This window comes from Variovorax sp. Root473 (assembly GCF_001426505.1).
In the GTDB taxonomy this organism is placed as follows: Bacteria; Pseudomonadota; Gammaproteobacteria; order Burkholderiales; family Burkholderiaceae_C; genus Variovorax.
Genome location: NZ_LMEV01000020.1, coordinates 408361 through 450975, shown reverse-complemented (window position 1 = coordinate 450975; position 42615 = coordinate 408361). Strand labels below are relative to the sequence as shown.

General features: G+C 68.7%; 36 protein-coding genes and 3 tRNA genes. 8 read left to right on the top strand and 31 right to left on the bottom strand.

The features are described from left to right. Positions 1-131: 131 nt before the first annotated feature. The 10 genes from ASD34_RS26760 to trpE form a co-directional block, all read right to left on the bottom strand. Positions 132-206 (bottom strand) — tRNA-Thr (locus ASD34_RS26760). A gap of 42 nt (positions 207-248) precedes the next feature. Beyond that, positions 249-322: transfer RNA gene (locus ASD34_RS26755), tRNA-Gly, on the bottom strand. Positions 323-386: 64 nt separating this feature from the next. Further along, positions 387-472 (bottom strand) — tRNA-Tyr (locus ASD34_RS26750). A 97-nt stretch (positions 473-569) separates the two neighbouring features. Next, on the bottom strand, positions 570-1289 hold the full coding sequence (locus ASD34_RS26745) for a uracil-DNA glycosylase (protein ID WP_056584620.1): 720 nt from the start codon (positions 1287-1289) through the stop codon (positions 570-572). Beyond that, a complete protein-coding gene (trpC, locus tag ASD34_RS26740) occupies positions 1286-2086 on the bottom strand; it encodes an indole-3-glycerol phosphate synthase TrpC (RefSeq protein ID WP_056584617.1) in 801 nt (266 codons plus the stop codon). Before trpC ends, ASD34_RS26745 begins: the two co-directional genes overlap by 4 nt. Positions 2087-2123: 37 nt before the next feature. Beyond that, positions 2124-3146: an anthranilate phosphoribosyltransferase gene (gene trpD, locus ASD34_RS26735; protein WP_056584614.1), complete on the bottom strand. Its 1023-nt coding sequence runs from the start codon at positions 3144-3146 to the stop codon at positions 2124-2126. A 36-nt stretch (positions 3147-3182) separates the two neighbouring features. Further along, entirely contained in the window at positions 3183-4241 is a 1059-nt protein-coding gene (gene ltaE / locus ASD34_RS26730) for a low-specificity L-threonine aldolase (RefSeq protein ID WP_056584610.1), read from the bottom strand. Between the two features lie 6 nt (positions 4242-4247). Then, positions 4248-4832 (bottom strand): aminodeoxychorismate/anthranilate synthase component II, encoded by a 585-nt coding sequence (locus ASD34_RS26725; protein WP_056584607.1) that lies wholly within the window; start codon positions 4830-4832, stop codon positions 4248-4250. Then, on the bottom strand, positions 4829-5221 hold the full coding sequence (locus ASD34_RS26720) for a GxxExxY protein (protein ID WP_056584604.1): 393 nt from the start codon (positions 5219-5221) through the stop codon (positions 4829-4831). Before ASD34_RS26720 ends, ASD34_RS26725 begins: the two co-directional genes overlap by 4 nt. Next, positions 5218-6720: an anthranilate synthase component I gene (gene trpE, locus ASD34_RS26715; RefSeq protein WP_056584602.1), complete on the bottom strand. Its 1503-nt coding sequence runs from the start codon at positions 6718-6720 to the stop codon at positions 5218-5220. Before trpE ends, ASD34_RS26720 begins: the two co-directional genes overlap by 4 nt. A gap of 392 nt (positions 6721-7112) precedes the next feature. Between trpE and ASD34_RS26710 the strand changes: the two genes are divergently transcribed. After that, a complete protein-coding gene (locus ASD34_RS26710) occupies positions 7113-7655 on the top strand; it encodes a chalcone isomerase family protein (RefSeq protein ID WP_082549133.1) in 543 nt (180 codons plus the stop codon). A gap of 16 nt (positions 7656-7671) precedes the next feature. On the opposite strand, the gene ASD34_RS26705 is transcribed toward ASD34_RS26710, so the two are convergent. Beyond that, a complete protein-coding gene (locus tag ASD34_RS26705) occupies positions 7672-8349 on the bottom strand; it encodes a phosphoglycolate phosphatase (RefSeq protein WP_056584597.1) in 678 nt (225 codons plus the stop codon). 80 nt (positions 8350-8429) lie between these two features. Between ASD34_RS26705 and ASD34_RS26700 the strand changes: the two genes are divergently transcribed. Next, positions 8430-9662, top strand: a complete 1233-nt coding sequence (locus tag ASD34_RS26700) for an NUDIX hydrolase (protein ID WP_056584594.1) — start codon at positions 8430-8432, stop codon at positions 9660-9662. A gap of 5 nt (positions 9663-9667) precedes the next feature. On the opposite strand, the gene ASD34_RS26695 is transcribed toward ASD34_RS26700, so the two are convergent. Next, entirely contained in the window at positions 9668-10366 is a 699-nt protein-coding gene (locus ASD34_RS26695; RefSeq protein ID WP_056584592.1) for a response regulator transcription factor, read from the bottom strand. Positions 10367-10619: 253 nt separating this feature from the next. On the opposite strand from ASD34_RS26695, the gene ASD34_RS26690 reads away from it, so the two are divergent. After that, positions 10620-11981, top strand: coding sequence for a DotU family type IV/VI secretion system protein (locus tag ASD34_RS26690; protein ID WP_056584589.1), 1362 nt, complete (start codon positions 10620-10622; stop codon positions 11979-11981). 28 nt (positions 11982-12009) lie between these two features. On the opposite strand, the gene tssJ is transcribed toward ASD34_RS26690, so the two are convergent. Continuing rightward, positions 12010-12525, bottom strand: coding sequence for a type VI secretion system lipoprotein TssJ (gene tssJ, locus ASD34_RS26685; protein ID WP_056584587.1), 516 nt, complete (start codon positions 12523-12525; stop codon positions 12010-12012). Between the two features lie 71 nt (positions 12526-12596). On the opposite strand from tssJ, the gene tssA reads away from it, so the two are divergent. The 5 genes from tssA (at position 12597) to ASD34_RS26660 (ending at position 16962) form a co-directional block, all read left to right on the top strand. Then, positions 12597-13628, top strand: coding sequence for a type VI secretion system protein TssA (tssA, locus tag ASD34_RS26680; protein ID WP_056584584.1), 1032 nt, complete (start codon positions 12597-12599; stop codon positions 13626-13628). A 49-nt stretch (positions 13629-13677) separates the two neighbouring features. Beyond that, complete coding sequence (gene tssB / locus ASD34_RS26675; protein WP_056584581.1) at positions 13678-14190, top strand: type VI secretion system contractile sheath small subunit; 513 nt, start codon at positions 13678-13680, stop codon at positions 14188-14190. Between the two features lie 57 nt (positions 14191-14247). Beyond that, positions 14248-15741: a type VI secretion system contractile sheath large subunit gene (tssC, locus tag ASD34_RS26670; protein ID WP_056584579.1), complete on the top strand. Its 1494-nt coding sequence runs from the start codon at positions 14248-14250 to the stop codon at positions 15739-15741. 152 nt (positions 15742-15893) lie between these two features. Next, positions 15894-16373: an Hcp family type VI secretion system effector gene (locus ASD34_RS26665; protein WP_056584576.1), complete on the top strand. Its 480-nt coding sequence runs from the start codon at positions 15894-15896 to the stop codon at positions 16371-16373. Between the two features lie 88 nt (positions 16374-16461). Next, the gene (locus tag ASD34_RS26660) at positions 16462-16962 is read left to right on the top strand and encodes a peptidoglycan-binding domain-containing protein (RefSeq protein WP_056584573.1); all 501 of its coding nucleotides are present in this window, start codon (positions 16462-16464) and stop codon (positions 16960-16962) included. A gap of 71 nt (positions 16963-17033) precedes the next feature. Here the strand turns inward: ASD34_RS26660 and ASD34_RS26655 are convergent, their stop codons facing one another. The 18 genes from ASD34_RS26655 to ASD34_RS28515 all read right to left on the bottom strand — a co-directional run bounded on the left by ASD34_RS26655 (position 17034) and on the right by ASD34_RS28515 (position 42512). Further along, on the bottom strand, positions 17034-17828 hold the full coding sequence (locus ASD34_RS26655) for a PP2C family protein-serine/threonine phosphatase (protein ID WP_056584571.1): 795 nt from the start codon (positions 17826-17828) through the stop codon (positions 17034-17036). Positions 17829-17868: 40 nt separating this feature from the next. After that, positions 17869-19539: a type VI secretion system-associated FHA domain protein TagH gene (tagH, locus tag ASD34_RS26650; protein WP_056584568.1), complete on the bottom strand. Its 1671-nt coding sequence runs from the start codon at positions 19537-19539 to the stop codon at positions 17869-17871. 154 nt (positions 19540-19693) lie between these two features. Continuing rightward, a complete protein-coding gene (locus tag ASD34_RS26645) occupies positions 19694-20089 on the bottom strand; it encodes a DUF4150 domain-containing protein (RefSeq protein WP_056584565.1) in 396 nt (131 codons plus the stop codon). 9 nt (positions 20090-20098) lie between these two features. Further along, on the bottom strand, positions 20099-20788 hold the full coding sequence (locus ASD34_RS26640) for a DUF3540 domain-containing protein (protein WP_056584562.1): 690 nt from the start codon (positions 20786-20788) through the stop codon (positions 20099-20101). Positions 20789-20832: 44 nt separating this feature from the next. Then, complete coding sequence (locus tag ASD34_RS26635) at positions 20833-21888, bottom strand: pentapeptide repeat-containing protein (protein ID WP_235510273.1); 1056 nt, start codon at positions 21886-21888, stop codon at positions 20833-20835. Positions 21889-21901: 13 nt separating this feature from the next. Further along, positions 21902-24499 carry a DUF2169 domain-containing protein gene (locus ASD34_RS26630; protein ID WP_056584559.1) on the bottom strand — a complete coding sequence of 866 codons (2598 nt, stop codon included), beginning with the start codon at positions 24497-24499 and terminating at the stop codon, positions 21902-21904. Positions 24500-24528: 29 nt separating this feature from the next. Next, complete coding sequence (locus ASD34_RS26625) at positions 24529-27342, bottom strand: type VI secretion system Vgr family protein (RefSeq protein ID WP_082549114.1); 2814 nt, start codon at positions 27340-27342, stop codon at positions 24529-24531. A 40-nt stretch (positions 27343-27382) separates the two neighbouring features. Continuing rightward, complete coding sequence (gene tssH / locus ASD34_RS26620) at positions 27383-30076, bottom strand: type VI secretion system ATPase TssH (RefSeq protein WP_056584556.1); 2694 nt, start codon at positions 30074-30076, stop codon at positions 27383-27385. A gap of 19 nt (positions 30077-30095) precedes the next feature. Then, on the bottom strand, positions 30096-31169 hold the full coding sequence (gene tssG, locus ASD34_RS26615) for a type VI secretion system baseplate subunit TssG (protein WP_235510272.1): 1074 nt from the start codon (positions 31167-31169) through the stop codon (positions 30096-30098). Next, on the bottom strand, positions 31145-33037 hold the full coding sequence (gene tssF / locus ASD34_RS26610; protein ID WP_056584553.1) for a type VI secretion system baseplate subunit TssF: 1893 nt from the start codon (positions 33035-33037) through the stop codon (positions 31145-31147). The genes tssG and tssF overlap by 25 nt, the downstream gene beginning before the upstream one ends. A gap of 6 nt (positions 33038-33043) precedes the next feature. Continuing rightward, positions 33044-33559: a type VI secretion system baseplate subunit TssE gene (gene tssE, locus ASD34_RS26605; RefSeq protein WP_056584550.1), complete on the bottom strand. Its 516-nt coding sequence runs from the start codon at positions 33557-33559 to the stop codon at positions 33044-33046. Next, positions 33552-34379, bottom strand: coding sequence for a type VI secretion system accessory protein TagJ (locus tag ASD34_RS26600; RefSeq protein ID WP_056584547.1), 828 nt, complete (start codon positions 34377-34379; stop codon positions 33552-33554). The genes tssE and ASD34_RS26600 overlap by 8 nt, the downstream gene beginning before the upstream one ends. Before the next feature lie 40 nt (positions 34380-34419). Continuing rightward, positions 34420-34977 (bottom strand): type VI secretion system tube protein Hcp, encoded by a 558-nt coding sequence (locus ASD34_RS26595; RefSeq protein ID WP_056584544.1) that lies wholly within the window; start codon positions 34975-34977, stop codon positions 34420-34422. Positions 34978-35031: 54 nt separating this feature from the next. Next, positions 35032-37050 carry a caspase family protein gene (locus ASD34_RS26590; RefSeq protein WP_056584542.1) on the bottom strand — a complete coding sequence of 673 codons (2019 nt, stop codon included), beginning with the start codon at positions 37048-37050 and terminating at the stop codon, positions 35032-35034. Beyond that, positions 37047-38183 carry a hypothetical protein gene (locus ASD34_RS27690; RefSeq protein WP_056584538.1) on the bottom strand — a complete coding sequence of 379 codons (1137 nt, stop codon included), beginning with the start codon at positions 38181-38183 and terminating at the stop codon, positions 37047-37049. Before ASD34_RS27690 ends, ASD34_RS26590 begins: the two co-directional genes overlap by 4 nt. Positions 38184-38210: 27 nt before the next feature. Beyond that, complete coding sequence (locus ASD34_RS26580) at positions 38211-38879, bottom strand: hypothetical protein (protein WP_235510270.1); 669 nt, start codon at positions 38877-38879, stop codon at positions 38211-38213. Positions 38880-38990: 111 nt separating this feature from the next. Next, positions 38991-40580, bottom strand: a complete 1590-nt coding sequence (locus ASD34_RS26575) for a murein transglycosylase A (RefSeq protein WP_056584532.1) — start codon at positions 40578-40580, stop codon at positions 38991-38993. A gap of 54 nt (positions 40581-40634) precedes the next feature. Next, a complete protein-coding gene (locus ASD34_RS28515; RefSeq protein WP_268810589.1) occupies positions 40635-42512 on the bottom strand; it encodes a serine/threonine-protein kinase in 1878 nt (625 codons plus the stop codon). Positions 42513-42615: the final 103 nt, after the last annotated feature.

The window sequence follows — 42615 nt, the reverse complement described above, 5'->3', positions numbered from 1 at the left end:
GACCGATCGTGCCCACGTTCACGTGCGGCTTGGTGCGGGTGAATTTACCTTTTGCCATTTTTCGACTCCGAAAAAAACGATTTCAACGCATGCAGATGGGTCGCAAGCCTGTCGTTGCAACCCCAGAAAACTGGTGCCCTTTGCGGGAATCGGACCCGCGACCTCTCCCTTACCAAGGGAGTGCTCTACCACTGAGCCAAAAGGGCTTTTGTTCTAACCAAATCGCTTCCGGCGCCGAACCGGGTCTCTGGAGCGGGAGACGGGAATCGAACCCGCGTCATCAGCTTGGAAGGCTGGGGTTCTACCATTGAACTACTCCCGCATCGGGGCACTTCAAGGCACCCAAAGCGCTAGATCCAATCGCTCCTAGAAACCAAATTCATCGCTGGTGGAGAGGGCTGGATTCGAACCAGCGTACTCGTAAGAGGGCAGATTTACAGTCTGCTGCCATTAACCACTCGGCCACCTCTCCGGCGAACCTCGAAATATAGCACGATTTTGTGACCACTCAGGATTCCCAGCAAAAGATGAAGCGAGGAAACCTGCTCGAGGTGTGAAGCCTCTGATTATCAGCGAAGTTCGGAGCCTCCCGACTGCTGCGCCTCACGCCATGCACGGGCTTGACTGAAATGGCCGCAGCCGATGAACGGGACCGGGGGGCGAAGCGCCGAGAGCGGCGAGGGATGATTCGACATCAGCACCTTATGGCGTTCAACGTCAATCAACGCACGCTTACTCTGTGCGTGCGAACCCCATAGCATAAAAACAACAGGGCGTTTCCCCTGCGCCACATGACGGATCACGGCGTCCGTCAGCACCTCCCAGCCGCGCCCTGCATGGCTGGCCGGCTGGCCTTCTTCAACGGTGAGACAGGTGTTCAGCAGCAGTACACCATGCGTCGCCCACTTCACGAGGCTGCCACCCGGGTTCGGGAACGCCGGCGGCGGCGTGCCCAGGTCGCGCTGGAGCTCCTTGAAGATGTTGCGCAGCGATGGCGGCAGGGCCACTCCGGACGCCACTGAGAAGGCCAGTCCCTCGGCCTGCCCGCGCCCGTGGTACGGGTCTTGGCCCAGGATCACGACCCGCACGTCTTCCGGCGGCGTGAGTTCCAGCGCCCGCAGCGGCTGCGGCGGGAAGATCACCGCGCCGGCGTCGAGGCGCTCGCGCAGGAAGCCTTGCAGCTTCTGCCCGACCGCGCTGGCGAAGAAATCATCGACCAGCGGCTGCCAGCCTGGCGCCACCGGCCAGTCGGCAGGATCGCTGCTCGACAGCTGGTCCGGCCGCGTCATTTGAACAATGCGGCGAGCGCCTCGCCGGGTTCCTTGGCGCGCATGAAGGCTTCGCCGACGAGGAAGGCGTTGACGCCCGCTGCACGCAGCGTGGCGACATCCTCGCGTGTGGCAATGCCCGACTCGGTCACCGGCAGACGGTCCGCCGGCAGCCTGGGCAGCAGATCGATCGTCGCCTGGATCGACACCTCGAAGTTGCGCAGGTTGCGGTTGTTGACGCCGATGAGCGCCGTCTTGAGCTTCAGCGCGCGCTCGAGTTCGGCCGCGTCGTGCACCTCGACCAGCACCGCCATGCCCAGCCCGCGCGCGATGGCTTCGTAGTCCTTCATCTGCGCGTCGTCGAGGCAGGCGGCGATCAGCAGGATCGCGTCAGCACCCATCGCGCGCGACTCGTACACCTGGTAGGCGTCGACGATGAAATCCTTGCGCAGCACGGGCAGGTCGCACGAGGCGCGCGCCTGCTTGAGGTAGTCGACGCCGCCCTGGAAGAACTGCTTGTCGGTCAGCACCGAGAGGCAAGCCGCGCTGACCGTGCCGTCGCCCTCGGCATAGCTTTGCGCGATGTCGGCTGGAATGAAATCTTCGCGCAGCACGCCCTTGCTCGGGCTGGCCTTCTTGACCTCGGCGATCACCGCCGCCTGGCCGGCTGCGATCTTGGCGCGCAACGCGGCCTCGAAGTCGCGCGTGAGCACGCGGCTTTCGGCATCGAAGCGCACGGCCTCGAGCGGGGCGCGCTTCAGCGCGGCAGCGACTTCCTGGCGTTTGACGGCGACGATCTTGTCGAGAATGTCTGACATGGCTTGCTCTGCTTTCGATGGCACGACGGCCTGATTCTCAGAAGGAGGTGGAGGCTGCGACCAGCTCGGCGAGCCTGGCCCTGGCCGCACCGGATGCAATCGCCTGGCGCGAACGCTCCACGCCCGCCGGCACCGAGTCGACCACGTTGGCCGCGTACAGCGCCGCGCCTGCATTGAGGAGCACGATGTCCAGCGCCGGACCGGCCTGGTTGTCCAGCACGCCGATCAGCATGGCCTTCGATTGCTCGGGCGTCTCGACGCGCAGCGAACGGTTGCTCGCCATCTGGAAGCCGAAGTCTTCCGGGTGCAGCTCGTACTCGCGGATCTCGCCGTCCTTGAGCTCGCCGATCATGGTGGCCGCGCCCAGCGAAATCTCGTCCATGCCGTCGCGCCCGTAGACCACCAGCGCATGCTCGGCGCCCAGGCGCTGCAGCGCGCGCACCTGAATGCCCACGAGGTCGGGGTGGAACACGCCCATCAGGATGTTCGGCGCGCCGGCCGGGTTGGTCAGCGGCCCGAGGATGTTGAAGATGGTCTTGATTCCGAGTTCCTTGCGCACCGGCGCGACGTTTTTCATCGCGGGGTGGTGGTTCGGCGCGAACATGAAGCCGATGCCGACCTGCGCAATGCACTGCGCGATCTGCTCGGGCTTGAGGTTGATGTTGACGCCCAGCGACTCCAGCACATCAGCACTGCCCGACTTGCTCGACACGCTGCGTCCGCCATGCTTGCTGACCTTGGCGCCGGCCGCGGCCGCAACGAACATCGAGCAGGTCGAGATGTTGAAGGTGTGCGAGCCATCGCCACCGGTGCCGACGATGTCGACAAGGTGCGTGGTGTCGGCCACAGGCACCTTGGTCGACACCTCGCGCATCACCTGCGCGGCGGCGGTGATCTCGCCGATGGTTTCCTTCTTGACGCGCAGGCCGGTGATCAGCGCAGCCATCATCACGGGCGAGCACTCGCCGCTCATGATGAGCCGCACGATGTGCAGCATCTCGTCGTGGAAGACTTCGCGGTGTTCGATGGTGCGCTGCAGCGCTTCCTGGGGGGTGATCATGGGAATGTCTCCTCGGTATGTGCGTATCGGCAGGCCTCAGGCCTTGAAGAAGCCGCGGATCGCCGCGACGGCGCGGTCGACGCCCGCGGCATCGACATCCAGGTGCGTCACGAAGCGCAGACGGTACAGCCCGGTCGCGAGGATGCCCTGCTCATTGAGGCTGGCGAGCAGTTCCGCGGAACGCGCCTGCGCCGCGCCGGTGAGATCGACGAACACGATGTTCGTGTGCGGCGCCTCGACCTTCAGGCCTTCGATGCCTTCGAGCCCCTGTGCGAGCCGTTGCGCCAGCGCATGGTCGTCGGCCAGGCGATCGATGTGGTGGTCGAGCGCATGCGAGGCCGCGGCCGCCAGCAACCCCGCCTGTCGCATGCCGCCGCCCGCCATCTTGCGGATGCGGTGGGCGCGCGCGATGAACTCGCGCGAGCCGACCAGCGTCGAGCCGATGGGTGCGCCCAGGCCCTTGCTGAAGCACACCGACACGCTGTCGAAGCACTGCGCGATGCGGCGGGCTTCGGCGCGAATGTCGGTTCGCTTGTTCAGCGCGGCCTGTGCGGTGGCGGCGTTGAAGAGCCGTGCGCCATCGAGGTGCCGCTGCAGTCCCTTGCTTTTCGCCAGGTCGGTCGCGGCCTGCACGTACTCGAAAGGCAGCAGCTTGCCGCCCAGCGTGTTCTCCAGCGCCAGCAGCTTCGTGCGCGCAAAGTGCGCGTCGTCGGGCTTGATGGCCGCCTCGATCTGCGCGAGCGGCAAGGTGCCGTCGGGTGCGTGGTCCAGCGGCTGCGGCTGCACGCTGCCGAACACCGCGGCGCCGCCGCCCTCCCAGCGGTACGCGTGCGCCTGTTGGCCGACGATGTACTCGTCGCCACGGCCGCAATGCGACAGGATCGCGCACAGGTTGCTCTGCGTGCCGGTGGGCACGAACAGCGCCGCCTCGAAGCCCAGCAGCGCAGCGATCTTCTCCTGCAGCGCATTGACGCTCGGGTCGGTGCCGAAGACGTCGTCGCCCAGCGGCGCAGCCGCCATGGCCTCGCGCATCGCGGGCGTGGGCTGCGTGACGGTGTCGCTGCGCAGGTCGACGATGGGAGTGCGTTCAGTCATGGTGGGTCAGTCCAGAAAGTTCTTGAGCATGGCGTGGCCGTGCTCCGTGAGGATCGATTCGGGATGGAATTGCACGCCTTCGATGCGCACCTCGTGCGCAAAGCCGGTGTGCCGCACGCCCATGATCTCGCCGTCGTCAGTCCATGCGGTGACCGCCAGTTCCTTCGGGCAGCTCTCGCGCTCGATCGAGAGCGAGTGGTAGCGGTTGACGACGAACTTCTCGGGCAGGCCCGCGAACACGCCCTCTTGCGTGGTCGTGATCTCGCTCGTCTTGCCGTGCATGAGTTGCTGCGCGCGCACGATCTTGCCGCCGAAAGCCGCGCCGATGGCCTGGTGGCCCAGGCACACGCCAAGAATGGGCAGCTTGCCCGCGAAGGCCTCGATGGCCGCCACCGACACGCCCGCCTCGGCCGGCGAACACGGACCCGGCGACACCACCAGCCGCGTCACGCCCGAAGCGATCAGCTCGCCGATCTGCGCGACGGAGATCTCGTCGTTGCGATGCACCTGCACGTCCGCACCCAGCTCGCCGAAGTACTGGACGATGTTGTAGGTGAACGAATCGTAGTTGTCGATCATCAGCAGTTTCATGGCTTGCTCACAATCCGGTGCACGCCCTTCACGACGGGGAACACGTTGAAGTTGATGAGCAGGCCCAGCTTCAGGCCCGACAGGCGCAAAGCCGCGAGCACCTGCGCACGGTGCAGGTCGGTCAGCACATCGACGGCCTTGAGTTCGACGATGACCGACTGCTCGATCACGAAGCCCGCGCGGTACACATCGCCCAGCGAGCGCCCCTTGTAGCTGGCCGACAGCGCCACGTCGCGCGTGAAGCCGATCTCGCGTTCGGCAAGTTCGATGGCCAGTGCCGCAGCATAGGCCCCTTCGTCGAGTCCCGTGCCGAGCACGCGTTGCACCTCGACGGCGGCGCCGATGATCTCGTGCGAGAAGTCGTTCTGGATATCAGGTGCGTTGCTCATTCCAGGCCTTCCTCGACCAGTTCGGCCGCACGCAACAGTGCGCGCGCCTTGGCTTCTGTTTCTTTCCACTCCAGCTCGGGCACCGAGTCGGCCACCACGCCGGCCGCGGCCTGCACGTGCAGCATCTGGTCTTTCACGATCCCGGTGCGGATGGCGATGGCCACGTCCATGTCGCCCGCGTAGCTGATGTAGCCGCAGGCGCCGCCGTACAGGCCGCGCTTGGTGGGCTCCAGCTGGTCGATGAGTTCCATCGCATGCACCTTCGGCGCGCCGGTCAGCGTGCCGGCGGGGAACGTCGCCTTGAGCACGTCGATGGCGGTCATGCCATCTTTCAGCGTGCCCTCGACGTTGCTTACGATGTGCATCACGTGGCTGTAGCGCTCCACCGCGAAGGCCTCGGTCACCTTCACGGTGCCGGTCTTGGCGATGCGGCCGATGTCGTTGCGCGCCAGATCGATCAGCATCACGTGCTCGGCGCGCTCCTTCGGGTCGTTGATGAGCTCCACCTCGGCCGCCTTGTCGAGCTCGATCGAGGCACCGCGCGGGCGCGTGCCGGCCAGCGGGCGGATGGTGATCTTCTGCTCGCCGTCGCCCGTGTTCTCCTGGCGCACCAGGATCTCGGGCGAGGCGCCCACCACATGAAAGTCGCCCAGGTTGTAGTAGTACATGTAGGGCGACGGGTTCAGCGAACGCAGCGCGCGGTACAGCGACAGCGGCGATTCGGTGTAGCGCTTGCTGATGCGCTGGCCCACCTGCACCTGCATGAAGTCGCCCGCGGCGATCATCTCTTTTGCGCGCTCGACGGCCGCGAGGTAGTCGGCCTTGGCAAAGCTGCGCTCGGGCGGGTGCGCCTGCGTGGGCTTCACGACGGGCGCGCTCACCGAATACTTGAGCTTGTCCTTCAGCTCGCGCAGGCGGCGCTTGCCCACGGCATAGGCCTCGGGCTGCTTCGGGTCGGCGTAGACGATCAGGTAGAGCTTGCCCGACAGGTTGTCGATGACGGCCAGCTCTTCGCACTGCAGCAACAGGATGTCGGGGCAACCGAGCGCATCGGGCGGGCAGCTTTTTTCGAGCTTTCGCTCGATGTGGCGCACCGTGTCGTAGCCGAAGTAGCCCGCCAGGCCGCCGCAGAAGCGCGGCAGGCCGGGCCGCAGCGCGACCTTGAAGCGCTTCTGATAGTCGGCCACGAAGTCCAGCGGATTGCCCTTGGCGGTCTCGACGACCTGGCCGTCGGTCACCACCTCGGTGACCGCCTCGTCGCCGAATCCCGAGGCACGCAGCAGCGTACGCGCGGGCAATCCGATGAAGCTGTAGCGCCCGAAGCGCTCGCCACCGACGACCGATTCGAGCAGGAAGCTGTGCTTGCCGCCGCCTTGCGAATGGGCGAGCTTGAGGTACAGGGAAAGAGGGGTTTCGAGGTCGGCAAAGGCCTCGGCCATCAGCGGGATGCGGTTGTAGCCCTGGGCGCTGAGGCTCTTGAATTCAAGTTCGGTGATCACGGATCATTCTCCAGTTGCCTGCCGGCGCTCCTTTGGCCGGTGGCAAGGTCATTCACTGGTGGCCCGGAATCGATGCGATCGATCCGGAACCGCGGGCGCACGGCGTGCGCCGTGCAATCAAACAGTCAGCGATGTATGGCGACGCCAGGGCCAGGCTCCCCGGCTGCCTTCACCTGTTTGAATGATGTGATGAACGAACATGGAGCGCCGAGTTTAGCCCACGAAAACGGCGCCTTGTGCAACCCTGGGCTTCAGGGTTCCCCCGGGCCTTGTGCGATAAAACGAAAAGATACATTCGCACGACCGTTCGCAAACTCAAGGAGATTCACTTGTTCGCCCTCCCGCACCCGGCCGTGTTCTCCCGCCTCGCGGCGCTCGTTTTTCTTTCCGCCATGTTCTGCGGCGGCGCCTCGGCGGCACAGATCGACGTGGCCGGCGTCAAGCTCGAAGAGCAGACGGACCTGCGCGGCACTTCGCTGCAGCTCAATGGTGCGGGCATCCGCTACAAGACCATCATCAAGGTCTACACGGCGGGCCTGTACCTGGGCAAGAAGGCCTCGACCACCGAGGAGGCGCTGGCCGTGCCGGGCCCCAAGCGCGTGGCGATCACGATGCTGCGCGACATCGATGCCAACGAGCTCGGCAAGCTTTTCGTCAAGGGCGTGGAAGACAACTCGCCCAAGAGCGAGATGGTCAACCTGATCCCCGGGCTGCTGCGCATGGGCCAGATGTTCGCGGACCAGAAGCAGCTCAAGGCGGGAGATACCTTCACCATCGACTGGGTGCCCGGCACGGGCACGCTGATCACGGTGCGCGGCGTGCCGCAGCCCGACCCGGTGAAGGAGGTGGCGTTCTTCAATGCGCTGATGCGCATCTGGCTGGGCCCGAACCCGGCCGACTGGAAGCTGAAGGACGCGCTGCTCGGAAAGCAGTAAGCAGCCGGGCGGCCCGTCAGGCCGCCGCGAGCTCGGCCAGCGAATCCACGAACCCGTCCGCATCCACGCCGCGCACCGGCTCGCCGTGGTTGTAGCCGTAGGTCACGAGCACCACGGGGCAGCCGGCGGCGCGCGCGGCACGCGCGTCGTTGCTCGAGTCGCCCACCATCAACGTGCGCGCCGGCACCGTGCCGAGCGCTTCGCAGGTCTTCAGCAACGGCAGCGGATCGGGCTTCTTGCGCTCGAAGGCATCGCCGCCGAACACCTGCTCGAAGAAGCCGTCGAGCCCCTTCGCGGCCAGCAGCGGCTTGGCGAAATCCGTCGGCTTGTTCGTGAGGCAGGCCAGCCGCAGCCCGCGCGCACGCAGCGCCTTCAGGCCCTCGACCACGCCGGGGTACGCGGCCGAATGGCGGCCGTTGATCTCCAGATAGTGGTGCTGGTAGCGCTCCCACGCGCGATCGAACAGCGCCGCCGGGGCCTGCGCGCCCACGTGCGCCAGCGCCGACAGGATCAGGTGCTCCGAACCCTTGCCCACCATGTGCTCGATGGCGGCCGGCGGCACCGGCGGCAGGTCGAGGTCGCGCAGCATGCGGTTCAGGGCCTCGGCAAAGTCGCCGAGCGTGTCGACCATGGTGCCGTCGAGGTCGACGATGGCCGCGTCGAATCGGGAAAGGTCGGTGCGAAGAGTGTCCAAGACAGGCGGCCCCCGGGGGAGCGAAGTGGATGGTGGAAGCGCGAGGCACGCATTCTCGCCCGGCCGCAAAATAGGCGTCCATGACCCCCACGACGCCCCTGCCCTCCGCCCCTCGCCCCATCCGTACCGCCGCCACGCTGGTCGTCTTGCGCGATGGCCCCGAAGGCCTCGAAGTGCTGATGCTGCGGCGGGCCGAGAAAGCCAATGACCAGAACAGCGGCGCCAGCGTCTTTCCGGGCGGCATGGTCGATGCGCACGACCGCCTGCTGCATCCGCTGTGCGCCGGCCTGGACGATGCCACCGCGAGCGCGCGCCTCGGCCTTCCCGAAGGCGGCCTCGATTTCCACGCAGCTGCCATCCGTGAATGCTTCGAAGAAGCCGGCCTGCTGCTCGCCAGCGATGCGCAGGGCCGGCCGGTCGAGCTGCTCACGCTCACGTCGGGTGAACTCGACGCCATGCGCGCAGCCGCCGAACGCAGCACCGATGCGCTGCTCGCGCTGTGCGCACAACGCGGCTGGTGCCTGGCCGTCGAACGCGTCGCCTACTTCAGCCACTGGCTGACGCCGCCCGGCATGCCGCGCCGCTTCGACACGCGCTTCTTCGCGGCCGCCATGCCCGCCGGCCAGGAGGTGCGCCCCGATGGACGCGAGACCGTCGAACACCTGTGGCTGAAGCCCGCCGATGCAGTCAGCCCCGCACGCGGCCTCAAGTTGATGAACGTGACGCGGCGCGTGCTCGAACACCTGGCCACCTTCGCCTGCGTCGACGACTTCATGGCGCATGCGCACGCACTGCGCCGCATCCCGCTGACCATGCCGCGGCTGGCCGACGGGCCCGCGGGCCGCCGGCCGGTGAACATGGAAGAGCCCGCCTACGAGGAGATCGGCCACCTCGATCCCGACGGCCAGGGCGGCGGCCGCTATGTGCTCGAAGCGGGCCGCGTCACGCCGCTGTCGGCGCGCGTGGTGCGCGTCGTGCACGACAGCGGCCTCAACAGTTTTCTCATCGGCGGCACCGAAGGCTGGGCGCTGATCAACCGTGTGCCCGGCGATGCACCGCACGAGGCAGCACTGCGCGCTGCGGCGCCGGGGCCAGTGCGATGGGTGTTGCCGGCTGACTCCGGGCCGCAGGCCCTGGACCTCGGCGGCGCCACGCTCCACGCGCTGGGCTCACAACGTTTCCTGCTGGCGGAGGAGGGCATGCTGTTCACCGACGACGCAACGACCCACGCGCCCGCAACGGACCAGATCGTCGAATGGATCGTGCCCTCGCGCGGCTTCATGCGGCGTCCGGTGTCGGCTGCCGCCGACTGAGCGCATCAGGCCTGCTGCGCTTCCGTCAGCGCCTGCGCCGCCACCACCGCCTCGGTACGATTGCGCACGTTGAGCGCGCGGAAGATCGCTGCGAGATGGATCTTCACCGTGCCTTCGCTGATGCCCAGGCTGCGCCCGATCAGCTTGTTCGGCTTGCCTTGCGACAGCAGCTGCAGTACCTCGACCTGCCGCTCGGTCAGCACGCTGCGCAGGTGCTCGAGGGTCTGGCCGCTGGCGCCATTGCCGCCGCGCGCAAAGGGCTCGCCCCCCGCGGCAGACGTCGGCGACACGCCGGCCACGATGCCCGGCGGCAGTGCTGTAAGCATCATCGGGGGCACATACACGCCACCCGCCAGCACGAGGCGCACGGCCGACAGCATGACTTCGGGGGAATAGGCCTTGGGAATGAAACCGAGCACGCCGCGTTCGAGCGCGCTGCGCATGATGGCCGGGTCTTCGTAGCCGGACAGCACGATCACGGGCACCGCCGGATGCCGTCGGCGAATCTCGTCGATATGGGCCTGCCCGTCGGCGCCGGGCATGTTGAGATCGATCAGGGCCAGGTCGAGATCGTCGGTCGCGCCGGCAAGCAGTTCGTCGACGCTCAGCGCCAGGACGAACTCGATGCCCGCGCCCAGCTCCGACAGCTTGGCTTTGACCGCCTCGATGACGAGCCGGTGGTCGTCGGCGATCAGAATTTTCATGGCGTACCCCAGTGTCCCAACGTCGATGTGCATCGGATTCTTCTGCGACTGCGAAGATAGCGGTGATTGTGCTGTCCCACAAGGCCGCCGCGCCCTACCAACGGCATAGACCCCAAGGGGTATGGCGGGCCCCGCAGCCGCTTGAAAAAATGAAGGCCTACTCGAACGACCGGGGACTTGGGCATGTGCGATCGCTGCAGACGCCGGTGCAAGGCATGCTTCGCAATGCACGCTTGAGAAGCGGGCATCCCTCATGGCCCGCCTGCTCGACTGCTTCTCGCCCTTCATTGCCTTCGGTCTCGGCCTGGATGCATCGATTGCCGCTGGCCGGCCCACCCTCCCCCATGACCATGCCCAGCGCGAAGCCCTGCGGCTGCTCGATACCGCGCGCGCCGATGCCCGCAACGGCGGCGCCAATGCCACGCAGATCGAGTCGGCCGCCTTCGCCATGGTCGCGTGGCTCGACGAGATCCTGGGGCGCCACCCCGATGTGGTGGACGGCGCCGCGCCGCTGCAGGTGCAGCTGTTCAACTCCAACAACGCGCACAGCGAGTTCTTCCACCATCTCTCGGCACTCGGCGCAAACGATCACGAAGTGCGCGAGGTCTACTGGCACGCGCTCGCGCATGGCTTCAAGGGCCAGTACTACTTCGAATCGGGCGACGACGGCGAACTCGGCAAGCTGAAGGACCTGCACGGCCGGCAACTGCAGCCGCGCCCGCCCGAACTCGGGCTCGAAGGCCTCGCGCAGGAGCGTCCCGCGCAGGCACTGCGCGACCCACCTTGGCGGGATGCGGGCGACCCTGGCGACCCGCGCGGCCTGGCCGCCCTGCGCCGCCGCCGGCGCGACCGCATCCTGCGGCGCACCGCGGCCGCGCTCGCGGTGCTGTTGCCGTCGCTGGTCCTGCTGTGGCTCTGGCTGGTCGGTCCGCCGGCGGCCGACACCGCGCTCACGCAGCGCATCGACCAGCAGCTCGCCAGCTACGCCTGCGCCGACCTCGAGGCGTCGATCGACCCCGACGGCCGCCCGCGCGTGACCGGCTTCGTCTCGCAGCGCGACGACCTGCTGAAAGTGGTGGACGACGTGACGGCCATTCCCGGCGTGCGCGCGCCCCACTTCAACATCGGGCTGCGCGTGTGGCCGCACTGCGAGGTGTTCGCCATCCTCAAGCCCTCGCAGGCTCGCAACCGGCAGAAGAAACACGGGCTCAGCGTGAGCGCCCTGTCGGCGACCGATGGCCGGCTGCGCGAGGGCGATACCGTGCGCGTGCAAGTGGTCGCGCCGCACCACGAGAGCTACATCTGGGTCGACTACTACACGGCCGACGGTTCGGTGATGCACCTGAACACCGGGCCGGCGCCAACGCGGCTGCGCGCAGGCGAGTCGTTGGAGATCGGGCACGACATCCCGTCGAGCTGGCTCGTGAGTCCGCCGTTCGGCAACGTGCTGATCACCGTGCTGTCGGCGCCGATGCCGTTCAGCGAGACCTCCGACCGCCCACCGTACGAGATGGCTTCGGCCTACCTGCTGCGCCTGCGCGAGGCGCTGGCCGCCAGCAGGAACAGCGAGCGGCTGATCGCGGATTTCATCTCGCTCGAAACGGTGGCGCGCTGAACGTTGTCAGCGCGCGAAGACGCCAAAGCTACCTGGCCGCGTCCACCCGGATCTGCCGCGCACCGAAGGTCACGTTGAGCACCTGCGCCTGGCCCGGCGTGACCGCGCGCACCTCGCGCCAGCGCGCGCGATCGAGGTCGCGGAACGCGGCCATCACGCCGATGGCCTTGGCATCGGCCGGCAAGGTGAGGTCGAGCTTCTTGCTCTCGCCAGGCCGCAGCAGCATCTCTTCGCGCTGCACCAGCTCGGCGCCGAGCGTGGCCTGGTCTTTCTCGAACAGCGAGAAGAAATCGGCGCCTTCGAAAGGGCCCGGCGACTTGAGCGCATAGACGCGCACGGTGAGCGGCGAGGCGCGGCCGCGTGCGTCGGGGTTGGCATCGGCGGCGGCCGTGAGCGTGATCGACACCGGCGTGACCACCGGTTTGCTCGCACAGCCCGTCAGCCAAAGACCCGCTGCAGCAAGGCCAAGGGCTGCGATGCGGCGCCGCGATGCGACGGCAAGGAGGCTCTCATAGGACGAATGGTGTGTACCCAGCGTGCGCATGCTATTCCCTTCGTTGCATTGACCGGTCCTGACGCATCTTTGATTATCACCAGCGAACTCGAACAGGCAACATGCTGACTCCACAACTCGCCGACGCACTGCTCACGCCCATCGGCGAGGCCTCGCCTTGCGGGGACGACCTGGAGTACGACGCGGACTTCATGGCGCTCACCGCTGCGGCGCAGGGCAAGGCCGAACAGCAGTTCGGCGACACCGTGATCCCCGCCGTCGAACCCGACTGGCGCGACGTGGCCGAGCGCGCCGATGCGCAGTTGCGCCGCAGCAAGGACGTGCGCGCGGCCATGCTGCTGCTGCGCGGCGCCACGCGCCTGCAAGGCACGGCCGGTTTCGCCGCCGGCCTGCAACTGCTCACCTCGCTGCTCGACACCTTCTGGGACGGCATACATCCAAAGCTGGATGCGGACGACGACAACGACCCCACCATGCGCCTGAACGCGCTCGCGCCGCTGGGCGACGAGAACATGGTGCCGCGCGACCTGTACGACGCCGTGGTGGGCAACGCGCCCGGCGTGGGCCCGATCCGCGTGCGCGACATCGCCATCGCGCACGGCGTGCTGAACGCCGTCGGCGGCGAGGCTTCGTATTCGCCGGCGCAGGTGCATGGCGGGCTCGAGGCCCTGCACGCCGCGCACCCCGAACAACTGCAGGCCGCCATCGGCCTTCCCGCGCTGCTCGACCGCCTGCAGAAGCTGCTGGGCGAGCGCACCGGCCGCACCGATGCCATCGACCTGGGCACGCTGCGCACCGTCGCACGCGCGGTCGCGAAGGCCTGCACGGCGGCAGCCGGCGCGCCGGAGGTGTCTGCCGAGGAAGGCACAACCGCAGACAGCGACGCACCCTCCGGCAACGCCGCCCGACCCGCCACAACGCGCGGCGAGATCCAGAACCGCCAGGACGCGGTGCAGATGCTCGACCGCGTCATCCGCTACCTCGAGCAGGCCGAGCCCGGCAACCCCGCCCCGCTCTTGATCGAACGCGCCAAGAAGCTCATCGGCGTGAGCTTCCTGGACATCATGGCCAACCTCGCGCCCAACGCGATGGACACCATCGAAACCGTGACGGGCAAACGCCAGTCCGAATGACCGCCCCCGTTTCCACCCGTTCCCCTTCATTCCCGCAAGGAGCATCGCCATGGCCAAGAGCAGTCAGAAATTCATCGCACGCAACCGTGCGCCCCGGGTGCAGATCGAATACGACGTCGAGCTGTACGGCGCCGAGAAAAAGATCCAGCTGCCCTTCGTGATGGGCGTGCTGGCCGACCTGTCGGGCAAGCCCGCCGACCCGCTCGCGTCCGTGGCCGACCGCAAGTTCCTCGAGTTCGACGTCGACAACTTCGACGCCCGCATGAAAGCCATGAAGCCACGCGCCGCCTTCGCGGTCGAGAACTCGCTCACCGGCGAGGGCGACCTCAAGGTCGAGCTCACCTTCGACAGCATGGAAGATTTTTCGCCCGCGGCCGTGGCCCGCAAGGTCGGCGCACTCAACAAGCTGCTCGAAGCGCGCACGCAGCTGTCGAACCTCGTGACCTACATGGACGGCAAGGGCGGCGCCGAAGACCTGCTGGCCAAGGTGCTCGAAGACCCGGCCCTGCTGCAGACGCTGGCCGCCAGCAAGAAGCCCGGGGACGGCGAAGCCGCCGCCTGAGCGTCACCCAGCCCCGATTCCTGACAGACACACACCGGTACACGAGGAGAAACCATCATGGCCGACGCACTCGAGCAGAGCGCACTGAAAGACGTTGCGTACGCGGGAAGCGACTTTTCGTCGCTGCTGCAGAAAGAATTCAAGCCGCGCAGCGACGAAGCCAAGAGCGCCGTCGAAGCCGCCGTGCTCACGCTGGCGCAGCAGGCGCTGAGCAACAGCACCGTCATCGGCAAGGACGTGACCAAGTCGATCCAGGCCATGATCGCCGCGATCGACGCCAAGCTCACCGACCAGGTGAACAAGATCATCCACCACCCCGACTACCAGAAGCTCGAGAGTGCGTGGCGCGGCCTGCACTACATGGTGAACAACACCGAGACCGACGAGAACCTGAAGATCCGGGTGATGGACATCTCCAAGCAGGAGCTGGCCAAGAACCTCAAGAAGTTCAAGGGCGCGGCCTGGGACCAGAGCCCGATGTTCAAGAAGATCTACGAGGAAGAGTACGGCCAGTTCGGCGGCGAGCCCTTCGGCGCGCTGGTGGGCGACTACCACTTCGACCAGAGCCCGCCCGACGTCGAGATGCTCGGCGAGATGGCCAAGATCGCCGCCTCGGCCCACGCGCCCTTCATCACCGGCGCCAGCCCCAACCTCATGCAGATGGAGTCGTGGCAGGAGCTGGCCAACCCGCGCGACCTGACCAAGATCTTCTCCACGCCCGAGTACGCCGGCTGGCGCTCGTTGCGCGAGTCGGACGACTCCAAGTACCTGGGCCTGTGCATGCCGCGCTTCCTGGCGCGCACGCCCTACGGCGCCAACACCAACCCGGTGGAAGAGTTCGACTTCGAGGAAGACACCGCCGGCGCCGACCACAGCAAGTACGCCTGGGCCAATGCCGCCTATGCGATGGCGACCAACATCAACCGCTCGTACAAGCTGTACGGCTGGGGTTCGCGCATCCGCGGCATCGAGTCGGGCGGCGCGGTGGAAAACCTGCCGCTGCACACCTTCCCCAGCGACGACGGCGGCGTGGACCAGAAGTGCCCCACCGAGATCGCCATCAGCGACCGGCGCGAGGCCGAGCTGTCCAAGGCCGGCCTGCTGTCGATGATCCACCGCAAGAACTCCGACTTCGCGGCCTTCATCGGCGCGCAGTCGCTGAACAAGCCGGCCGAGTACGACGACCCCGACGCCACGGCCAACGCCAACCTGGCGGCGCGCCTGCCTTACCTCTTTGCCTGCAACCGCTTTGCGCACTACCTGAAGTGCATCGTGCGCGACAAGGTCGGCAGCTTCAAGGAGCGCGAGGACATGCAGCGCTGGCTCAACAAATGGATCATGAACTACGTGGACGGCGACCCCGCCAACTCGTCGGAAACCACCAAGGCCCAGAAGCCGCTGGCCGCCGCCGAGGTGATCGTGGAAGAAGTCGAGGGCAACCCGGGCTACTACACGTCCAAGTTCTTCCTGCGCCCGCACTACCAGCTCGAAGGCCTCACGGTCTCGCTGCGGCTGGTGTCCAAGCTGCCGACGGCCAAGGGCGCGGGCTGAAAAAAATCTGCGAATTCTTCTTGAATTCCGGGTTCCGTTTCGTTCTATGAGTAGCTGCCGGGCATCGGAACTTTTCTCCCACCGCCGGCAGCCATTTTTTCCGTTTCGATCATCAACCGCCCGAATGCAATCGGGTTCCAAGGAGTAGGAACATGTCATCTGACTTTCACATCAAGCTCGACGGCGTCAAGGGCGAGTCTTCTCACAAGGACCACAAGGACGAGATCGAGATTTCGTCGTGGTCCTGGAACGTGAGCAACGCATCGGGCGCGGGATCGGGCGGCGGTTCGGGCAAGGGCAAGGCCACGCCGGGTGAATTCAATTTCACGCACACCTACGACAAGGCATCGCCCGTGCTCGCCAAGAACTGCGTGAGCGGCAAGCACTTCAAGGACATGGTCATGACCTGCCGCAAGTCGGGCGAAGGCCAGCAGGAGTACCTGAAGGTCACGCTCAAGGAAGTCTTCATCTCCAGCGTGGGCCCCGGCGGCGCACAGGGCGGCGACGTGCACGAGCAGGTGTCCTGCAGCTTCAAAGACATCGAGTTCGCCTACAAGGGCCAGGACGAAAAGGGCGCTGGCGGCGGCGAGGTGAAGTTCGGCTGGAACGTGGCCACCACCGAAACACGCTGACGGGCGACGGACCCGCCAGCCCCGTCCGCCCCAGGCACCGCACGGTGCCGGGGCCGGTCCCTGCCCGTGTCCTCACCGGAGCAATGCCATGGCATTCAGCACCACACTCATCGGTACCAGCGGCAAGCTGCACACGACCTACAACACCGATTGGTCGGTCGGACGGATCGGCTCCAACACGCGTGAAGACGTGATGCTGGTGCAGGCCCTGTTCAAGATCTTCTACTACGAGCTGCTCGGCTTCAACCACGACTTCGACCCGCCTCCCAACTGGAACGAAGTGATCGCGGTGGACGGCTACTACGGGCCGGTCACGCAGAAGCACATCACGCACTTCCAGGAACAGGCGATCGCACGCGGGCGCAAGGTCCTGCCGGACGGCATCTTCGATCCGTTCCGCGAGCCCGGTGCGTCCAGCACGATCAGCAAGACGCGCTACGCGCTCGACCTGCTGAACAACGGCTGCGCCAACAGCTGCGAAGAGCAGAACATCGACAACTACAGCAACCTGCCGAACCGGGAAGACATGCCCGCGTTGCTGCGCAGCGCGCTGAAGAAAGTCAAGAAGAAGGCCAGCAAGTACAGCTGAACAATCTCAGCGGCCCCAGGCAAAACGCCCATCCATCGGATGGGCGTTTTGCTTGAAGGATGGCGCCACGCTCAGGGGTCTGTCGACGCGACGTTCTCGGGCAGCAGCCGCGTCATGTCGTCGTCGGCGTCCTCGATCACCCACAGCGTGAGCGCCGTGTAGTTGTCGTGGCCCGGCTTGGCGTTGGCCTTGATCTGCGCGTCGAGCAGCTCGGTCCACTGGCTGGGCGTGCGCGAGGCGTGCAGCGTGTCGACCAGGCACTCGTCGCCCAGCGGCTCCCACACGCCGTCGCTGCACAAGAGCAGCACGTCGCCGGGCAGGAGGCGCATGCGGTCGGACACCGCGATGTCGGGCGCCTCCTCGATCGAGCCCAGTGCCGACAGCAGCATGTTGCGCTGCGGATGCAGGCGCGCGCCCTCCTCGTCGAGCATGCCGCCCGCGACCATCTGCTGCACCAGGCTGTGGTCGGTGGTGCGCGCCACGATGGCGCCGCCGCGGAACAGATAGGCACGGCTGTCGCCGCTGTGGACCCAGGCCAGCACCTCGCGCTCCAGGTCGATCACCGCGAACACCACCGTGGAGCGCATGCCGGCGAGCTTGCCGCCTTCGGCCTGGCGCGCCACCACGTCCAGGTTGGCGCGCTCGATCAGCGCGCGCAGCGCGGCCTCGTCCAGCGAGGGCGCCCCCGAGAAGCCGCCGAGCACGCTGGCGCGCACCGTGGCCGCCGCCACGTCGCCGCCGCCGTGGCCGCCCGCGCCGTCGGCCACGAGGCAGGCGACATAGCGCTCGTCGTGCCAGTGGCCGTGCACGTCCTCGTTGTAGGTGCGCCCGCCCTGCCGGGAGAGCGTGACGATTTCGATTTCCAAGCGGGGTGCCTCGCGAGTGCTGGGGTGGTTCTGGTGGTCTTCAGGTGTCCGACTTCAGGCGCGCCATCTGCTCTTCGTAGGCCGCGAGGAAGGCCTTGCCGAAGAGGCTGTGGAAGTCGTCCTCGGCCTCGCTCGCGATGCCGCCGTACAGCGCCACGAACTGGTCCCAGAGCTTGGCCTTGCGGTTGGCGGCAAAGAGCGCGTCGAGCGCGGTCCTGGCGCTGATCTTCTTCTCGAGCTCGGCCGGCTCGAAGCGCCCGATGACATGGGCCAGCGCCGCGCGCATGCCCACCATCACGCCGAACTGGTGCGCCCGCAGGTCGTCGAAGGCGTCACGCATCGCGGCTTCGGGCGGCATGAAGCCGCGCACGCCGGGGCCCAGCAGGTGCGCCAGCGCGACCTCGACCGTGGGCGAGAACTTGAGCGGGTTGTTGGCCTGCGACGCGATCATCGTGACCTCGGCGCGTACCTCGCGCTTGAACTCCTGGCGCGTGAGCAGCAGCTGAAGCGTGCCCTCGGTGGCCGTGCGCAGCATCGAGCCGATGCGCTCCATGAGGCCCGGCGTGAGCATCTCGGGCGGCTGGTGCGTGCTCGCCAGGCCGCGCAGGAAGGCGGCGAGCAGCTCGTCGTCGGAGGCGGCGCGTGCGGATGGTGTGGCTGCTGGCGTTGCCGGCGGCGCGACATACACGGGCGGCGGCGGTGGCGGAGGGGGCGGCGGCTCGGCGACGCGGCCGGCGTTCTCGGGCCCGCTGATGCGGATCGGCTGGCCGGTCACGTCGTCGAACTTCGCCAGCGGGGCCACGGGCGCAGGCGCAGGGAGCGGCGGCGGTGGCGGCGTGATGGCCTTCGGCGGCTCGAAGCCGAACTGGTCGATCGGCAGGTGATCGGAACGCGGCACCGGCGTGGCGGGCGCGGCGCGCTGCAGGGCGGCCAGCGGGTCGGCGTCCGATGCAGTGTTGGGCTGCAGCAGCGGATCGGCCAGCGGCGACAGCGCGAGCGGATCGCCGCCGATGCCACCGGCGCCCGGCGACCCGCCGAACAGGTCGTCGATGCTCGCGGCCTTGCCGTGCGCGGGCGGCGCGCCCAGGTCGGAAAAATCGTCGAGCGCGCCGAGCCCCGCAGAGGGTGCGGCCGACGGCGTGGGGCCCAGCAGGTTCGCGAACGGATCGACCTGGTCGGCCTGCGCATTGCGCGAGCCGCTGGCCATCGGGTCGGGAAAGAGCAGTGACTCGGCAGGCGCGGCGGCGCGGGCTGCGGCAGGCGCCGGCGCGGGAGCGGCCGGCGATCCCAGTCCCGCAAGCAGGTCGGCGAACGGATCGTCGCTGCTGGCGGCGGGCGCGGCGGCCGGCGCCGACATCACGGTGTTGGGGATGACCGGCGCGCGTGGCGCCGCCGCAGCCGCCATCACGCGCACCGAGAGTTCGAAGCTGCCGATGACGAGCCGCGCGCCGTCGGTCAGCGCCGCTTCCTTGCCCGCGCCCAGCGACACGCCGTTGCATTGCATCGCGTTGCTGCCGCGATCGACGATGAAGTACTGGCCGTCGCGGCACAGCACCTGCGCGTGCACGCGCGAGACGGTGCGGTCGGGGTCGTCGAGCACCAGCGTGTTGGTGTCGGCACGGCCGATGGTGCCCCCGCTGGGACCGAAATCGGCGGCAATGGCCGGCCCTGCCGGGGCGCCCTGCCGTGTGATGACAGCGATATGGATCATGAGTCGGCCCCCGGGGCGGTTACGCCCGAACACGGCCCGCGCGTGCGCGGGCGAAGTCCAAAGGAGTATTCATTCCGGGGGGCGGGTTGGCAATCTCGCCGGAAGAGGTATGCCATAGCGGCACGGTGGTGCCAAGGTGCGCACGGCATGCACCTCAGGGCGCTAGCAGGAGCACCAGCGTCTGGCTCGGCACCGTGCGCACGCCGGGGCAGTTGGTGCTGTTCTGCAGCGAGGTGCTGGTCAGGCGCGTGGCGGGCATGCTGTTCAGCAGCACCGTGAAGGCGCCTGTCAGATGGCGGCTGGGCCCCATGACCGTGCCGGACGCCACCCCCAGCAACACGCCCGGGTTGTCGCCGTTGGTCATGGGAATGACCGTGCCGAGGTTGTGGGCCGGCGTGCACATGAACAGGATCGTCGGGCAGTTCGGAATGGCCATCGGCCCCATCGCGATGTTCGGATAGGGCACCGGGATCGGCGAGGGCGCGGCGGGCGTGATGCAGACATCGGGAAACCCCATGTCCGTTCCCATCATCTGGCAGTTGGCGAACATGGTGCTGCCTCAGCCGAAATGGATCTGCGCGCCGCGTGTCTTCACGAGCTTGGCGCCGTTGATCAGCGCATGCTCGCCGCGCAGGTGCAGCAGCTCGGTCGCATCGCATTCGATGTGGGCCGCATTCACGCGGTCCAGCCCCTTGGTCGTGCGCAGGTAGTGCTGGCTGAAGTGGTTGACGCGGTCCATCACCGTGCTCAGCAGGCTGCCCACGAGCTTGACCGTGCCGGCGATCATGCGCACCCGATCGCCGATGAACTCGGTCGAATCGAGCGACACGGTGGCGGTGGCGGCGCGCACGCCCAGGCGCTGCGACGCCAGGTGCAGTTGATCGGCTTCGAGCGCGAGCTGCCCTCCGTCCACCACGAGGCGCGTGTCGCCGCTGCACCGGAGCACGCGCTCCTGCGTGCCGGCGCAGCGTTCCAGCACCGAGAGCACCCAGATGTCGCCGGGTGCCGTGCCGAAGCACAGCACGGTGTCACCGGCCGCCGGCACCAGCAGGCAGCCTGCGGCCGTTCGCACGGCCGTAACCTCGGCGCCCTGCCGGACGCACAGCGTGCCGTTGCATCCCGCCTCCAGCAGCGCGGTCCAGCAGCGCTCAGGTGGTCCTGCCGGCGGCACGGGCTCGGCGTCGATCGGCCTGGCGCCGCGCGGGGCGGCGGCGGGGCGGCGGACGGGGTGGTGGGCGATGGTTGTCATGGCAGGGCTTCCAATGGAAAGAAGGGGCATCGGCCGGTAGCGCCTCAGGCCGGCAGGGGGCACCAGTCCTCGGCTTGCGCCAGCTCGGGATCGGTTTCGATCGCACGGGTGCGATCCTCGATCTGCGCCTCGTCGGTCAGGGCCCGGTGCAGGCAGGTGCGCGCGAGGGTCGCACCGCGCAGGTCTGCCTGGTGCAAGCGCGCGTGGCGCAGGTCGGCGTACGTGAGGTCCGCCCCGTTGAAGCGCGCCCGGTCCAGCACGGCGCCGGCGAAATGGGCCTGGTACAGGCGTGCGCCACTGAAGTTCGCCTGCGGCAGCCTGGCGCCGGTGAACAGTGCCTGCGTCAGCACGGCACTGGAGAAATCGACACCGGCCCCTTCGGCCTCGCAGAACAGGGCCAGGGGCGCGTCGATGCGGTCGAAGCGCGCCTCATCGAGCGTGGCACCCTGAAAGTTGCACTGGCGCAGCGGCGCCCCGCTGAACTGGGCACCGCGCAGGTCGGCGTTCGCGAACTGGCAGCTCTCGAGCGCGACGCCGTCGAACGACACGCCGGCCAGCTGCGTGGTGGAGAACGCCACGCGCAGCAGGTGGGCGCCGCGCCACGCCACATGGCGCAGATCGCAGCCGGCCACGGTCACGTGCGTCCAGCGCGTCGATTCGGCCCCCAGGTCGATCAGGCTGCTCTCGGTCAGCACGCAGGCGTCCAGCAGCGCACCGCGCAACATCGCGTGATCGAGGCGGGTCTTGGTGCAGGCGAGCATGCTCAGGTCGGCATCCGACAGGTTCGCATGCGGCGCCTGGCATTCGCTGAACACGGCCGCGTGCAGGCCAGCTCCGTGCAGGTCGACGTGGTCCATCAGGCACTGGTTGAACACGGCGCGCTGCAGCCGCGCCCCGCCCAGCAGCGCGCCGCGCAGGTCGCACTGGTTGAACACGACCTCGCGCAGGTCGGCCCCGCGCAGATCGGCCTTGGCGAAGTTCACCCGGTCGAACAGCCCCCCCGCCAGCTGTGCATTCGAGAAATGACCGCCCGACAGGTCGAGCCCGGCAATCGACTCGCCGAGCAGCACGGCCAGGGTCAGCGTGGTGGTGTTCATCATGGCGCCGTCCTCCTCATGCGCCTGCGGCCTGCTGCTCGGGCGTGAGCCGCGGCCATGTGCGCGCGCGCTGCAGCAGGGCCCCATCGAAGCGCACATCGCCGTCGAGCCGGGCGCGCGACAGGTCGGCAGCGAACAGGTTGCTGTTGCGCAAGTCGCAGCCGCGCAGGTCGGCGTGCTGCAGGATCGCCTCGCTGAAGTTCACGCCCGCCAGCTTGGCGCCCCGCAGCACGGTCCGGCGCAGCAACGCGCCCTTGGCCGAAGCCATCCGCCAGTCGCTGTCGGGCAGCCGGGCCTCGCACAGGTTGGCGCCGTCGAGCACGCTGCCGAGCATCCGCGCGCGCGACATGTCCGCAGCGCCGAAGTTGGCACCCTGCATCCGCGCCCCGGAAAAATCCGCGTCGACCAGGTCGCAGTGCTGGGCGAACACCATGCCCATGCCGCGTGCACCGCCGAAGCGGGCCCCCGTCAGCTTGCAGGTGATCAGGTTGGCCTGGGCCAGGTGGGCTTCGCGGAAGTCGGCCTCCGTGAGGTCGCATTCGACGAACTGGCAGCCCACGAGATCGGCCTCGGCGAGCGAGAGACCCGGCAGCGACAGCCGGTAGAAAAGCTGCTCGGGCGCCTGCAGCCCGTGCGCATCGGTGCCGTCCCAGCGCGTGCCGATCAGCATGGCGCCCTTCATCTTGGCGCGTCGCAGCGAGAGGCCCCCCAGGTCGGCATGCGACAGCTGCGTCGCGCTGAAATCGGCCTCGTCGAACACCGCGCCTTGCCAGCGCGTGCAACCCAGGTTCGCGCCCTGAAGGATGGCCCGGATGCCGATCGCGCCGTCGAGGTTCGCATGCGCCAGCACCGCCGCCGTGAAGTTCGCGCCCGACACGTTGGATTTTCCGAAGTCCACGCTCTCGAGCCACGCGCCGGCGAAGTTGACATCGCGCAGGTCCAACCCCGAGAAGTCGGCGCCGGTGAAGTCCATGCCGCCGAAGAACCGCAGTCCGCCGGCCAGTGCCTGCTTCATGCCGTCCTTCAGTGTCTGGGCCTGCGCCGCCTGCATCGCGGGTGCGGGCTGCTGCGCGTGTGCGCCCTGCAGATAGCCCAGCCGCTCCATCGCTTCCTGCTGCAGCAACTGGCCATGCACGGCTGCGAGGTCGAACGCACCGGTCGCGCCGGCGTTCGCGCCCTGGAGCTGCGCCAGCGCCACGTCTGCATTGAAGAGCGGCGGCCCCCGATGCTCGATGGGCTTCATGGCCGGGTTCGCCTTGCGCGCCGCCACCGCCTGCTCGAGGGCATCGAGCGCATCGTCGACGGCCGCCAGCTTCTGCGCTTCGGCCTCCTGCAGCTTCTGCTTCAGGTGGGCCACGCGCTGCGCCGGCGCTGGGGGCGCTTCGCGCGACGGCATGACGATGCCCATGGCATCCGGGTCGCGGCCGCTGGCGCGCACCTCTTCCCGCGCGAGGGCCACGTCGATCTCGGCGCGGCGGTACTGCGCCTGCGCCTGCAGGCCCTGGCTCGCGAAGGCCTCGGCGGCCCGCTCGGCCTCGGGGTCCACCGCGTCCAGCCCCTCGGGCAGCAGGTCGCTGTCGTCCAGGCATTCGACCCCGCCCCATCGCGGGTCGGCGCGTCGCGCCAGCGCATCGAGGTAGTGAGTGTCGGGCCGCGACGCATCGACGCGCTCGACGGCGCCGAGCAGCCCGTGCACGTCGGAGCCGTCGTCGGTGGCCACCTCGGCCAGCCCCTGGAACAGCAGCAGCGCCCGCTCGGCATGCGGAAAGAACCAGACCGTCGTCAGGCGCAGCGGCACTTCGCGCAGGCGCGGCTCGGCGGCGCCGACGGCGCGGTAGTCGGCGAACACACGCGCACGCAGGCCGGGCAGCCGGCCTTCGAGCTGCGGCTTCTGCGGATGCATGTGATCGAACTGGAAAGGCTCGTCGCCGCGCAACGGGGCGTCGAACCACTGGTCCTCGGGGGCGAGATTGAAATAGCGCCAGTCCAGGTCGGGCGCGAAGCCCGGCGCATGCGCCTTGAGGTAGTCCGCGTCGTAGGTGCCGCGAAAACGCGCGCGCTCCGGATGCATCGGCCCCCGCAGGCCGAAGCCGGCGGGCGCCACGGGCTGTGCCGGATCGCGCAGGGGCTGGTCGGGCTGCTCGATGTTGGGCAGCCGATGGCGCCCGCCCTCGGGCGCGGCGCCGATGCCCTCGGGGTTGGCCGGCACCGCGGGGCCCCCATAGGCATGCGCGGCATCGATGGGCATCGCGTCGAACGGCAGCGGCGCGCTGGCCTTCGTGCCCTCCCAGTGGCGATCGCCGAAGACGAGCAGGGTCTTGCTGCGGCTGCCCAGCCGTGCGCGCACCGCGCAGGCGCTCGGGCTTTCAGCGGGAGGAAAGGCCTGCCCGTGCACCAGGAACTCGGGCGTGAGCTTGGCCACGCCCTCGTCGACCAGCGGCACCGCCATCTCGCGTCCGATGAAATTCCAGGCCGACTGCTCGCCCCACAGCGTGCCGCCCTCGGCTTGCTCGAACGGCACGTGCAGCATGGCCGTCACGCACAGGCCGAAGCGCTTGCGGTACTCGATCGGCCGGGTGCTCAGGCAGACAGCCTGGGGTTTGACGACTTGCATGGTGGTTTGCGCGCTGGCTTTCTTCCCGATCAGCCGTTGGGATTGCCGGCGTCGTCGCGGCTGAGCAGCGCGTTGGCGCCGCGCTCGCTGCCCACGGCGTCGACGCCGGGGATCATGCCCAGCAGTGCCAGCACCGCGCCGCCGGCGCCCGCCGTCAGGATCGTGGCGGCGCCGTCGGCGACATTGGTGCTCACCAGGTTGCGCATGCGCTCCAGCCGTCCGCGCATGCCGGGGATGTTGTCGATGTCGCTGCTAGAGAGAATCTCGTTCAGCATCTTCCTCGCGTCGCCGTACTGCGAGCCCAGGGACGCCGCACCGCTGATCATCGAGACGGCGCCGTACCCGAGGCCCGCGAGCGCCCCCGCCGTACCGGCGGTTGCCATGGGGCCCGTCGCGGCGGTTCCCGCCCCGGCCCCGGCGCCCGGCATGATCGAATGCAGCGGGGCCTGCCGCACCGAGGTGCCGTCCCGCTCGATCTTGAGGCCGGCCACCGATTCCATGCTGATGGCCAAGGTGTTGTCGACCTTCAACCCGAGGAAGTTCGACATCGCGATGCCCAGCGCGTTGTCCATGCTCAGCCCCATGAAGGTCGAGCGGGCGACGCCGAGATTGAAGTCGGTGTTGTTGCCGATGTAGCCGCTCGTGTTGGGGCCGAGCACCGTGGTGTTGGACCCCACCGACACGGTGTTGATGTTGCCGATGGCCACCATGTTGAGCTCGGTGTTGCTCACCAGCGTGTACTTCTGGAACGCCGCGGCATACGGTGCGGCATTGGCGTCGATCTTCATCGAATTGCCGCCGGTCACCTTGAACTCCATGTGCCCTGCCTCGAAAAGCATGATCGGGGCCTTGTACTTCACCCCGCCCTTCACCGTGATGGTCTGCGTGCCCGTGACCGTCCGCGTCTCGTTGCCGCCCGTGATGTCGGTGCGGTTGCCGTCGGACTGGATCTTGTGATGGCCTTTCACCAGCAACGCATGGTCGATGTCGACATTCGTGGTCTGGTAGCCCACCACGTGGTTGTCCTGGTTCTTGCCGACCGTGAGCTTCTGGAACTTCTGGATGATCGTGGTGTCGTTGTTCTCTACCGTCGTCTTGCGGTCCCGCACGACCGTGGAGGTCTGGTCGCGCTTCACGGTCACGGTCTGGTCGCGGTCCACCGTGGTGGAGTCGTCCAGCTCCACGCTGCGGCTCATGTTCTTCTCGGCGTGGATGTTGATGTTCTCCTCGCCCTTCTTGTCCTCGAACATGATCTCGTTGTAGTTGTTCACGCCGCCGCCCGGCGTGGACCGGGTCCGGAAGCCGCTCTGCGTGGGCGACTTGTACGGAATGGGCTGGTCGTCGTTGTAGACGCGGCCCACGATCACCGGGCGGTCGGGGTCGCCGTTGAGGAAGTCGACGATCACCTCCTGGCCGATGCGCGGCGCGAAGTAGCCGCCCCAGCCCTTGCCGCCCCAGGGTTGCGACACGCGCACCCAGCAGGTCGACTTCTCGTTGCTCTCGTCGTAGCGGTCCCAGTGAAAGTGCACCTTCACGCGGCCGTGGTCGTCCACGTGCAGCTCGTCGCCCTTGGGGCCGACCACGATCGCCGTCTGCGGGCCGGGCATGGTCACTCGCGGCGTGAGGCGCGGCGCGCGAAACGGCCGGTCGACCGGCATCACCGTGAGCAGGAACAGGCTGCTGCCGGTCTGCGCGGCGGCCAGCGCGGGCGTGGCGGCAATCAGTTCTTCCAGCACCGGCAGGGTGTCGGCGTTCACGGCGTCGTCGCGCAGCACCTCGGCCAGCGCGCGCTGCACGGGCTGGGCCGGCGCGCTGGCGCTCACGCCCTCGTAACCGCGGTGGCTGGCGATGAAGGTGCAGGCGGCGATCACGTAGTCGCCGTTGCGCGTGCCGTCGGGGTCGTCCTCGAACTTGAAGCTGCGCCCGGCCGCCACGTCGGGCCACGGCGTGAGCGCCCAGTGGCGGTCGCGGCGCGCGTTGAGTTCGTCGCCGCGCAGCTTGGCGCGCGTCTCGGCGTCGTCGCCGCTGAAGTAGCCGCCGGGGAACTCGAACATCTCGAACTCGGCGAGCTCGTGCTGGTCGGAGCTGTCGATGTCGGCGCCCAGCTTCTTCTTGATGGCCTTGAAGTCGCTGTCGCGCGACGAGTGCTTGCCGGTGTCGAACTGCCGCGCGCTGACCCAGCGCGAGATCTCGTTGAAGCGCGGCTCGGCCGCATGGACCGCCATGTGGCGCAGCGTGTCGGCCGCGGGCAGCTTGTCGTGCGCCAGGTCGCTGGCGTCCGACAGGTGCATGGTGCCGGGCGCGTCGTGCGCGTCGAACCAGTAGTAGATGCCTTCGTCCTCCAGCAGGCGCGACAGGAACTGGTAGTCGCTCTCCTGGTGCTGCACGCAGTAGCGGCGTGGGTTGTGCGTGCCGATGACGTTGGTGGCCTTGGTCTTCTTGAAGCGCTTGATCGGGCTGTCCTCGAACACCGCGTCGAGCACCTCGAGCACTTTCTTTTCCTGGTGGATGCGCGAGTTGGCGCGCTTGGTGAGCAGCCAGAACCACGAGCGCAGCGCGATGCGGTACTCGTAGTGCCGCCCGATGTGGCCTGCGCGCACGAAGCGCACCGCGTGGCCCTGGCAATGCCGCTCGTGCGCGCCGCCGTCGGCGTCCTTGAACTCGATGACCACGTCGAAGGCGTGGCCCAGGATGTCCTTGGCGGCGAGGTCCTTGTTCTTGGACAGCACGGTGAGCTCGTAGGCCGCGGGGCGCGCCAGCGCCTCGTGCCCGACGATGCGCCAGAACATCAGGTCGTCCTTGGCGGGCGAATCGCTCTCGATGCGGAACTCGTGGTCGGCCATCTTGGGTCTCTCGGAAGTGGGGCGTCCCGCTGGGCGGTGGTCAGTCGAACGCGTAGGTGAAGTCGGCGTCCTTCACGTCGAGCGCCACGCGGCGGATCTCGCCGCCCGAGGCCAGGCGTTGCAGGTACTCGACCGAAATGGTGGGCAGCACGGTGTTGGTCAGGATCGCGTCGATCACGCGCCCGCCCGACTCCGGGTCCTGGCAGCGCGCGACGACCTGGTCGACGACCGCGTCGCTGTACTCGAAGGGCACGCCGTGGTTCGTCTCCACGCGCTTCTTGATGCGGCCCAACTGCAGCCGCACGATCTTCTTCATCATCTCGGGCGACAGCGGGTAGTAGGGAATGGTGACGATGCGGCCCAGCAGCGCGGGCGGAAACACCTTCATGAGCGGTGCCTTCAGCGCATCGGCCAGCGCGTTCGAGTCGGGCAGCAGCTCCGGGTCACGGCACATGCTCATCACCAGCTCGCTGCCGGCGTTGGTGGTCAGCAGGATGATCGTGTTCTTGAAATCGATCATGCGGCCCTCGCCGTCTTCCATCCAGCCCTTGTCGAAGACCTGGAAGAAGATCTCGTGCACGTCGGGGTGCGCCTTCTCCACTTCGTCCAGCAGCACCACGCTGTAGGGGCGGCGACGCACCGCTTCAGTCAGGATGCCCCCTTCGCCGTAGCCCACGTAGCCCGGAGGCGCGCCCTTGAGCGTGGAGACGGTGTGCGCCTCCTGGAACTCGCTCATGTTGATGGTGATGATGTTCTGCTCGCCGCCGTACAGCGCTTCGGCCAGCGCCAGCGCAGTCTCGGTTTTGCCGACGCCCGAGGTGCCGCACAGCATGAACACGCCGATGGGTTTCTGCGGGTTGTCCAGCCGCGCACGGGAGGTCTGGATGCGGCGCGCGATCATTTCCAGCCCATGCTTCTGGCCGATGACGCGCTGGTTGAGCGTGTCGGCGAGCTTGAGCACGGCCTCGACTTCGTTCTTGACCATGCGGCCGACCGGAATACCGGTCCAGTCCGCGACGACCGAGGCCACGGCCTGCTCGTCGACCGACGGAAGAATGAGCGGCGACTCGCCCTGCACCGCGTGGATCCTTGCCTGCAGGTCGTGCAGCTCGGCGAGCAGCGTGGCGCGGTCGGGCGCAGCCTCGGCGGGTGCTTCACCGGCCGCAGGTTCATCGACGGGCTTGTTGCCTGCGCGCAGCTTGCTGCGCAGTTCGAGCAGCCGATCGACCAGGCCTTTCTCTTCCTGCCAGCGCGCATTCAGCCCTTCGAGCTGCTGCTTCGATTCGACCAGCAGCGCTTCGACCTGCGCCGAGCGCTTGGTCACGTCGATGCCGATGGTGGCTTCGCGGCCGATGATTTCCTGCTCGACCGTGAGCCCCTCGATGCGGCGCATGCAGTCTTCCACTTCGGGCGGCGTCGCATGCTGCGACACGGCCACGCGCGCGCACGCGGTGTCCAGCAGGCTCACGGCCTTGTCGGGCAACTGGCGCGCGGGAATGTAGCGGTGGCTCAACTTCACGGCCGCCTCGATGGCCTCGTCCAGCAGCTGCACGCGGTGGTGCTTCTCCAGCACGCTGGCCACGCCACGCAGCATCAGGATGGCCTTGGTCTCGTCGGGCTCGGGCACCTGCACGACCTGGAAGCGCCGCGTGAGCGCCGGGTCTTTCTCGATGTACTTCTTGTACTCGGCCCAGGTGGTGGCGCCGATGGTGCGCAGGTTGCCGCGCGCGAGTGCCGGCTTGAGCAGGTTGGCCGCATCGCCGGTGCCGGCCGCGCCGCCCGCACCCACGAGCGTGTGGATCTCGTCGATGAAAAGAATGATGGGCGTGGGCGATGCCTGCACCTCGTCGATCACCTGGCGCAGGCGCTGCTCGAACTCGCCCTTCATGCTCGCGCCGGCCTGCAGGAGGCCGATGTCGAGCGTGAGCAGCTTCACATCCTTCAGTTGCGGCGGCACGTCGCCGCGCGCCAGGCGCTGCGCGAAGCCTTCGACCACTGCGGTCTTGCCGACACCCGCTTCACCCGTGAGCAGCGGGTTGTTCTGGCGGCGGCGCATGAGGATGTCGACGATCTGGCGGATTTCCTCGTCCCGCCCGGTCACCGGATCCATCTCTCCCTTCCTGGCTTTCTCCGTGAGGTCGACAGCAAATTTCTTGAGCGCATCGCCCTTGCCCATGGCGGCCGGCGCCATGGCGCCCGAGTCTTCGCCGGGCGCACCGCTGCCCATGCCGGTGCCATCTTGAGCGCGCATCTGCGCTTCGGGCGAGGCGTCGCAAATCTTGGGAAAGTTGTCGGCCAGGTCCTCGACCTTGATCTTCTCGAACTGCTTCGACAGGCCGAACAGCGGGTTGCGCAGGCTCTGCGTTTTCAGCATGCCGACGAGGATGTAGCCGGTGCGCACCTGCGCCTCGCCGAACTGCAGGGTGGCGTAGGTCCACGCGCGCTCGATGGCGTTCTCGATGTGCGGCGAGAAGTCGCTGATGGCGGTGGCGCCGCGCGGCAGGCGGTCGAGCGCGGCGGTCATGTCTTTGGCGATCACCGACACGTCCAGGCCGTAGTGCTGGATCACGCGGTGCAGGTCGGAGTCCTGTGCCTGCAGCAGCTGGGCGAACCAGTGCTCCAGTTCCACGTACGGATTGCCACGCATCTTGCAGAAGACGGTGGCGCCCTCGATGGCCTTGTAGGCCAGCGAGTTGAGTTTGCCGAAGAGGGCGGTGCGGCTGATTTCACTCATGGAGGACTCCGTATCTCATCTAGACGATTGGCGATGGGGTGGTTTGAAACGCCGGGGCCGACTTGCGCGCAATGCGCACATCGGCCGCGTCGCGCACGCGGGGCCGGTCGCCGAGCCACGAGATCCAGCCCAGGCGCGGCGCGTTGCCTTTGCGCTGGCCGAGCCGGGTGGGCGGTACCTGGGCCTTCTCGAGCACCAGCTCGGCGTCCCATTCGAGTTCGTCGCCCAGGAGCTGCTGCATCCAGCGTTGCAGCACGGAGCGCGCGTCGCCGATGGGAAGAAACATGCGGTACTGGTCGATCGTGAGCGGCCCCAGGTGCAGGCGCACGCGGTGCTGGCGGTCCCACGCGCGCGTGCCGAGCATCGCGCCCATGCCCATCGAACGCGAACTCTCGCCCTGCCCCAGCCGCGTGACCTCGTCCGTGGGCACGCGCATCCAGTGGCCGACCCAGCGCTCCAGCTTCACCGGCACGCCGAAGTAGCTGCACAGCACCGACTCGACGCTTTCCGCGTTGTGCACGCGGCGCGCCAGCCAGCCCGAGAAATGCAGGCGTGCGTCGTCATGGATCTCGTCGCGCCCGATGCGCCCCGGCGTGCCGATGCCGACCAGCGCGCCGACCTGAAGGCGGAAGCGGTCTTCGCCCGGCCGGTCGAGCGCCACGGCGGGACGCGACTGCGCCCACGCGCGGTAGAAGTGCAGCGAGAAGCGGTGCGAGAAGGTGTCGAGAAAAGCCAGCCAGGTCGGGTCGCCGTGGTTCAGGCTGCGCTCGCGGATGAAGTCGCTCAGGTGCACCGGCAGCGGGCCGTTGGGGCCGATGTAGCCGAAGAAGTGCTGGCGCAGGCGCGGCGGCGAATGCGAGGTGGCCGGCTCGAAGCGGCTGAAGCTCGCGGGCGCGAACGACAGCGACGGCTCCTGCCCCACGCGCACGGGCTCGGCGCTGGGCAGCAAGGCGCGGCCCCAGCGCGGCGTGGTCTTCGCGACGGACTCGATGCGGCGCATCACGGCGAAGTAGTCGAAGTCCCACGGCTGCGCCGACCACCCGCGCAGCGCGTGATCGACCCGCGTGCTTACAGAATCTGTCGTGTCCCGCACAGCGGCCTCCAGCGCATGGCTTCGCCCTTGCCCGCGACACGCAGCACGGTCTCCACGAAGTGGTTCACCTCGACATGGCGCGCGAGAAACTGCGCCAGCACGGCACCGAACAGGAAGGCGCTGTGGCCGTGGAAGGCGTCCTTGTCGACCTCCAGCGTCACCTCGAGCCCGCGCCCGAAGGCGATCGGGCCCGCGAGCGGCAGGCGCCGTGCCACGGGCTTGCTCTTGACCGACAGCAGCCCGCGCACCTGGCCCTGGCGCATCTCGTCGGCATGCACGGCGTAGAGCATGAGCGTCTCGCGCAGCGCGGCGGCGCCCTGCTCCGGCGTGCTGTCGGACAGCGACAGGTAATTGAGCGCCAGGTGATCGATGACGCGCCAGCCCAGCCCCTGGCTCACCACCGGCGACACCGGCCGCGACGGCCCGCGCACCATGCGCACGCGCTGCACGGGAAAGGAGTCGACGCAGTCGAAGTCGTTGTCGCGGCCCAGCGGCATCAACAGCGGCAGGTCGCGGTTGGTGCACAGCGCGGTCACGGCGAGCTGGCGCAGCGTGGCGGCGTACGGCGCCTGCTGCGGGTCGACGATCTGCATGTAGACCTCGGAACCGATGTGGCTGCTGCGGTGGCCTTCGGTGCGCTGGCGCACCGAGAGCATGCGCGGCTCGCGCGTGGTCGTGAAGTAGGCCGGGTGGCTGTTGCGGCTGCCGTGGAAGGCGGAGTAGAACGGCCGGAACGGCTGCTCGGCCACCGCGGCGTCGGCCCCCGGCGCGCCGTGGCCGATGACCTCGGTGACGGTGTGCACCTCGAAGTCCTGTGGCCGCGTGCGGTCGGGCACCAGGTGGAACTGGCTCACGCCCTCGGTCACGGGCACGCGGTCGAGCCGCTTGGTGAACAGGTTGACGGCGGGCACGCAGTGCAGCTGCACGTTGTCGGCGCTCACCAGCTTCTCGAGCGCCGCGTCGCCGCGCGAGAACAGCAGCACGATCTCCAGCTCGGTCACCGGCATCGTCGCGAGCAGCGCCTGCAGACCGCCGATGCGCACGAACTGGAAGCGCTGCGGAAACGCGAAGTACTCCTGCAGCAGCCGAAAGCCCGAGAAGCCCGTGGCCGTGACCGGCAGCAGCGCCTCGTCGTCCCCGAAACCGACCGCGCCGATGGCGCTGCCCGGCAGGCTGCGCACGGGGCCCTGCAAGGCACCGCCGGCCGTGAGCGGGCGCACCCACACGCCCACAGGCTGGCCCAGCGCGCATTCGTGCAGCTGCCAGGCCACGTCTTCCGCGCCGCCGAAGTGCAGCACCAGGTCGTCGAGCGCGATCTGGCTGAAGTCCAGCCCCGCCGTGGCGCGCAATGCGATGCGCAGGCCGCCGCGGATGGCGCGCGACTGCGGGTGGGTGTTCAGCGGCAGGTCGGGCGCGTAGGTGAAGTACTGGGCGCGCTGCACCTCGATCGGCCAGATGCGCAGCGCGGCGGCGGTGCGGAACTCGCAATGCGTGTTCTGCCCTACGGCCTGGCGCGCGCGCAGGCCGGCGCCGCGCGGCAGCGTGGGGCCGGCCGCGAGGTTGGCGTCTTCCGGGTCGGGCACGAACGACACCACCGTCATGGCCGGCGTGGGCGCCAGGAAGTGCGGGTAGACGATGTCGAGCAGGTGGCCCGTGAAGCGCGGGTATTCGGCGTCCAGCTTCAGGCCCACGCGCGCCGAAAGGAAAGCCGTGGCCTCGATCAGCCGCTCCACGTACGGGTCGGCGACTTCCTGGCCTTCGATGCCCAGCCGGTGCGCGATCTTCGGGAACGCACGGGCGAACTCCGAGGCGCTTTCGCGGAAGTAGCGCAGCTCCTGCTCGTACAGGCTCAGCAGCCGAGGGTCCATGTGGACTTACCTTGGGTTTTGCGCCATGTCCACGATCTCTATGCGGCCCTCTTCCAGATCGACGCGGCTTCGCATGAGGAACTCGAGCGGCACGGGCTGCGCCCACAGCATGCCGCGTATCTGCAGGCCAATGCTGTTGTGGGACTCCAGGGCCGGGCCTTCCATGACGAGTTCGACTTCGAGTGTGCGGGACAAAATGCGCGGCTCGAACTGCAGGATTGCGTTCTTCAAAGCCTGTTCCATGCTGACACGCTGCACCGACGAGGTGAACTGGCCAGACAGCATAGGCAATCCGTAGTTGATGACGGAGCGCGCGGCATTCGGGTGCTGCTTGTCCTCCATCGACAGGCCGTGCCCCGTGGCATTGAAGAGCCAGCCGAGGTCGCGCAGCACGGCCTGGCGCAGCGCCTGCTTGGTGAGCGTGCGCTTGTCGTCGCCCTCGCGCTTCTCGTCGGGCGCGTGGTCGACGAGGCGGTCCAGCAGCGAGGGCTGCAGCCGCTCCTGCGCGGTGAGCTCAGCCACCGCCGCTGCTTTCGCCGCCTTCAGCAGCAGGCGTGAAGAGGATCTCGCGCACGTCCATCAGCGCGTACTCGCCGGCGTCGCTGCCGAGCACGCGCTGGCCGTAGCCAGCCCAGACCTCGGGGCGCAGCTCGCGCCACTCGGTCTTGCGCGCCAGGCGCAGCTCGCCGTCGTCCTGCGCCTCGGTGCCTTCGTAGCGCGTGGGAATGAGGGCCAGCGTTTCGCCGCCGTTCTCGAACTGCAGGTGCGCGGGCATCCAGACGCAGTCGCGCAGGTCTTCGGGCGGCTCGATCTTGATGTGCGCCAGGCGCGCGTAGGGAATCCAGTAGTACTTGCCGTTGACGAAGGCCTCGAGCACCGGGCCCAGGCGCATGTCGGCGTCGGCCAGCCATTCGAAGGGCGCGCCGTCGATGGTGCCGGCGATGGCGGGCGCGCCGTCGAAGGCGCGCTGGCGCAGGTCTTCGGCCAGCCCGCTCTCGCCGCGGCCTTGCCGCAGCAGCGATTCGATGAGCAGTGCCAGCCATTCATCGGGCTGACCGAAGATCATCGGCGTGCGCGTGCCGGCGAACACGTCGGCGCGCAGGCCTTCGCAGCGCACGGCCTCGCCGTACACCTGCTTCATGGGTACAGCGAGCGCATCGAGCTCGGCCGCGACGGTGAGCTGGTTGAGCGCGCGCTCCCACTGCCCGAGCACGCACAAGAGCTGCGCCATGAAGACGCGGTGCTTCGGGTCGGAAGGCTTGGCGCGCACGTCGTCGCTCAGGGCCTTGAGGGCAGCCACCGGGTCGGCGGCCTTGAGGAAGTCTGCGGCGGTCGTCGTCATGGCGTAGTGCTCCTGGAGGCGTTCGGAATCAGATTTCGGTTCACGTCCGGGTGAACTGGCATTCGCGCACCGCGCCGCGCGCGCCGCTGGTCTTCTGCGGGGCCGACTTGATCTTCACCGTGCGGTAGCTGATGGAGACCAGCTCCGAGGGCACGCCCCAGTGGCCGCCGGAGTTGAGCACCAGCCGGCAGATGCGCGCGTTCTCCAGCGAGATCTCGAAGGTGGCCTGCGCCTCGGGCGATTGCGGATCGCCGCCGGCCTTGTAGGCGCTGATGACGACCTTCAGGTCTTTTTCCTGCGCGCGCAGCAGGCTGGCGAGCGTGGCCGTGGCCGCGTCGCTGCGGCGCGCGACGACCAGGTTGTGAGGCACGACCTGGTTCTGCGCGGACGATTCGGGCACCTGCACCGACCAGTAGTAGCCGCCGATGTTCAGGCGCGCCTTGCCGTCGTCGAAGACGCGTTCGAGTTCGCCCTCGACGGGCGAGCCCTTGCTCTCGATCATCATGACCAGGTCGGTCTCGGCCGAGCCGGTGCCGATCAGTTCGTAGAACTGCCGTGCGTCTTCGGGGCTCCAGGAGCCGTCTTCGAGAAATGCCATGTCAACCTCCGGATTCGGACAAAGAAAACTGGACCGGGACCACGCGCGCCCGCCTCATGGCCGCATACCACCGTCTGCCGCGGCGGCGCTTCTGCGCAGCAAGGCCGCGAACACCTGGCGCTCGCCGCCGGCGGCCGGCGGCTGGCCGCCGCGCACGCGCACCTCCGACACGTCGGCCTGCGCCGCGGTGGCCACGCCGAACAGGCGCGGCGCGCTGTGGGGCGCGGCCGGCACCGCCATGACGAGCAGGCGCGCCTCGCCGGCCGCATCGAGCCAGGGCAGGTCGAAACGCTTGACCGCCGGCTGCTCGGGCGTGCCGCGCTTGAAGCGGTTGGTTTCGCCGGCCCCGTCGGGGTACACCGCCTGCAGCGCGCCGCGCGCGTCGATGCCGGTGATGACGAGGTCGAGCGAACGGCCGCTGGTGTTGCGCACGTTCAGGCGCACGCGCTCGCCGGGCCGCAGTGCAGGCAGCACGCTCGCGGCCTCGGCGACGGGCACGCTGCGCAGCAGCCGGTCGGCGCTCCAGACTTCGAGCGCCGCATCGAAACCGTCGAGCTGGCCGCCCCTGGCATGGGCCTGCAGCTGGGCCAGCCACTTGAGCTGCGCCATCGCCTGCAGGCGGCGGCGCAGCGCGGCCACGTCGGGCACCACGACGGTCGAGGCGGCGGCGCCGAACACGGGCGCGAGCGCTTCGAGGCGATGGCCGGCGGGGCCGAGGTCGGTCCAGCGCACGTCGGCGCTCGCGGGGTCGTCGGCCAGGCGGATCGCGGCCGGGTAATCGAGGCTCAGGCCGGCGGGCAGCGGCTTGTCGGCGCGCACGCGCAGGGCCGTCGCGGCCGGCTCGGCAATGGGCGTGACGCTCCAGAACACGCTGCCCGGCAGGTCTTTCAATGCCACGGGCACGGCGAGCCAGGCACCGCCGAGCTTGATCTGCGCGATGGCGGTCGGCGCGCGGCGCACGGTGCCGTCGTCGAGCGTGGCGAGCACGCGCACCTCCTGCTGCGGCGCCAGGCCGTCGAGCAGGCCGGCCTTGACGGCCAGGCTGTCGCCGCTGCGCTGCGCGCCCCACACCGGGCGCGTGGACGCGGGCGCGCCGCTGTTGGCGAACAGCGGCGCATCGAGGTTGCCCTCGGCCACGGGCGACGGCAGCTCGCGCGTGGGAAAGCGCTGTGCGAGTTCGTCGATGACCGGCGGGTACAGCGCGAGCACGCCGTCGAACAGGTCGCGCCAGGTCGCGGGCTTGCGCGCCAGCGACTCGACCACGGCCCAGGTCAAGAGGCCCTGCGGCCGGGCACTGCGCGCCTTGCGCGGCAGGCGCAGCTCGGGCGTGATCTGGTGGCTTTCGGATGCGAACAGCGCCACGTAGCGGGCGCGCGGCACGGCGTCGCCGGTCGCTGGCGGAGACAAGGACCGTGCCGTCGACGCACCGCCCGCAAGCTGCGTCGCGCGCAGGCCGCGCCAACGCACCTCGTCGTCGGTCGGCCCCTCGGCGGTCGCGGGCGCATCGCCCGTGCCGCGCGTCATGGAATTGGCGGAGCAGGTGTCGAACACCGAGGCGACGAACACGTTCTTCGCGAGGAAGGCCTGGATCCAGGCGTCGAAGTCGACGTCGCGCAGGTCGCCGCTGAGCGCGGCATCGGCGCCGAGCGTGCCACGCACGTCGCGCGCGAGAAAGTTCTCGGACAGGCCGTCGGGCTCCTGGTAGCGCTTGGCCACGTCGCGCAGGCGCGTGCCGTGGCCGGAGAAGTACAGCAGCACGAAGTCGCCGCTGGCCGACTGCGCGAGCAGCCGCGCCAGCGCGTCGTGGATGGCCTGCGATTCGGGCAGCGCGGCGCCGGGCACGCCGTCGGCGAGCACGGCAATGTCGGGCGCGGTGAAGCCCTGCTTCAGCAAGGCATCGCGCATGAGCATCACGTCGTTGCGCGGCGCCTGCAGCCACAGGGCCTGCGGCTGGTTGACGAGTTCGGAGACGCCGACGAGCAGCGCGCGCTGCGCGGCCTGCGCGGCAGCGCCGCCCGCGCCCCACACCACCAGCGCGAGCAGGAACCGCAGGCTGCACGCGCGCCAGTTCATGGCGGCTCCGAGGCCGGTCCGGCCGATGCGACCAACGGCGACGTCGCGAGCACCGACAAAGCACCGACCGGATCGGCCACACGCAGGCGCCAGACACCATTCGGCCCCGGCCCGCCGACCACTTCGGCCGACATCGTGTGCAACAGGCGATCGGCCTCGTCGATGCGCACGCCGTCCTTCCAGCGCACGACCAGGTTGGCCTGCGCCGCGACCGGTGCGGTGGGCACCGAGCGAAAGCGCACGTCGTCGTCTTCGGTGGTGCCACGCCCGCCGATGAGCCCCACGTTCTGGATCACCGCGAACAGCGCCACCGCCGCGAAGGCCGGGCGTGCCCAGCCTTCAGCGCCGAACCAGCGGCGGATGCTGCCCCACCAGCCGTCCTCGGGCCGTGGCAGCGGCCGGGCGGGCGATGGCGATGGCGACGGCGTGGCAGGTGTCTCGTCCTGCGGTTGCGCCAACGCACGGCCCAGTTGCAGGCCGGCATCGCGGTACAGCGCCTGGTAATCGGTGCGCGGGTCTTGCGGGCCGAGCGGCGTACCAGACAGTACCGAGAACGCACCGCCCACGGCACGCAGCGCGATGCGCCCCGGCTCCGGTGCAATGGCGGACACCGCACGCGCCGCCCATTCGTCGTGCACCGCGCGGATCGCGGCGAGCCGCGTGGCCGAAACCTCGCCGAGCACGCGCGCGGCCAGCTGCGGGCAGGGTTCGAGCGTGAGCATGTTCCACGCCTGGACCACGCCGAACATCGGCTCGAAGGGCTCGTCGTCGGGCTCGAGCAGCACGTCGAAGTCCGAAGCCCAGTCGGGCTCGCCGGCGGCCATCCAGCCTTGCCAGAGGTCGCCGTGGATGCAGCGGTCGAGCAGCACGCCAAGCAGGCGCCCGTCGTGCACCACGCTCACGAGGCGGCCCGGCGCCCAGCGCGCAGTGAAGGCGCGCCGGGCGACAGCCTCGCGGCGCCGGGCCAATTCGGTCAAAGGGAGCAGCAGGTCCGACACCCCGGACGTGCCCGCGCCCGCGCTGCCGTGCGGCATCGCGACGGGTGCGGCGTCCGGCGGGGCATCGCCGGGCGGCGCGCCGGTTTCGAACGCATGGCGGATCACGCTGAGCGGGGGCCAGAGGTCGGTGGTCATGGCGTCTGTTCCTGAATGGCTATGTCTTCAGACATAAGACGCTTCAGCCCCGAGGATTTTGAAAACCTGCAGGATCGCCGCCATGTTGTCGGCCTCGATGGCGATGCCCAGGGTCTGGCCGATCCAGCTGCCGATGCGGGTCTGCGCATAGCCGGCGCCCAGCCCTTCGCGCTTGTGAACGAGGCCCAGCCGGCCGGCGCGGTAGTGGTACGAGGCGATGGCGTGGCGCGAGGCGATGCCCGACAGCCCGCCCTCGGCCTCCTGCCCGAAGCCCTCGCACAGCAGGATGCGCTCGGGCTCGGGCAGTCCGGCAATGAAGGTGCGCGCCGCCAGCTGCACGGCCTGCGCGCTGAGGCCGTGCTCGGCCAGGCAGCCGTCGAGGTCTTCGCCGGGGCCGAGTTCGTCTTCGAGCTGGGCCTCGGTGATCTGGTCGCCGATGGAGACCTTGCGGCGAAACGCGCTGGCGCGCGTGCAGTCGATGAGGTAGCGACGGAAGTACGCGCACAGTGCGAAAGCGGTGGACGGCGCGCTGTGGCCGGCACGCTCTTCCGACTCGTCGGGGTCGGCATCGAGCCGCAGCACCTTCACGTAGATGAACTGCGCCACCAGCTCCTGCCGCCCTTCGCCCAGCACCTGCAGCTCGGGTGGGTTGCAGGCCACGAGCGCATCGCCCACGATGCGGTACATCGTGCCCATGTCGTCCGAGGACAGCGTCTGCCGGCGCCGCCAGAGGCGGACGAGTTCAGAGCTTTCCGCGGACGAAAGGGTTTCCTGCATGAAGGGCCAAGGGGGTCTAAAGAAACGGGATCAGTCGTCGACGCAGACGCCTTCCGTGGGCACCAGGCACTGCGGAAGATTCGCGCCGACCGGCCCGCCGCGCGTGCGGATCGCACCCGACACCGCGGCCTGCGCCACGGCGAGGCCGCGCGGCAGAAGAATCCACAGCTGCCCGCGTTCCTTCATGCGGCGCGCGTTGGTGGCGGCCTGCTGGCCGTTGCCGAAGAAGTAGTCGGCCCGCACCGCGCCGCGGATCGCGCCGCCGGTGTCCTGCGCGATGGTCAGGCGCTGCATGGGGGCGCCGCTGCCGGGCGTGCGCGTCGACACGAACACCGGGTAGCCCAGCGGCGTGCTGCGCGGATCGACCGCGATCGAGCGGCCGGCCGACAGCGGCACGCCGAAGGCGCCCACCGGGCCGCCCGCGGGCGAGGTCGATTCCTTGAAGAACACGTAGCTCGGGTCCTTGATGCCGCTGCCGGTCACCGCGCCGGCCGTGCGACGGCCCGGCACCACCACGGCGCCGCTGGCCGTGGGCCGTGCCAGCGTGAAGCCGCGCGTGCGGATCACGCTGTTGTCGATGGCGCCCGTGTCTTCGTCGTCGCCGTCGTCCAGCGTCAGCTCCAGCGAACCGCCGCGCACCTTGACCGCGCTGCGCGGCTTGCCGTTGGCAGCCCGCGCGATGGTCGGGCGGAAGGGCTGGCCGTTCTGCTCGGCGTAGGCCACGCGCACGATCTCGCCGCTGGGCAGCTTGATGCGGCCCGAGCCCTGGATCTGCATCTCGTACAGCGCCGTGGCGCTGCTCACGAAAGCCAGCACCTTGGCGTTGGGCGCGCCCTTGGTCTCGATCTCCTCGCGCGTGTAGTACGGCAGCAGGCGCTTGCCGTCGATGCGCAGGCGCACCTTGCGGTCGAGCGTGTCGCGGGTGATGGCGGAAAGGTCGAGCGCGTACAGGCCCGGTGCGCCCATGTCGCGCGTGCTCAGGCCGCTTTGCACGATCACGTTGCGGCCCTCGACCTTGGCGGCCACCGTGCCGCTGCCGGCCGGGAGCCTGCGAGCATCGACGAACAGCATGTCCTCGGGCTGGCCGTAGACCGGGTAGATGAACGGGGCGCCGTAGGTGCGGCTGCCCGCGATCTCGGGCTCGAAGTAGCCGGTGACCACGCCGTCGGGCTTGCGGTCGTCGTCGCGGATCTGGTAGGCCGAGAACTCGCGCTCGAAGAAGCCGCGAATCGCCTGCGTGCTCTTGCCGTCGACCTTCAGCGCACGGTCGCACACATCCTTCCACTCGGCGCCGCGGCCGTTGAGCACCTTGCAGCTGCCGAGAAAGGCCGGCCAGCTTTCCGAGAAGTCGTCGCGTGCCCAACCCGGCACGGCATCGAAGCCGACCGAGGTGTAGGTGGCGAGCTGGGTCGAGAAGGTGCGCGCCTGGCCAGCCACGCTGCCGCCCGTGGGGCGGGCAGGCGCAGGCTCGGTCGTGGCGGGCGTCGTGGGCGTGAGGGGGGCAGCAGTGCTCGCGGCGGGCGGCGGCGTGTGGGCGCAGGCGGCCAGCAGCGCCAGCGCGATCACGGCGGCCGTGCGGCAGAGGGGGAGCGCGAAGTGCGGCGACGGTGACGTGTGCATGAAAGTCTCCTGGTCGTGGAAAGGAGGCCGAAGCGGCCGACGCTCTACAGACGATTACTTCTCGACGATTTTGAAATTCGCGACGCCATAGACGTCGTTGCACGGCGTGGCGCCCGGCGCGCAAACCGGCTTGCCCAGCAGCGGCGATGGGCCGGTGCCGCGCGTGGCTTCGAGCGCCGAAAGCACCGGCAGCGGGAACTGCGGAAACACGCCCTCGTTCTGCACGCCGGCGTCGCCGAAGTCGCGTTCGTGCTCGCTCACGAGCACCGCGAACTGGTTGGTGCCGGCCGGCCCGCCAGCGTCCATCGGCCACGACGCGCGCGGCAGCGCGAGCGTGCCGTTGGCGGTGATCTTGTTGTACTTGTCGAGCAGGTTCGGGAACAGCAGGAACATCTCGCCGCCGCTGGACAGCAGGAACACGTAGACGAAACCGTCGCGCTTGCTGCGCACTTCGAAGGCCAGCCGGTCCTTGCCGATGGCGACCTCGGCCTTCTTCGGTGCGGCCGTGACCTCGAAGCCCGGCGCGGCACCGGCGGCGAGCGATTGCAGCGACTCGACAGCGGTGCGCGGCTTGGGTGGCGCAGGCGGTGGAGGCGGTGGAGGCGGCGGTGGTGGGGCCTCGGCGATGGAGGTGGGGGCGTCGGTGGGCGGTGCGGGTGTGGCGGTTGGCGCCGTCTTGCCGGCATCGCCCTCGCCGCCGGAGCGGCCCATGACCCACCACCCACCCCCTGCCGCGACGACCAGCACGGCGGCTGCGATGGCGTCGAGGACGGCCTTGTGGTTGCTGCCGCCGCTCCTGCCGTTGTTCGTGGCAGGTGCCTTCGCGGCGAGGGGCTTCGGCATGTGCGCCGTGCCGATCACGGTGGGCCCATCGGCGCCCGATGGACTGCTGCTGCTTCGCGCGCCCGACGGCGGCACGGTGCGCGGCGTGGGCGCGACGCTGTGGCCGACCTCCAGGCCCAGCGCCGCGCGCAGTTCCGCCATCGACTGCGGCCGCGCCTCGGGCCGCACGCCCAGGCCCGCATCGATCGCCGCGAGCAGCCGGTCGCTGTAGCGCTGGCGCAGGATGTCGTTGCCCGCGAGTGGCACGTAGCTGTCGGACAGCAGCCGCGCCACCGACGGCGGCGGCGCGCGGCCGCACACGGCGACGTGCATCACGGCGGCGAGTGCGTAGACGTCGGTCCATGCGCCCTGCGACATGTCGGGCATCTCGGCGTACTGCTCGATGGGCGCATAGCCGGGCTTGAGGATGACGGTGATCGCCTGCGTCTTGTCGGTGATCACGCGGCGCGCGGCGCCGAAGTCGAGCACCACCGGGCGGCCGGAGCCTTCGAGCAGGATGATGTTGTCGGGAGCGATGTCGCGGTGGTAGCAGTGAGCGCCGTGCATCACCGCGAGGGCCTGCGTGACGCCGTCCATGATGCGGGTGAGCCAGGCTTCGTCGACGCCTGCCGGGATGGCGACGAGTGCCTCTCGCAAGGTGTCGCCCTTGTAGAAGGGCATGACCATGTAGGTGGTGCCCTTTTCTTGCCAGAAGCGGTAGACCTTGAGGAGCGAGGGATGGTCGAACTGGGCGAGGAGGCGGGCTTCGTTGATGAAGCTGCGCATGCCTAGGTCGAAGGTCTCTCTGTGTCTTTCTGACAGGGGGACGACGGTGCCGTCTTGCTGTCTTGTCGATAGCGATGTCGGCAGGTATTCCTTGATGGCTACTACGCGTTCGAGGGTGTGGTCCCAGGCTTCGTAGACGACGCCGAAGCCGCCCTGGCCTACGACGCGGGTGATTTCGAATTCGGCGAGGCGGCTTCCTACGGGGAGGAGGCCGGCTTCGTGTGTGCCTGTGGCGGGGCTGGTGACGGGGGTGCCTGAGGGTGTGGTGAGGCCGCCGGCGGTGATGACGGTAGCGCCTGTGTCGGCGCCGCCTGTGGATGGCATGGGGCGGGAGACGACTCGGGTGCGGTCGTCTTCGGGTGGAGGGGCGTTGTCGGTCATTGACCTGCTCCTGCTGGGCGAACGCCGCTTTGGGATTGCTTTCCGG

Coding starts and splice junctions, on each gene's coding strand:
- ASD34_RS26745 (WP_056584620.1), bottom strand. CDS start 1,289: ATGACGCGGCCGGACCAGCTGTCGAGCAGCGATCCTGCCGACTGGCCG.
- trpC (WP_056584617.1), bottom strand. CDS start 2,086: ATGTCAGACATTCTCGACAAGATCGTCGCCGTCAAACGCCAGGAAGTC.
- trpD (WP_056584614.1), bottom strand. CDS start 3,146: ATGATCACCCCCCAGGAAGCGCTGCAGCGCACCATCGAACACCGCGAA.
- ltaE (WP_056584610.1), bottom strand. CDS start 4,241: ATGACTGAACGCACTCCCATCGTCGACCTGCGCAGCGACACCGTCACG.
- ASD34_RS26725 (WP_056584607.1), bottom strand. CDS start 4,832: ATGAAACTGCTGATGATCGACAACTACGATTCGTTCACCTACAACATC.
- ASD34_RS26720 (WP_056584604.1), bottom strand. CDS start 5,221: ATGAGCAACGCACCTGATATCCAGAACGACTTCTCGCACGAGATCATC.
- ASD34_RS26710 (WP_082549133.1), top strand. CDS start 7,113: ATGTTCTGCGGCGGCGCCTCGGCGGCACAGATCGACGTGGCCGGCGTC.
- ASD34_RS26700 (WP_056584594.1), top strand. CDS start 8,430: ATGACCCCCACGACGCCCCTGCCCTCCGCCCCTCGCCCCATCCGTACC.
- ASD34_RS26695 (WP_056584592.1), bottom strand. CDS start 10,366: ATGAAAATTCTGATCGCCGACGACCACCGGCTCGTCATCGAGGCGGTC.
- ASD34_RS26690 (WP_056584589.1), top strand. CDS start 10,620: ATGGCCCGCCTGCTCGACTGCTTCTCGCCCTTCATTGCCTTCGGTCTC.
- tssJ (WP_056584587.1), bottom strand. CDS start 12,525: ATGCGCACGCTGGGTACACACCATTCGTCCTATGAGAGCCTCCTTGCC.
- tssA (WP_056584584.1), top strand. CDS start 12,597: ATGCTGACTCCACAACTCGCCGACGCACTGCTCACGCCCATCGGCGAG.
- tssB (WP_056584581.1), top strand. CDS start 13,678: ATGGCCAAGAGCAGTCAGAAATTCATCGCACGCAACCGTGCGCCCCGG.
- tssC (WP_056584579.1), top strand. CDS start 14,248: ATGGCCGACGCACTCGAGCAGAGCGCACTGAAAGACGTTGCGTACGCG.
- ASD34_RS26665 (WP_056584576.1), top strand. CDS start 15,894: ATGTCATCTGACTTTCACATCAAGCTCGACGGCGTCAAGGGCGAGTCT.
- ASD34_RS26660 (WP_056584573.1), top strand. CDS start 16,462: ATGGCATTCAGCACCACACTCATCGGTACCAGCGGCAAGCTGCACACG.
- tagH (WP_056584568.1), bottom strand. CDS start 19,539: ATGATCCATATCGCTGTCATCACACGGCAGGGCGCCCCGGCAGGGCCG.
- ASD34_RS26645 (WP_056584565.1), bottom strand. CDS start 20,089: ATGTTCGCCAACTGCCAGATGATGGGAACGGACATGGGGTTTCCCGAT.
- ASD34_RS26640 (WP_056584562.1), bottom strand. CDS start 20,788: ATGACAACCATCGCCCACCACCCCGTCCGCCGCCCCGCCGCCGCCCCG.
- ASD34_RS26635 (WP_235510273.1), bottom strand. CDS start 21,888: ATGATGAACACCACCACGCTGACCCTGGCCGTGCTGCTCGGCGAGTCG.
- ASD34_RS26630 (WP_056584559.1), bottom strand. CDS start 24,499: ATGCAAGTCGTCAAACCCCAGGCTGTCTGCCTGAGCACCCGGCCGATC.
- ASD34_RS26625 (WP_082549114.1), bottom strand. CDS start 27,342: ATGGCCGACCACGAGTTCCGCATCGAGAGCGATTCGCCCGCCAAGGAC.
- tssH (WP_056584556.1), bottom strand. CDS start 30,076: ATGAGTGAAATCAGCCGCACCGCCCTCTTCGGCAAACTCAACTCGCTG.
- tssF (WP_056584553.1), bottom strand. CDS start 33,037: ATGGACCCTCGGCTGCTGAGCCTGTACGAGCAGGAGCTGCGCTACTTC.
- ASD34_RS26600 (WP_056584547.1), bottom strand. CDS start 34,379: ATGACGACGACCGCCGCAGACTTCCTCAAGGCCGCCGACCCGGTGGCT.
- ASD34_RS26595 (WP_056584544.1), bottom strand. CDS start 34,977: ATGGCATTTCTCGAAGACGGCTCCTGGAGCCCCGAAGACGCACGGCAG.
- ASD34_RS26590 (WP_056584542.1), bottom strand. CDS start 37,050: ATGAACTGGCGCGCGTGCAGCCTGCGGTTCCTGCTCGCGCTGGTGGTG.
- ASD34_RS27690 (WP_056584538.1), bottom strand. CDS start 38,183: ATGACCACCGACCTCTGGCCCCCGCTCAGCGTGATCCGCCATGCGTTC.
- ASD34_RS26580 (WP_235510270.1), bottom strand. CDS start 38,879: ATGGGCACGATGTACCGCATCGTGGGCGATGCGCTCGTGGCCTGCAAC.
- ASD34_RS26575 (WP_056584532.1), bottom strand. CDS start 40,580: ATGCACACGTCACCGTCGCCGCACTTCGCGCTCCCCCTCTGCCGCACG.
- ASD34_RS28515 (WP_268810589.1), bottom strand. CDS start 42,512: ATGCCATCCACAGGCGGCGCCGACACAGGCGCTACCGTCATCACCGCC.